54 protein-coding genes and 2 tRNA genes (2 of these 56 running past the window's edge) are annotated in these 55,783 nt (G+C 65.1%); 33 read left to right on the top strand and 23 right to left on the bottom strand.

Annotation, left to right across the window (positions count from 1 at the left end):
- Both FEJ81_RS06085 and FEJ81_RS06075 read right to left on the bottom strand, forming a co-directional pair.
- A protein-coding gene (locus tag FEJ81_RS06085; protein ID WP_138244441.1) for a hypothetical protein crosses the window boundary here: on the bottom strand, positions 1-482 show its 5' portion. 373 nt of this gene lie to the left of the window's left edge; only the first 482 of its 855 coding nucleotides appear in the window; its start codon is at positions 480-482; the stop codon falls past the left edge of the window.
- Between the two features lie 385 nt (positions 483-867).
- Entirely contained in the window at positions 868-1,890 is a 1,023-nt protein-coding gene (locus FEJ81_RS06075) for a lipid II:glycine glycyltransferase FemX (RefSeq protein ID WP_138244439.1), read from the bottom strand.
- A 312-nt stretch (positions 1,891-2,202) separates the two neighbouring features.
- Here FEJ81_RS06075 and FEJ81_RS06070 point away from each other — a divergent pair, with 312 nt between their 5' ends.
- From FEJ81_RS06070 to glmS, 3 genes are all read left to right on the top strand, one after another.
- Complete coding sequence (locus FEJ81_RS06070; RefSeq protein ID WP_138244438.1) at positions 2,203-3,318, top strand: DUF1616 domain-containing protein; 1,116 nt, start codon at positions 2,203-2,205, stop codon at positions 3,316-3,318.
- Between the two features lie 116 nt (positions 3,319-3,434).
- Positions 3,435-4,619: a sugar phosphate nucleotidyltransferase gene (locus tag FEJ81_RS06065; protein ID WP_138244437.1), complete on the top strand. Its 1,185-nt coding sequence runs from the start codon at positions 3,435-3,437 to the stop codon at positions 4,617-4,619.
- Complete coding sequence (glmS, locus tag FEJ81_RS06060) at positions 4,619-6,415, top strand: glutamine--fructose-6-phosphate transaminase (isomerizing) (RefSeq protein WP_138244436.1); 1,797 nt, start codon at positions 4,619-4,621, stop codon at positions 6,413-6,415. The genes FEJ81_RS06065 and glmS overlap by 1 nt, the downstream gene beginning before the upstream one ends.
- A 15-nt stretch (positions 6,416-6,430) precedes the next feature.
- On the opposite strand, the gene FEJ81_RS06055 is transcribed toward glmS, so the two are convergent.
- Complete coding sequence (locus FEJ81_RS06055; RefSeq protein ID WP_138244435.1) at positions 6,431-7,234, bottom strand: hypothetical protein; 804 nt, start codon at positions 7,232-7,234, stop codon at positions 6,431-6,433.
- A 178-nt stretch (positions 7,235-7,412) separates the two neighbouring features.
- Here FEJ81_RS06055 and radB point away from each other — a divergent pair, with 178 nt between their 5' ends.
- Positions 7,413-8,177 carry a DNA repair and recombination protein RadB gene (gene radB / locus FEJ81_RS06050; protein WP_138246724.1) on the top strand — a complete coding sequence of 255 codons (765 nt, stop codon included), beginning with the start codon at positions 7,413-7,415 and terminating at the stop codon, positions 8,175-8,177.
- Between the two features lie 142 nt (positions 8,178-8,319).
- Here the strand turns inward: radB and FEJ81_RS06045 are convergent, their stop codons facing one another.
- Positions 8,320-9,477, bottom strand: coding sequence for a CBS domain-containing protein (locus FEJ81_RS06045; RefSeq protein ID WP_138244434.1), 1,158 nt, complete (start codon positions 9,475-9,477; stop codon positions 8,320-8,322).
- Positions 9,478-9,582: 105 nt separating this feature from the next.
- On the opposite strand from FEJ81_RS06045, the gene FEJ81_RS06040 reads away from it, so the two are divergent.
- The 4 genes from FEJ81_RS06040 to FEJ81_RS06025 all read left to right on the top strand — a co-directional run bounded on the left by FEJ81_RS06040 (position 9,583) and on the right by FEJ81_RS06025 (position 12,543).
- Positions 9,583-9,900 carry a lycopene cyclase domain-containing protein gene (locus tag FEJ81_RS06040; protein ID WP_138244433.1) on the top strand — a complete coding sequence of 106 codons (318 nt, stop codon included), beginning with the start codon at positions 9,583-9,585 and terminating at the stop codon, positions 9,898-9,900.
- Between the two features lie 114 nt (positions 9,901-10,014).
- Positions 10,015-10,764, top strand: coding sequence for a CAP domain-containing protein (locus FEJ81_RS06035; protein ID WP_138244432.1), 750 nt, complete (start codon positions 10,015-10,017; stop codon positions 10,762-10,764).
- A gap of 168 nt (positions 10,765-10,932) precedes the next feature.
- On the top strand, positions 10,933-11,715 hold the full coding sequence (locus tag FEJ81_RS06030) for a YihY/virulence factor BrkB family protein (RefSeq protein WP_138244431.1): 783 nt from the start codon (positions 10,933-10,935) through the stop codon (positions 11,713-11,715).
- Between the two features lie 87 nt (positions 11,716-11,802).
- Positions 11,803-12,543 (top strand): prolipoprotein diacylglyceryl transferase, encoded by a 741-nt coding sequence (locus FEJ81_RS06025; protein ID WP_138244430.1) that lies wholly within the window; start codon positions 11,803-11,805, stop codon positions 12,541-12,543.
- A gap of 16 nt (positions 12,544-12,559) precedes the next feature.
- Here the strand turns inward: FEJ81_RS06025 and FEJ81_RS06020 are convergent, their stop codons facing one another.
- Positions 12,560-13,468, bottom strand: a complete 909-nt coding sequence (locus FEJ81_RS06020) for an AEC family transporter (protein ID WP_138244429.1) — start codon at positions 13,466-13,468, stop codon at positions 12,560-12,562.
- Positions 13,469-13,575: 107 nt separating this feature from the next.
- Between FEJ81_RS06020 and FEJ81_RS06015 the strand changes: the two genes are divergently transcribed.
- Complete coding sequence (locus FEJ81_RS06015; protein WP_138244428.1) at positions 13,576-13,785, top strand: hypothetical protein; 210 nt, start codon at positions 13,576-13,578, stop codon at positions 13,783-13,785.
- 213 nt (positions 13,786-13,998) lie between these two features.
- On the opposite strand, the gene FEJ81_RS06010 is transcribed toward FEJ81_RS06015, so the two are convergent.
- Positions 13,999-14,073 (bottom strand) — tRNA-Val (locus FEJ81_RS06010).
- Positions 14,074-14,257: 184 nt separating this feature from the next.
- On the opposite strand from FEJ81_RS06010, the gene trpD reads away from it, so the two are divergent.
- The 4 genes from trpD to trpG are packed head-to-tail and all read left to right on the top strand — an operon-like array spanning position 14,258 to position 18,262.
- Positions 14,258-15,274: an anthranilate phosphoribosyltransferase gene (gene trpD, locus FEJ81_RS06005; RefSeq protein ID WP_138244427.1), complete on the top strand. Its 1,017-nt coding sequence runs from the start codon at positions 14,258-14,260 to the stop codon at positions 15,272-15,274.
- A complete protein-coding gene (locus tag FEJ81_RS06000; RefSeq protein ID WP_138244426.1) occupies positions 15,271-15,921 on the top strand; it encodes a phosphoribosylanthranilate isomerase in 651 nt (216 codons plus the stop codon). Before trpD ends, FEJ81_RS06000 begins: the two co-directional genes overlap by 4 nt.
- An 8-nt stretch (positions 15,922-15,929) precedes the next feature.
- On the top strand, positions 15,930-17,618 hold the full coding sequence (trpE, locus tag FEJ81_RS05995; RefSeq protein WP_138246723.1) for an anthranilate synthase component I: 1,689 nt from the start codon (positions 15,930-15,932) through the stop codon (positions 17,616-17,618).
- Positions 17,615-18,262, top strand: a complete 648-nt coding sequence (gene trpG / locus FEJ81_RS05990; protein ID WP_138244425.1) for an anthranilate synthase component II — start codon at positions 17,615-17,617, stop codon at positions 18,260-18,262. Before trpE ends, trpG begins: the two co-directional genes overlap by 4 nt.
- 118 nt (positions 18,263-18,380) lie before the next feature.
- Here trpG and FEJ81_RS05985 read toward each other — a convergent pair whose 3' ends face one another.
- Positions 18,381-18,566: a hypothetical protein gene (locus tag FEJ81_RS05985; RefSeq protein ID WP_138244424.1), complete on the bottom strand. Its 186-nt coding sequence runs from the start codon at positions 18,564-18,566 to the stop codon at positions 18,381-18,383.
- A gap of 436 nt (positions 18,567-19,002) precedes the next feature.
- Between FEJ81_RS05985 and FEJ81_RS05980 the strand changes: the two genes are divergently transcribed.
- From FEJ81_RS05980 to FEJ81_RS05965, 4 genes are all read left to right on the top strand, one after another.
- Positions 19,003-22,182, top strand: a complete 3,180-nt coding sequence (locus FEJ81_RS05980) for an adenosylcobalamin-dependent ribonucleoside-diphosphate reductase (protein WP_138244423.1) — start codon at positions 19,003-19,005, stop codon at positions 22,180-22,182.
- Between the two features lie 70 nt (positions 22,183-22,252).
- Positions 22,253-23,149 (top strand): NUMOD3 domain-containing DNA-binding protein, encoded by an 897-nt coding sequence (locus FEJ81_RS05975; protein ID WP_138244422.1) that lies wholly within the window; start codon positions 22,253-22,255, stop codon positions 23,147-23,149.
- A gap of 365 nt (positions 23,150-23,514) precedes the next feature.
- Positions 23,515-23,712 (top strand): HVO_2523 family zinc finger protein, encoded by a 198-nt coding sequence (locus tag FEJ81_RS24380; RefSeq protein ID WP_138244421.1) that lies wholly within the window; start codon positions 23,515-23,517, stop codon positions 23,710-23,712.
- 103 nt (positions 23,713-23,815) lie between these two features.
- Positions 23,816-24,337: a response regulator gene (locus FEJ81_RS05965; protein ID WP_138244420.1), complete on the top strand. Its 522-nt coding sequence runs from the start codon at positions 23,816-23,818 to the stop codon at positions 24,335-24,337.
- An 81-nt stretch (positions 24,338-24,418) separates the two neighbouring features.
- Here FEJ81_RS05965 and FEJ81_RS05960 read toward each other — a convergent pair whose 3' ends face one another.
- The gene (locus FEJ81_RS05960) at positions 24,419-25,156 is read right to left on the bottom strand and encodes a TVP38/TMEM64 family protein (RefSeq protein ID WP_138244419.1); all 738 of its coding nucleotides are present in this window, start codon (positions 25,154-25,156) and stop codon (positions 24,419-24,421) included.
- Positions 25,157-25,398: 242 nt separating this feature from the next.
- Here FEJ81_RS05960 and FEJ81_RS05955 point away from each other — a divergent pair.
- Together FEJ81_RS05955 and FEJ81_RS05950 are read left to right on the top strand one after the other, a co-directional pair.
- Positions 25,399-25,483 (top strand) — tRNA-Leu (locus FEJ81_RS05955).
- 436 nt (positions 25,484-25,919) lie between these two features.
- Positions 25,920-26,483, top strand: coding sequence for a DUF420 domain-containing protein (locus tag FEJ81_RS05950; protein WP_138244418.1), 564 nt, complete (start codon positions 25,920-25,922; stop codon positions 26,481-26,483).
- Between the two features lie 21 nt (positions 26,484-26,504).
- Here FEJ81_RS05950 and FEJ81_RS05945 read toward each other — a convergent pair whose 3' ends face one another.
- Positions 26,505-26,702: a DUF5800 family protein gene (locus FEJ81_RS05945; RefSeq protein ID WP_138244417.1), complete on the bottom strand. Its 198-nt coding sequence runs from the start codon at positions 26,700-26,702 to the stop codon at positions 26,505-26,507.
- A gap of 227 nt (positions 26,703-26,929) precedes the next feature.
- On the opposite strand from FEJ81_RS05945, the gene FEJ81_RS05940 reads away from it, so the two are divergent.
- The 6 genes from FEJ81_RS05940 (at position 26,930) to FEJ81_RS05915 (ending at position 33,275) form a co-directional block, all read left to right on the top strand.
- A complete protein-coding gene (locus FEJ81_RS05940; RefSeq protein ID WP_138244416.1) occupies positions 26,930-27,793 on the top strand; it encodes a polymer-forming cytoskeletal protein in 864 nt (287 codons plus the stop codon).
- Positions 27,794-27,998: 205 nt separating this feature from the next.
- Positions 27,999-28,868, top strand: a complete 870-nt coding sequence (locus tag FEJ81_RS05935; RefSeq protein ID WP_138244415.1) for an electron transfer flavoprotein subunit beta/FixA family protein — start codon at positions 27,999-28,001, stop codon at positions 28,866-28,868.
- A 1-nt stretch (position 28,869) separates the two neighbouring features.
- Complete coding sequence (locus FEJ81_RS05930) at positions 28,870-30,450, top strand: electron transfer flavoprotein subunit alpha/FixB family protein (protein WP_138244414.1); 1,581 nt, start codon at positions 28,870-28,872, stop codon at positions 30,448-30,450.
- The gene (locus tag FEJ81_RS05925; RefSeq protein WP_138244413.1) at positions 30,450-32,132 is read left to right on the top strand and encodes an FAD-dependent monooxygenase; all 1,683 of its coding nucleotides are present in this window, start codon (positions 30,450-30,452) and stop codon (positions 32,130-32,132) included. The genes FEJ81_RS05930 and FEJ81_RS05925 overlap by 1 nt, the downstream gene beginning before the upstream one ends.
- Position 32,133: 1 nt before the next feature.
- Positions 32,134-32,553: a hypothetical protein gene (locus FEJ81_RS05920; protein WP_138244412.1), complete on the top strand. Its 420-nt coding sequence runs from the start codon at positions 32,134-32,136 to the stop codon at positions 32,551-32,553.
- A gap of 143 nt (positions 32,554-32,696) precedes the next feature.
- Positions 32,697-33,275 (top strand): plastocyanin/azurin family copper-binding protein, encoded by a 579-nt coding sequence (locus FEJ81_RS05915; protein WP_138246722.1) that lies wholly within the window; start codon positions 32,697-32,699, stop codon positions 33,273-33,275.
- A 50-nt stretch (positions 33,276-33,325) separates the two neighbouring features.
- Here FEJ81_RS05915 and phoU read toward each other — a convergent pair whose 3' ends face one another.
- The 11 genes from phoU to FEJ81_RS05860 form a co-directional block, all read right to left on the bottom strand.
- Entirely contained in the window at positions 33,326-33,997 is a 672-nt protein-coding gene (gene phoU / locus FEJ81_RS05910; RefSeq protein WP_138244411.1) for a phosphate signaling complex protein PhoU, read from the bottom strand.
- Positions 33,998-34,247: 250 nt separating this feature from the next.
- Positions 34,248-34,739, bottom strand: a complete 492-nt coding sequence (locus tag FEJ81_RS05905) for a metal-dependent hydrolase (protein WP_138244410.1) — start codon at positions 34,737-34,739, stop codon at positions 34,248-34,250.
- A 205-nt stretch (positions 34,740-34,944) separates the two neighbouring features.
- The gene (gene pstB / locus FEJ81_RS05900; RefSeq protein WP_138244409.1) at positions 34,945-35,817 is read right to left on the bottom strand and encodes a phosphate ABC transporter ATP-binding protein PstB; all 873 of its coding nucleotides are present in this window, start codon (positions 35,815-35,817) and stop codon (positions 34,945-34,947) included.
- Between the two features lie 11 nt (positions 35,818-35,828).
- On the bottom strand, positions 35,829-36,707 hold the full coding sequence (pstA, locus tag FEJ81_RS05895; RefSeq protein ID WP_138244408.1) for a phosphate ABC transporter permease PstA: 879 nt from the start codon (positions 36,705-36,707) through the stop codon (positions 35,829-35,831).
- Positions 36,707-37,630: a phosphate ABC transporter permease subunit PstC gene (gene pstC / locus FEJ81_RS05890; protein ID WP_138244407.1), complete on the bottom strand. Its 924-nt coding sequence runs from the start codon at positions 37,628-37,630 to the stop codon at positions 36,707-36,709. Before pstC (FEJ81_RS05890) ends, pstA (FEJ81_RS05895) begins: the two co-directional genes overlap by 1 nt.
- Positions 37,627-38,601 carry a PstS family phosphate ABC transporter substrate-binding protein gene (locus FEJ81_RS05885; protein WP_138244406.1) on the bottom strand — a complete coding sequence of 325 codons (975 nt, stop codon included), beginning with the start codon at positions 38,599-38,601 and terminating at the stop codon, positions 37,627-37,629. Before FEJ81_RS05885 ends, pstC (FEJ81_RS05890) begins: the two co-directional genes overlap by 4 nt.
- A 398-nt stretch (positions 38,602-38,999) precedes the next feature.
- Positions 39,000-39,719: a phosphate signaling complex PhoU family protein gene (locus FEJ81_RS05880; RefSeq protein ID WP_138244405.1), complete on the bottom strand. Its 720-nt coding sequence runs from the start codon at positions 39,717-39,719 to the stop codon at positions 39,000-39,002.
- A gap of 7 nt (positions 39,720-39,726) precedes the next feature.
- Positions 39,727-40,638, bottom strand: coding sequence for a phosphate ABC transporter ATP-binding protein PstB (gene pstB, locus FEJ81_RS05875; RefSeq protein ID WP_138244404.1), 912 nt, complete (start codon positions 40,636-40,638; stop codon positions 39,727-39,729).
- Position 40,639: 1 nt separating this feature from the next.
- Positions 40,640-42,277 (bottom strand): phosphate ABC transporter permease PstA, encoded by a 1,638-nt coding sequence (gene pstA, locus FEJ81_RS05870; RefSeq protein ID WP_138244403.1) that lies wholly within the window; start codon positions 42,275-42,277, stop codon positions 40,640-40,642.
- Positions 42,278-42,326: 49 nt separating this feature from the next.
- Positions 42,327-43,268: a phosphate ABC transporter permease subunit PstC gene (pstC, locus tag FEJ81_RS05865; RefSeq protein WP_138244402.1), complete on the bottom strand. Its 942-nt coding sequence runs from the start codon at positions 43,266-43,268 to the stop codon at positions 42,327-42,329.
- 40 nt (positions 43,269-43,308) lie between these two features.
- On the bottom strand, positions 43,309-44,283 hold the full coding sequence (locus FEJ81_RS05860; RefSeq protein ID WP_138244401.1) for a PstS family phosphate ABC transporter substrate-binding protein: 975 nt from the start codon (positions 44,281-44,283) through the stop codon (positions 43,309-43,311).
- A gap of 574 nt (positions 44,284-44,857) precedes the next feature.
- Here FEJ81_RS05860 and FEJ81_RS05855 point away from each other — a divergent pair.
- The 5 genes from FEJ81_RS05855 to FEJ81_RS23705 all read left to right on the top strand — a co-directional run bounded on the left by FEJ81_RS05855 (position 44,858) and on the right by FEJ81_RS23705 (position 51,351).
- The gene (locus FEJ81_RS05855) at positions 44,858-45,853 is read left to right on the top strand and encodes a phosphate signaling complex PhoU family protein (protein ID WP_138244400.1); all 996 of its coding nucleotides are present in this window, start codon (positions 44,858-44,860) and stop codon (positions 45,851-45,853) included.
- A 643-nt stretch (positions 45,854-46,496) separates the two neighbouring features.
- Positions 46,497-47,771 (top strand): Single-stranded DNA binding protein, encoded by a 1,275-nt coding sequence (locus FEJ81_RS05850; protein WP_138244399.1) that lies wholly within the window; start codon positions 46,497-46,499, stop codon positions 47,769-47,771.
- Positions 47,768-49,576 carry a hypothetical protein gene (locus tag FEJ81_RS05845; RefSeq protein ID WP_138244398.1) on the top strand — a complete coding sequence of 603 codons (1,809 nt, stop codon included), beginning with the start codon at positions 47,768-47,770 and terminating at the stop codon, positions 49,574-49,576. Before FEJ81_RS05850 ends, FEJ81_RS05845 begins: the two co-directional genes overlap by 4 nt.
- Positions 49,577-49,586: 10 nt before the next feature.
- The gene (locus FEJ81_RS05840; protein ID WP_138244397.1) at positions 49,587-50,426 is read left to right on the top strand and encodes a metallophosphoesterase; all 840 of its coding nucleotides are present in this window, start codon (positions 49,587-49,589) and stop codon (positions 50,424-50,426) included.
- A gap of 667 nt (positions 50,427-51,093) precedes the next feature.
- On the top strand, positions 51,094-51,351 hold the full coding sequence (locus tag FEJ81_RS23705; RefSeq protein WP_229504762.1) for a hypothetical protein: 258 nt from the start codon (positions 51,094-51,096) through the stop codon (positions 51,349-51,351).
- A gap of 94 nt (positions 51,352-51,445) precedes the next feature.
- Here the strand turns inward: FEJ81_RS23705 and FEJ81_RS05830 are convergent, their stop codons facing one another.
- On the bottom strand, positions 51,446-51,760 hold the full coding sequence (locus FEJ81_RS05830; protein WP_138244395.1) for a hypothetical protein: 315 nt from the start codon (positions 51,758-51,760) through the stop codon (positions 51,446-51,448).
- Positions 51,761-51,948: 188 nt separating this feature from the next.
- On the opposite strand from FEJ81_RS05830, the gene FEJ81_RS05825 reads away from it, so the two are divergent.
- A complete protein-coding gene (locus tag FEJ81_RS05825) occupies positions 51,949-52,182 on the top strand; it encodes a MarR family transcriptional regulator (protein WP_138244394.1) in 234 nt (77 codons plus the stop codon).
- A 152-nt stretch (positions 52,183-52,334) separates the two neighbouring features.
- Here FEJ81_RS05825 and glnA read toward each other — a convergent pair whose 3' ends face one another.
- Complete coding sequence (glnA, locus tag FEJ81_RS05820; protein WP_138244393.1) at positions 52,335-53,687, bottom strand: type I glutamate--ammonia ligase; 1,353 nt, start codon at positions 53,685-53,687, stop codon at positions 52,335-52,337.
- A 240-nt stretch (positions 53,688-53,927) separates the two neighbouring features.
- Positions 53,928-54,275, bottom strand: a complete 348-nt coding sequence (locus FEJ81_RS05815; RefSeq protein ID WP_138244392.1) for a hypothetical protein — start codon at positions 54,273-54,275, stop codon at positions 53,928-53,930.
- Positions 54,276-54,483: 208 nt separating this feature from the next.
- Here FEJ81_RS05815 and FEJ81_RS05810 point away from each other — a divergent pair, with 208 nt between their 5' ends.
- Positions 54,484-54,834 (top strand): thioredoxin family protein, encoded by a 351-nt coding sequence (locus FEJ81_RS05810; RefSeq protein ID WP_138244391.1) that lies wholly within the window; start codon positions 54,484-54,486, stop codon positions 54,832-54,834.
- Between the two features lie 143 nt (positions 54,835-54,977).
- On the top strand, positions 54,978-55,783 hold the 5' portion of the coding sequence (locus tag FEJ81_RS05805; RefSeq protein ID WP_138244390.1) for a ribonuclease H-like domain-containing protein. The gene runs 691 nt beyond the window's last position; only the first 806 of its 1,497 coding nucleotides appear in the window; its start codon is at positions 54,978-54,980; its stop codon lies beyond the right edge, outside the window.

The following is a 55,783-nucleotide window of genomic DNA, read 5'->3' as shown; positions in this document are numbered from 1 at the left end:
GCGAGCGCGTCTCCGGACCGGGTCGAATCGACGGGTCCGGAGAGGTGGAGCCGCGCCGGGACCGCGCCGTCGTGCGGGACGTAGACCGGGTCACGGTTTCCGCCGACCGCGTCGGCGACCGCGCGTTGATTCTCGGCGGTCGCCGTCGAGACGCGGTCGGTGACCGCTGCGGGGACGACAGCGGTCGGCGACAGGGAGTAGGCGAGCAGCCCGCCGAACAGTCCCGTTCCGGCGAACGCGAAGAGAATCCGGCGCGCGTCGGGAACGACGAGTCCACCGAGGGCGGCGAGGGCGCCGAGTGCGAGCGAGCCGAGCATCGTCCGCCGATACCGGGACTCGAGCGAGCGTCCGTCGCGGGGGCGGTATCGAGGTCGTTCCTCGCGGTCCGGACCGCTGCTCCGATCGTCCCCTCCGGCGTCGTCGCCGTGTTCGGTCGCCGTCTCCGTCGCTGTGGCCCTGTTCTTGGTGTTGTCCGCACTCATGTGCCACGCGAGCGTGACGGCCCTGTTGCTGCTCGAGGGACCGTGCGTCGACGGGGAAGCGAGAAATCGATGCAGCGGTCGGCCACCGGCGGCGTCGAAGCGGCCGATCGACGGGGACGGCGGCCGCTGCCGACGGAGAGCGGTCGATCGGCTGTCGGCGAAAACATACCGCCCACGACGGGCGACGCGGGTTTGAAACCAGTGATGGTCACGGTCGCGAAAGATCCGGTTAACCCGGGGGAGGAGCCATTCGACGGTGTCTCCGGTAGGTGATGGCGGCGGACGCGATCTCGTCGCCACTGAAAGTCAATGCACACCTGATCGCTGGCCGGCGGTACGATCAGTGTGGAACTCGTTTCAGTGGCTACCAGCGGTGCCGGCGACGTCAGGACGTGTACCGTCGATAGATGGTTCGGCCGGCGTTCAAGGCCGGTAGCGCCGGCGTCGGATGACCGCGTTCCCACCAGAGCATCGGTTTCGCTTTCCCGCCGAACCGCTCCTTAAAGCGGAAGAGGCCGTCCCTGAAGTCCGGGTCCGTCCCGCGGAAGTCGTAGGTCTCGTACCCGTGTTCGATCCCCCACTTGATCGCGTGCTCGTGGAGGAGTTCCGACGCGTTGTACTCGAAGTGGTCCTCCGTGATCCCGGAAAACTGGTAGTGGAGGGTCGATCGATCGTCGTCCAACAGGACCATGATCATGCCGCGTCTGTCCCCGTCGACGCGGAGGGAGAACACCGTCACCCGCTCGGGGAACTCGCCGAGCGCGCGAAAGAACGACCGCGGGAGGCCGTCGCCCTCGACGCGGTCCATCACCGACGAGAAGTTGTCGTAGAACTCGGATAACGTGGTCTCGCTGAGGACCTCGTCGACGATCTCGTACTCCTGATCGTGTCCCTGCTCGATCGCCCGCCGGCGCGAACTGTGCATCTCGGAACTGAGCCGGTCCCACTGGCGGGTGAGATCGAGCGTGAACCGACACCGCCGGACCGTCAGCCGGTACCCCCGTTCCTTCAGGAAGTCGTGGTATCGAACCGACTCCGGGTAGGTCATTCGCAGCTGGTTGAAGGCGACCAGTCCGGAACAGAGGTGGGAAACCCCCTCGACCAACCGTTCGACGGCCGCCTCCTCGTCGGTCATCGCGACCGGCCCGCCCGAGCCGGGGGAAACGGAGACGAGACGCCGTATCGGGGTCGAGCCGACCCGGTGGACGAAGTTCGGTAAGATCGCGATCGGATTCCCCTTTTTCGAGACGTGGAGATGTCTCGGCTCGAGCGACGTCCCGTCCTCGATCGCCCGGAGCCACTCGTAGCGGTGAAACACGCTTCCCTGATCCGACTGGGTCACGACCTGATTCCACTGGTTTCGGTTCACCGGTTTGATACTGCTGTGTTTCCGAACGTCGAGGGACATGCGAGGGGATCACCGAGCGGATACGCTATCGACGGCACTGCCGTCCAAAAGAGTCGGTGCTCGTCTCTCAGTTAACACCCGGTATCTCCGGGAAAAACAAGGGACGACCGGAGACGGCCGATCCAATCGTCCGAAGCAGCCGGGAACTGACCGCCGATTTAGCGTCCGACGGCCGAGTCCGAACCGGCGGGCGTCTCGCCCGCCGTTGGCCGTCGTTAGGAGTCGGTAATACGTCCGTATCCCTCCGGTGTATCGCGTTGTCCGTCGAAACGAACCCGCCGGTTTTAGACACCGGCAGAGATACCATCGGCAATGGCCGATGTTCGTTCACCGACGCGCTCGCGGCTTCGAACGATCCGCGCACTGCCGGCGGACCTCGCCGCCGCCGTCGCGGTGACGCTACTCGCAAACGCCGCCGTGTTCGCGCCGGTCGTTCGAGAGACCCCGCTGCGGGTCCCGGTGGGGGTCGCCTTCGTGCTCTTCGTGCCGGGATACGTTTTCATTGCCGCCCTCTTTCCCGAACGAGGCCCGGGACGGACGGAGGGGGACCTCGAGGACCCCGACCCCGAGCGCGAACCGTCGACCGCGGACCGCGGAAGCCGAGCCGACGGTGACCGACTCGATCCGCGAGTGTGGAACGCCCCGTGGCCCGCACGGATCGACGGCATTGAGCGCGTTGCCTACGCGGTCGGAACGAGCCTCGTGATCGCCCCGCTCGTCGCCGTCTCGCTCGAGCTAACGCCGTGGGGGATTCGACCGGCCCCGTTCGTCGTCGCGCTCAGCGCCGTCACCGCGGTCACGACGGTCGTCGCCACCGTCCGCCGGCTGGCCGTCCCGGAACCGGACCGTTTTCGAGTCCCCTACCGGGCGTGGCTGGCGAGGGGACGGGCCGCGATACGCGGTCCCGACAGCCACGCGGACGTGGCGCTGAACGGACTGTTGATCGCGGCAGTGTTACTCGCGGCCGGCAGCGTCGGCTACGCCGCCACGGAGCTTCCCCAAGACGACGACTATTCGGCGATTTATCTCCTCTCGGAGGACGAATTCGAGGCCGATAGCTATCCGACTGACCTCGAACCGGGCGACAGCGCCGCGCTCACCGTCGGCATCGAGAACCGCGAGGGCCAGTCCGTGAACTACACCGTGATCGCCGCGGAACAGGAGATTGCGTCGGACGAAACGGACACGATGATCGCGGATCAACGAGAACTCGACCGGCGCGACGTACGCGTCGATGCCGGTGAAACCGCCGAGATCGACTACGACCTCGAGCCGACGATGACGGGCGAGGACGTTCGGGTCGTCTGGCTGCTCTATCCGGGCGATCCCCCGGACGAGCCGTCCGTTTCGAACGCGGACGGACACGTCCATCTCGCGCTGTCCGACGGGTCGGACGCGGGCAACGCCACGGAATCCGTTGCCGGATAAGAAACTGTTTCTCCCGCTGTGGTTGCGACGGCGATAATGTTCCACGTTATTTCTGTTATTGGCTTGGTGAGACTGTCTAGGGTCTCAAAACGTGGGGCTCGGTAACGAGCAGCCGTATGCTCGATTATACTGCTATCGTCCTCGCGGCCGGGGAGGGAACCCGGCTGCGCCCGCTGACACGGAACCGGCCGAAACCGATGCTTCCCGCCGCCACGAAGCCGATCCTCGAGCACGTCTTCGATCAGCTCGTCGATGCCGGCATCGACGAAATCGTCGTCGTCGTCGGCTACCGGTGCGACCGCGTCCAGTCGTATTTCGGGCCGACGTACCGGAACGTTCCGCTCACGTACGTCACGCAGGAGAACCAACTCGGAACCGGCCACGCCCTACTCGCGGCCGAATCCGCCGTCGACGGGCCCTGCCTCGTGATCAACGGCGATCAGATCGTCGATAGCCGCATTATCCGGGAGACGATCGCGGGCCACGAGTCCGATTCGGCCGCGACGCTCGGGCTGTTACAGCGCTCGTCCGTCGAATCCTACGGCGGCGTCACCCTCGAGGACGGGCACGTGACGAACATCGTCGAAAACCCGCACGACGACCGAGACTACTACCTCAACGCCGGTGTCTACGTCGCCGAGCCGGCGGTGTTCGATGCCGTTCGAGCAGTGGAACCGACTGCCGGCGAGCACCACCTGGTGGACGGACTATCGGCACTCGTCGATTCCGGCGAAATCGTCGGCGGGGTGGTCTCCGAGGGGATCTGGGCCGACGCGACCTATCCGTGGGACCTGCTCGACGTCTCGTTCGAACTCTTCGATGCGGGAATCGTCGACGGGGACCGACCGCTGGACGATCACCGCGGCGTGAGCGTGCACGCGTCGGCGATGATTCGAGAACCCGTCGTCATCGACCGCGACTGCGTCATCGGACCGGGTGCCGTCGTCGGCCCCTACGTCTGTCTCGGCGAGAACGCGACCGTCGGCTCGAACGCGGTCGTCGAAGAGAGCGTCATCGACGCCGACACGCGCCTCGGAGCCAACGCGACGGCGGTCGAGTGTATCACCGGCATCGGCGTGACGATCGGCGCTGGATCGACAGTCTCCGGGGGCCCCGGCGACGTCCGCGTCAGGGACCGGATCTTCGAGGACGAGTCCCTCGGCGCGCTCTTAGCCGATCGGGCCCGCGACGGCGGCGGCGTCACGTACGTTCCCGGATCGATCGTCGGCCCCGACGTGGACGTCCACCCGGGGACGACCGTCCGCGGAACGATCCCCGAGGGAACGGAGGTGCGGTCCTGATGTGTGGAATCATCGGCTACACGCCCGCACAGACGGACCCCGACATCCTCGACGTGCTGCTGGACGGCCTCTCGGGGCTGGAGTACCGGGGGTACGACTCGGCGGGCGTCGCCATCGCCGATTCGTCGGTCTCCGTGTACAAGCGAAACGGCGAACTCTCGGAACTCGAGGCGGCGGTACCGGACGGGTCCGTCGACGGACGGGCCGGGATCGGCCACACCCGCTGGTCGACCCACGGGCCGCCGACCGACGAGAACGCACACCCCCACACTGACTGCGACGGCTCCGTCGCCGTCGTTCACAACGGGATCATCGAGAACTACCGCGACCTCCGCGCGGAACTCGAGGCCGCGGGCCACGAGTTCGACAGCGAGACCGACACCGAGGTCGTCCCGCACCTGATCGAGATGTCGCTCGAACAGGGGGCTGGCATCGAGACGGCGTTTCGGCGCGCGGTAGATCGGTTGGAGGGGAGTTTCGCCGTCGCGGCGGTCTGTTCCGGCACCGAGGGGGTCCTCGCCGCGCGCCACCGGTCGCCGCTCGTCCTCGGCATCGGCGACGACGGCTATCACCTCGCGAGCGACGTGCCGGCGTTTCTCGAGCACACGGATCGGGTCGTCTACCTGCGAGACGGACAGTTCGCGACGATTCGACCGTCGGGCGTCGAGATCACCGACGAGTCCGGGGCGCTCGTGGACATGCCGGTACAGACCGTCGAGTGGGACCCAGAGGAGGCCGGAAAGAGCGGCTACGACCACTACATGCGAAAGGAGATCAACGAACAACCGCGGGCGATTCGCAACTGTCTCCGCGAGCGCATCGACGAGATCGACCGCTCCGTGTCGATCGACGAAATCGACGACCTCAGTCCGCCGGCGCGGGTCCAACTCGTCGCCTGCGGAACGTCGTACCACGCGTCGCTCTACGCCGCGCGGCTCTTTCGCGACCGCGGCATCACGGCGTCGGCCTTCCACGCGAGCGAGTACGACGCCGATGCGATTCCCATCGGCGACGACACGCTGGTGATCGCGGTCACCCAGAGCGGCGAGACCGCCGACACGCTCGGGGCGCTCCGGGACGCGAACCGCTGGGGTGCCGAGACGCTTGCAGTGACCAACGTCGTCGGGAGTTCGGCGTCGCGCGAGGCCGACCACGCGATGTACATCCGAGCCGGCCCGGAGATCAGCGTCGCCGCGACGAAGACGTTCGCCTCCCAGCAGGCCGCGCTGGCGATGCTCTCGAGCGCGCTCACCGGCGAGTGTTCCCGCGGGTTCGTCGAGGCGCTTCGGGCGTTGCCGGACCAGATACAGTCGATCTTGGACCGGTCGCGCGCGAAGGCGATCGCCCGCGACTACGTGGAGTCGGACGCGTACTTCTTCATCGGCCGGGGTTACGGCGCACCGGTGGCCCTCGAGGGCGCGCTGAAGATGAAGGAGATCACGTACAAACACGCCGAGGGGTTCCCCGCCGGCGAGTTGAAACACGGGCCGCTGGCGCTGGTGTCCGAGCGGACGCCGGTCTTCGCGATCATCAGCGGCTCGTCGAAACGGGAGAAAATGATCGGGAACGTCAAGGAGGCCGAATCCCGCAACGCGCCGGTGGTCGCGGTGACGGATTCGGCGGACGCGGTCGAACACCACGTCGACGACCGCTTGCGTATCCCCGAGACCCGACCGCAGTTGCTGCCGATACTGGCGAACGTACAGCTCCAACTGCTGTCGTACTGGGTCGCGAACCGACTCGGTCGATCGATCGACAAGCCCAGAAACCTCGCGAAGAGCGTGACGGTCGAGTGAGCGCCGGGACCGGTCTTACTCGTCTCCGTCGCTGTCGCCGTCTCTCGGGTCGTCACCGCTCCCATCTTCGTCGCTACTACCATCCCCATCGGAGCCGTTCCGGTGCTCCGAAAGCGCTTCGTCGATGGTCAACTCCCCGGACGCGACGCGGCGGGCGAGGACCTCGTCGATCGCCCGATTGCGCTCGCTCCGTTCGCGCGAGCGGTCCTTGATCACCTGAATCTCGCCCTCCGTCGGCTCGATCTCACGGGCGTCGACCACCTCCCCCTCGAGCCGAGCGATGTTGACCGCGGCGAGCACGTCACCCATCCCCCTCGAGCCCGTTCCGAGATAGGGCGTCGTCCCCGTCTCGTCGACGAGTTCGACGTGGACGGTGTCGAGTTCGTTGACCAGTTTCGCGCTCTCGAGGCGGGAGCCGTCGCCGATCCGGACGACCGGCGACGGTGCCTCGGCGGCCTCGCGCTGGATCACGTCGACGGCGTCGCCGAGGGGTACCTGAAAGGTCGCGACGATGGTCTCGCCGGTGAGAACGGCGATGCCGGGTTTCTTCCCCGGATCGATGCCGATGATCGTTCGGCCGCCGTCGCCGCGGACCGCGGCCAGCGCCTGATCGACCGCCCGCCGAGGGTGGTCGGGTTCGGCGACGATCGTCGGCACGTCCGCGAACGCGTCTGCGTGGTCCGCCCCCGTGACGACGACGGTGGCCTGTTCCGGCAGCTCCTCGTCGGGTTCGACGGTGGTAAACACCGTCCCGCGGTCCCGGAGCTCGTTGACGACGCCGTGGTACACCTCGAAGTCCGCCGTAGCGACGACGATCACAGGCCGGGCTTCGCCCCCGCGACGAATAAACGTACGCGAACCGCCGGCTCCACCACCACTCCCGACCGCGCGTTTCACGACCGATTCCGAACTGCGATCGGTCCTGAACTGCGACCGATACTCGCTGCGCGAACCGGACGCGAGCGCGGGCCCGTTCCGGGGCCTTTTTGCGCGTACCCTGCCAACTCGAACCGTGACCGACGAGGCGATTCCAACCGGCTGCGGCCCGGTCGACGAGTTGCTCGGTGGGGGGTTCGAACGCGGCACCGTCACGCAGTTATACGGGCCGCCGGCCGCCGGAAAGACGAATCTGGCGCTGTCGGCGGCCGTCCAAACGGCCGTCGACGGCGGCACCGCCGTCTACATCGATACCGAGGGGGTCTCGGTCGACCGCTTCCAGCAGCTGCTCGAGGCCACCGTCGAGACGCAGTCGCCGCGAACCGACGGCACTCGAGACGCAGATGCGGCCGACGACATCGAAGCCGTCGCCTCGCGAATCGTCATCGAGGACGCACTGGATTTCGACGAGCAGGCCGAGGCCGTCCGCGACGCCGAGGAGTTCGCCGAGCGCGCGGAACTGATCGTCCTGGACAGCGCGACCGGCTTCTACCGGCTCGAGCGCACCGCCGACGGCGACGAGGGAGAGGCGCTGCGAAGCGTCACCCGGCAGGTAACGCACCTGCTCTCGCTGGCCCGGAAACACGATCTGGCGGTCGTCCTGACGAATCAGGTCTTTTCGGACCCCGACTCGGATCGCACCAAGGGGCTCGGCGGCAACACGTTAGAGCACTGGACCGGGACCGTCCTCCGCCTCGAGCGCTTCCGCGGCGGGAAACGGCGCGCGACGCTGGAGAAACACCGCTCCAAGCCCGCCGGCCAATCGGCCCAGTTCCGGATCACCGACACCGGCCTCGAGGGCGAAGACGAGACGGTCCGATCCTGAATCCGTAGTTTCGATCACCCCGGTACGCGTATCGTTTCGTGTCGTATCGCTGTCGAGTACCCGGGTCCGCATTCCGTTCGGCGGTCGAAAATAATCGAGACAGCGTGGCGTCGACGGTGGCGGCCGTCTGCGGCAGTACCCGCTACAGCTGGTTGAGCTTCCGCAGGAGCTGGCCGCGGTACTCCTCGTCGCTGGTGACGCCCTTGAGTTCCAAGACGTTGCGCTCGAGTTTGTCCAGCGCGACGCGGAAGGCGTTCTCGGAGCCGTAGCCTTCGCCGGTGCCGGCGACCTGATCCTTGTTCGTTCGCAGGCGGATCTGACACTGCACGAGCGGGGTGCCGCGGAGTCGCTCTTGGTGTTCTTTGAATCGAACGTGTGCGTGCATCACCTGCATGTCCTGGTACTTGTCGACGACCTCCTCGATGTTCTCGACGATACCCTCTCGAGTGATGGTGTCGAGCATCGAGATGTTCGTGATCTGGACGTCCATGTGCTCTTCCTCGGTGAACGTCAGCGCGCGCAGCACGTCCGTCTTGGTGATGACGCCGATGACGATGCGGTCGTCGTCCGCCGGCGTGACCATCAGCCCCGCGTAATCGTCGTCGAGCATCGCCTCGACGGCCTCCTCGGCGGTCGTGTCGAGGGTCGTCGTCTCGACGGGGCTCGACATGATGTCGTAGACCGGCACGTCGAGCATCCGCTGAGTGTCGCCGACCCGATCGCCGGTGGTCGTCGTGTTGTTCTTCCGGATGACGAAGTCCGCGATGTCGTGGGTCGTTACGACCCCGGAGAGGTAGCCGTTCTCGTTGAGAATCGGCAGTCGGGAGATCCCGTGCTCGCGCAAGTGGTTGATCGCCTTGCCGATCCCGTCATCTTCGGTGAGCGTGACCGGGTCGGCGGTGTAGATGTCCTCGACGGTCAGCGCGTCCAGGTTCTCGAGGACGGCCTCGAGGATGGCGTCGTCGGTGATGACGCCCCAGAGGTCGCCGTTCTCGAAGACCGGGGCGACCTTGGCGTTGCTCTCGACGAGGACGCGTGCGGTCTCCCGGACGTCCTCCTGGCGGTCGACCTTGGGCGACGGCGTGTTCCGGCTCGGTTTGGTGAGTGCCGCCACCTTGGCGTCGTCCTCGACGTGGGACTGGAGGACCTCCCGCTCGCTGATGACGCCCTCGTACTCCCCGTCGTCGGTGACGATGATTCCCTTGGGGTTGCCGTCCTCGAACATCGAACGGACCTTCCCCATGCGTGTGCCGACGTCGACTTCGATGAACTCCGTGGTGGCGATATCAGCGATATTCATCCTTCTAGGGGAACATACTGACGCAGAGGTATTTAACGTACTGCCCGTTCTATCCAAGGAGGACCGGCCCGGGGGATTTTTGCACCGGCCGTTGAACCTGGCCCGATGCTCGATATCAGTGTCTTCGGTCGCTACACGTACCTCGTGACGGAGGTCGTCTGGGGAACCGTCGCAGCCCTGCTGTTGTCCCGCGCGAACGCCCTTCGGAAGGCGGCAGTGACCATCCTCGCGCTGTACCCCGTCGCCTACGTCTGGGACCGGTACACCCTCGCGGTCGACGTCTTCGACATCAAACTCCGGACCGGAATCGAGGTCGCCGGCATCCCGCTCGAGGAACACCTCTTCATGGCGGTCGTTCCCGGCCTCGTCATCGGGTTCCACGAGACCATTTTCGGCGACCGCGACGGGCCACCGAGTCGGTGACGGTGACGAGCCAACTCGACGGCAACTGCGCACCTGTTTCCACTGCAACACTCACGTCTCACTGACTGTAACTGACCGCGACAGTCTTGTGTCGCTGTCTGGTCGTTCGACTCGATGGACGGCCGGCGATCCGAGACGGCATCGACTGAGACGGACGGGAGCGGCGACCGCGCACTGCTCCGGGGCCTGCTCAACGTCCTCGTCTCGCTCCTCCTCATCTCCTCGCTCGCGCTCGGCACCGCGCTGTTCGCGCCCCAGCTCATCGACGGCCTCGATCTGGGTCTCGGGGACCGACCCTCGCCCAGTTCCGACCCGCCGCCGGCCGGCGAACGCAACCCCAGCGTAACCGATCCGGACGACCCCGGCAACTCGAGCTACGAGACCGACATCGAGACGGTCCGCTCCCCCACCGTCGAGGACTTCGTCCACGCCGAGATCAACGAGCGGCGGGCCGACCACGGCCTCGAGCCCCTCGCGTGGGACGGGACGATCGCGTCCGTCTCGCGCGCACACAGTGACGACATGGCTCAGCGCGACTACTTCGCGCACACGAACCCCGACGGGGAGGGACCCTACGATCGGTTCCGCGACGTCGACAGTTACTGTCAGGGGTACGGCGAGAACATCGCCATGACGTGGGTCGACCGGCGCGTCGAACGACCCGGGGAGGGCGGCCCCGTTCGATATCAGACCGCCGAGGGACTCGCGACCGGGCTGGTCAACCAGTGGATGAACTCGACGGATCACCGAGAGGCGATCCTCGAGGACGGCGAGACGCCCCGCTGGGACCGAGCGGGCGTCGGCGTCTACATCGCCGACGACGGCTCCGTCTACGCCGGCCAGAACTTCTGTCGCGAGTGGTAGCCGTCGTTGCGCGGCACTCGCCATCGCCATTGTCATCGCGATCCGCGACCGTTCGGCGACCAGTCAGTCTCGAGCGGTGACAGACGCGGCGGAAATCGCCGGCATGGGCGGGCCGCAGGAACTGCGAACGACTTACACGTTATTGGTTCCGATCGTCGTACGAATCGTATGGAAATTCCGGAGACACTCACCGCGATCTATCGGACGGCGAGCGACCGCGACCTGACCTTTCTCGCGGCCGGGTTCGCCTACTACGCGTTCGTGTCGCTGATTCCGCTGGTCCTGCTCGCGCTCGTCGTCGGCTCGCTGCTCGGCGGCGAGCAGGCCGCCCAGCGACTCATCACCGCCGCCGGCGACTTCCTCCCGGCGTCGGGCGAGGACCTCGTCACCGAGGCGCTGACGACCGAATCCGGGCGCGCAGAGGCGACCGTCGTCGCGCTCGGCGTCGCCACGTGGGGTGCGCTCAAGGTCTTTCGCGGGCTGAGCCTCGCGTTCGACAAGGTCTACGACGAGGTCGCCGAGGACTCGCTCGTCGATCAGATCAGGGACGGACTCACCGTGATCGTCGCTGGTGCGGGCGCGATCGTGTTGATGCTCGGGATCGGCGCCGCGCTCAGGACCGTGGCCGACACCGTCCCGTTCGCCGGCGTGCTCGGCTGGCTCGTCCTGCTCGGCGGACTCGTCCTCGTCTTCCTCCCGATCTATTACGTCCTCCCGCCCGTCCCGGTCGACCTCGGCGAGATCCTCCCGGGCGCGGTCTTCGCCGCCGTCGGCTGGACGATCCTCCAGCTCGGCTTCCAGCTCTACGCGGCGAACGCCGCCCAATACGAGGCCTACGGGGCCGTCGGTGCCGTCCTCCTGTTCGTCACGTGGCTCTACTTCGCCGGCATCATCATCCTCGTCGGCGCCGTGCTCAACGTCGTCCGAGCGCGGCCCTCGATCGCGGAATAGGCCGCCGCTGTGACCGCCGTCTCCCTCGTTTCCTGAACCCTCTTCACAGGGGAAAGATTATGTCCCCGGCAGCGACAGACCACCACCATGAGCGACGACCGATCCACCGCCGCCGCGACCGACGAAAACGGTGCGGCGGACGAGACGAACGAGGCCGATTCGGGCGACGCCCTCGAGCCCAACGGCGGCCCCCAACGGGTCGTCTCCGAGGAGAGCGTCGACGACATCCTCGACTCGCTGGACTCGACGAAATCGGCGTCGGCCACCTCGGTATCGACCGACTCGAGCGCGACCGAGACGGTAACTACGACCACCGCCGAGGCCGATCCCGATCCCGGTCCCGATACCGACGCCGACGAATCCCCGTCCCCGACCTCGGCCTCGGCCTCGAGCGACACCGAATCGACGGACGGTGCCGAGGCCAGTTTCGACGAACCGGGCTCGAGCCCCGAGAGCACCGAGAACGCTGAGAGCGACCCCGAGCCGTCCGCGGTCGACTCGGCTGCGGCCTCCCTCCCGGACGATATCGCCGACGACTCGCCCGAGGACCTCGCCGCCCGCGTCGAGCAGGGCGACGTCACCGGCGCGGACGTCCGCGCGGCCGAAGCCGGCGAGGGCCGCGAGTCGACCCCCGAGATCGACGACGTCGAGCTCTCGATGGACGACCTCGAGACGACGCGGGCCGGCGGAGCCAACGGTGCGGACGTGGCCGACGACGCCGGTCCGCTCGCCGGATCGGTCGACCCCGACGACGGACCCGCAACGGATGACGACGAGGACGATTCGTCCGGACTGATCGGCAAAATCAAGGGTTTCTTCTCGCGGTAACCGCCGGTCGCGACGGTTAACCGACCAGCGATATCAGGACGAACATCGTCGCGATCGAGACGAGCGTCGTGACGAAGACGTTCAAGGATGCAAATTTCCTGTCGCCGCCGAGTTCGCTCGCGAAGACGAACGTCGAGACGGCCGTCGGCGTGCCGAGCATCACCACGGTGGCGGTGAACGTCGCCGAGTCGACGGCGAGCGTCGAGAAGACGGCCCACGCGAGTACAGGCATCAGGCAGATCTTGAGCGCCACGACGGCGGCGGTCGCACCGACATCGATCGACGGCGCGTCGACCTCCAGCGAGGCACCGACACAGAGCAGTGCGACCGGCAGCGCGAGCGAGCCGACCGCATCGAGGCCGGTCGCGGCGAGCGACGGAATCGATGCGCCGACCGAGCCGATCGTCAGCCCGGCGAGCAGCGCCAGCAAGACGGGATTTCGACCGAGTCCGCGGAGTTCCCGCTCGATCGAGGCGTCGGTCCCGTTGAGCATCGAGAGCACGACGACCGTCAGCGGCACCTGTGCCAACGACACGACGCCGAGTACGACGCTCGCGATCGCCGTCACCGAATCGTTGAACGTCGCGGCGACCAGCGGCAGGCCGAGATAGCCCAGATTCGAGTGATACGACTGGACGATCGCGACGCTCCGGCGCGCACTCGAGTCGCGATGTCGATGGACGAGCCACGCGATCCCTGCGGTCGCGAACAGCACGAACAGCAGTCCCCCGAGCAGCGCGGGCGAGAGGAGCGCACTGATCGATCGGTCGTAGGTCGAGACGAAGATCAGCGCCGGGAGTGCGACGTAGTAGGCGGTGTCGTTCAGAAACGAGGTCCGGCGCGCGTCGAGAACGCCGGTCGTCCGCAACCCCGCTCCGACCAGCAACACGACGAGTAGCGCCAACAGTCGACCGACGACTTCCATACCCCGGCCGAATCGACTCACGGCTTTGTACTGTTCGATCCGGGCAAGCTACTGGGCGCGGTAACGTATCGGAACAGTAACAATAGATGGCCGACGAGAAGCCACCCATGCCATCGGAGGAGGCTCGAGACTGGGCGGCCAGCCGAGAAACGACGAATCTACTTCTCGGAACGAATATCGTGGTGCTCGCCGCGGGCTTCGTTCGCCTCGGGTCCGTCGGTCCGTGGCCGATACAGTGGCTTTCGGAACTGCTACTCACGCTCGTCTTGGCCGTCGCCGTCGCGCTCGTCGTCGGGCGACTCTTCAACTACGGGTAGCGGCGCGGCGTCGATAGGCGTCCCGGCGAGGACGGGACTGCTCGAGGGCTCGCAAACCTACTCACTGAGACGCGATTTTCGAAATCGGCAGAAACGGGGTGGAGCAGATTTGAACCACGGTCGCAGCAAAGCTGCTCCCTGGTTCAAACTGCTGTACCAATTTTCGAGCGACGCGCTCGTCGCTTCGCTCCTCGCGTAGTGTCGCTCGAAAAGTGGGTTGGAGCAGATTTGAACTGCCGGCCTCCTCCATGTCAAGGAGGTGTCGTAACCAGACTAGACCACCAACCCTGGTTTGGCTTTCGTCCGTGGCCTGCGTCGCCACGTTGTCTGCATTCAGTCGTTGCCCGCCACACCAATTGAAGGTTTCGAATCGACTGCCGTACGCGAGTCTCCACCACGCACCCGTCCGATACGCTTAAGTCGATGTACGGATTTGGGCATTACAAGACAACTACGTACATTGGTGTCCACTATGCAGGAGTATGTCGAACGAGTCGCGGACGGGGAGGATCTCACACAATCGGACGCTCGAGCGGCTTCAACGGCCGTTTTCGAGGATGCGACGGAAGCACAGATCGGCGCGCTGCTGGCGGCACTGCGCTCGAAGGGAGAGACCGAAGCCGAGATCGCCGGCTTTGCCGAGGGGATGCGCGACGCGGCCAGGACGATCTCGCCGGATCGGGAGCCGCTGGTCGACACCTGCGGCACCGGCGGCGACGATTACAACACGATCAACGTCTCGACGACGAGCGCGATCGTGGCCGCCGGGGCCGGCGTTCCGGTCGCCAAACACGGCAACTACTCGGTCTCCTCGTCCTCGGGCAGCGCGGACGTGCTCGAGGAGGTCGGCGTCGACATCGAGGCCGAGCCGCCGGCCGTCGAGGACGCGATCGAAGTCGACGGCATCGGCTTCATGCTCGCGCCGGTGTTCCACCCGGCGATGAAGGCCGTTATCGGCCCGCGCAAGGAACTGGGAATGCGGACGATCTTCAACGTGCTCGGGCCGCTGACCAACCCCGCCGGCGCGGACGCACAGGTCGTCGGCGTCTACGACCCCGATCTCGTTCCCGTGCTCGCGGAGGCGCTCTCGCGGATGGACATCGACCGCGCGCTGGTCGTCCACGGCGCGGGCACCGACGAGATCGCCATCCACGGCGAAACCCGCGTTGCAGAAGTCAACGGCGAAGCTGTCGAGGAGTACGCGCTCGAGCCGGCGGATCTCGGGCTCGCGGAGCACGATATCGACGACATCGCCGGCGGCTCGCCCGTGGAGAACGCGGTCGACATGCGCGGCATCGTCGAGGGCGACGTGACCGGCGCGAAACGGGACGTCATCCTCGCGAACGCCGGCGCGGCGATCTACGTCGCCGGCGAGGCCGACTCGCTCGAGGCGGGTGCCGAGGTGGCCCGCGAGGCGATCGAGAACGGTGAGGCGGCGCGGAAACTCGAGCAACTCTGTGGCGCGACGGCGCGGGCGGAGGGCCAATGACCCGCGTCAAGGTCTGCGGACTGACCACCGAAGCCGACCTTGAGGCCGCGATCGACGCGGGGGCGGACGCGATCGGCATCATCTGCGACGTGTCGGTCGACACGCCCCGTGAGGTCTCGATCGAGCGGGCCGCGGCGCTCGCGGCGGCGACCCCGCCGTTCGTGACGAGCGTGCTCGTGACGATGCCGGATAGCCCCGAGGAGGCGATCGAGTTGGTCGAGGAGATCGAACCCGACGCGCTCCAGATCCACAGCGACATGCGGGTCGGCGACCTCGCCTACCTGCGCGCGAAACTCGAGACGGAACTCCTGCTCGCGGTCGACGCCGACGACGCGACGACCGCCGAGACCTACGACGACATCGTCGACGCCCTCATCGTCGACACGCCCGGCGACGGCGGCGGCGGTGGTACCGGCCGCACCCACGACTGGGATCAGACGCGAATGGCCGCTGCGGACCTCGAGTCGCCGCTTGTCCTCGCGGGCGGGCTCACGCCGGAGAACGTCGGCGACGCGGTCCGAACCGTCGACCCCTTCGCGGTCGACGTGGCAAGCGGCGTCGAGAAACGCGGCGGCGTCAAGGATGTCGACGCCGTGCGGTCGTTCGTCGACCGAGCCAAGAACGCCCGCAAACCGGCGGAGCTGTAACCGTGACCATGCACGATGCCGACTTCGATTCGACGCCGGCCGACCGACCGGTATTCGACATCGACCGAGAGACGTTCCGCGACCACGCGGGCACGAGCGAGGAGCGGGCGGACCGACCCGCCGTCGTCCACACCGTCGCGACCCTCGAGTGCGAGACGACGCCGCTGGCCGCCTACGCGGCGCTGACCGGCCGCTCCGACGCGGTCGATCGCGAGCGCTCGCCGTACGCCTTCCTGCTCGAGAGCGCGGAGAAAACGGCCTCGAGCGATCCGGACGGCGCGTTTCGGCCGAGCGCCGCGGACGCCGAGCGCCACGCGCGCTACTCTTACGTGGGCTACGACCCCGAGGCCGTCGTGACCGTCGAGTCCGGCGAGGCGACCGTCGAGGCGCTGTCCGAGGACGCGCCGCTCGAAGCGATCGAGACGGACGCGGACGGCGATACCGTCGACGCGCTGCGGGCCGCGATGCCCGACGTTCGCCTCGAAAATATGCCCGATCACGACCGCCAGCACCTCGAGGGCGGACTGGTCGGCTTTCTGGCCTACGACGCCGTCTACGACCTCTGGCTCGAGGAGGTCGGCTGCGAGCGCCCCGACTCGCGGTTCCCGGACGCTCAGTTCCTCCTGACGACGAAAACGCTGGCCTTCGACGAGCGCGACGGGACGGTCTCGCTGGTCTGTACGCCCGTCCTCGAGGCCGACGACGACCCCGGCGAGGTATACGACGCTCTCCGGGCGGAGGCCGACGACATCGCGGCGACGCTGCGGGCGGCCGAACGGCCGGAAACGGGCGGGTTCGTCCGCGAAGACGAGGTTGCGGGTCCCAAAGACGAGTACGAGGAAAGCGTCCGGCGAGCCAAAGAGCACGTCCTCGACGGAGACATCTATCAGGGCGTCATCTCCCGAACCCGAGAGCTCTACGGCGACGTGGCCACCCTCGGCTTCTACGAGGCCATGCGGGACGTGAACCCGTCGCCGTACATGTACCTGCTCGACCACGACGACCTGACCGTCGTCGGGGCGAGCCCCGAGACCCTGATCTCCGTACGCGGTCGCGAGGTCATGTCCAACCCCATCGCCGGCACCTGCGACCGCGGCTCGAGTCCCGTCGAGGACCGGCGGCTCGCGGGCGAGATGCTGGCCGACGGCAAGGAACGCGCCGAGCACACGATGCTGGTCGATCTGGCGCGCAACGACGTGCGCCGCGTCTCCGAACCGGGCTCGGTCCGGGTCGACGAGTTCATGAACGTCCTCAAGTACAGCCACGTCCAGCACATCGAATCGACCGTGACGGGGACGCTGGCCGCGGACTCGGACGGGTTCGACGCGACTCGAGCCTCGTTCCCTGCCGGCACCCTCTCTGGAGCCCCGAAGATCCGCGCGATGGAGATCATCGACGACCTCGAGTCCACCCCTCGCGGCCTCTACGGCGGCGGCGTCGGCTACTACTCGTGGACGGGCGATACGGACTTCGCGATCGTGATTCGGACTGCAACTGTCGAAGATGAAGGTGAGCAGGACCGGATCACGGTCCAAGCCGGCGCGGGGCTGGTCGCCGACAGCGACCCCACCGCCGAGTACGAGGAGACCGAGCAGAAGATGGGCGGGGTCCTCGCCGCGCTCGAGGCGATCGAACTGCCGGCCGACGGGTCGACGCCGGACGATGACCCCGAAGCGACGGCGGAGGTGAGCCGATGAGTGCGACGGCGGACGAAGCCGACGCGACCGCAGCGGACGACGAGCAAAGCGACGCGGAGCCGATCACGGTCCTGTTCGTCGACAACTACGACTCCTTTACCTACAACCTCGTCGAGTACGTCAGCCAGCAGGCCGGCACCGAGACCGAGGTCCTGAAAAATACCGCGTCGCTCGCGGACGTGCGCGCCGTCGACCCCGACGCGATCATCGTCAGTCCGGGGCCGGGGCATCCGAAAAACGACCGCGATGTCGGCGTCACGATGGACGTGCTCCGGGAGATCTCACCCGACGTGCCGACCCTCGGCGTCTGTCTCGGCCTCGAGGCCGCGGTCTACGAGTACGGCGGCACCGTCGGCCGCGCGCCGGACCCAATTCACGGGAAGGCCTCCGCCGTCGACCACGACGGCGAGGGGGTCTTCGAGGGCCTCGAGCAGGGCTTTCGCGCGGGTCGCTATCACTCGCTCGTCGCGACCGAAGTGCCGGACTGTCTCGCGGTCTCGGCGACCGCGGAACACGGAGAGGAAACGCTCGTCATGGGCGTCCGCCACGAGGAGTATCCCCTCGAGTGCGTGCAGTTTCACCCAGAGAGCGTGCTGACGGCGGCGGGCCACGACGTGATCGAGAACTTCCTCTCGAGCGTCTGAGCGTCGCTGCGCATTTTTCGTTGCGGTCGTCTGAAAAGATCGGCACGGACTGAACAGCGATCTCTCGGCGAGTGATTCCCGCGTCCGGGAGCTATTCGACGGGACTGGACGATCGTCCTTAGACGCCGGGGAGCAACTCGAGTTGCCCGACCGCGTAGAGGGCGGCGAGGACGACCGCGGCGACGATACCGACGCGGACGGCCAGTTTGATCGCGATTCGGAGGGCGATAACCGCGACTGCGAAGGCGGCGAGAACGGCCAGCACCAGCAGGATCGGTGGTGCCGACAGCAGTGCATCGATCATACGAACCTCCCCGTACCGCAGGGACGTAATCTTTCTGGATATCGTGACTGACTCGCGAGCGTGAGTGACTCGAGGGAGTATATCGGTCAGTCCAACCGGATCACCGGAAAACGGGAAATTCGCCCGCTTGCGACGGCCTCGTGTCGGAAACAGTCACGTTCAATTCGGTCTGAAAATCGTTAAGGCAGTCGACTGCGTAGGGTCTATTGACCACACAGGTGGCCGTCTCGGCGGTCGCCGGAGGAACAGAAACGAAAGGTTACAGAGACATCTTTGCAACCAGATTTGTATTACTACAAGAAAAGTAGGACAACAACACCACGTTTTATGAGGTATCAATGAATATCGAACCTTCGTTACGAATGATGCGAGCTAGGACCCAGTCCGACGCCAGAATCGACGTGCTGCAGCAGTGTACCGACGAGGTGACGCACGCGTGAGCGATGTCGAACTCTCCGCGGCAGACCTCACGCTTCCGATCAAGCGCTCCGATGGTGACACCTTAGAGGAACGATTAACTGACAACGCATACCAGAACATTCTCCCGGCCCGGTATCTCCGGAAGGACTCGAACGGCGAGCTGATCGAGACCCAAGAGGACCTCTTCGACCGCGTCGGCAAGAACGTCGCGCTGGCCGAAGCCGTCTACGAGGCCGAAAAGCGCGACCTCGAGATCACGGTCACGCCCGACCAGTTGAAGCCCGACCACCCGCGCCGAGACGAGCTCGCCGCGGAGGTCTTCGGTAGCGAGGCGCAAAGCGCCTCGGACCGTTCGAGCGGGCAAAGCCCGCGAGAAGACAAGGGCGTGACGGCCGACGACGACGCGGAAACCGCCCTGACCGAACACAACGTCAACAAGTTCGCCTACGAGACGGTCGTCCCCGAGCTTCCCGACGAGGTCCGAAGCCACGTCGAGGACGTCGCCGGGACCTTCACGGACGGCATGGAGTCGCTTTCCTTCATGCCGAACTCGCCGACGCTGATGAACGCCGGTGACGAACTCCAGCAGCTCTCGGCCTGTTTCGTTATGTCGCCCGACGACGACCTCTCGGACATCCACGAGACCGCCAAGAAGGCGGCCGAAGTCTTCCAGTCCGGCGGCGGCGTCGGCTACGGCTTCTGGCAACTGCGTCCCTACGGCGACTCGGTCGGCTCGACGGGCGGTATCGCCTCCGGCCCGATCACCTTCATGCGGACCTACGACCAGCTCTGTGAGACGATCGCTCAGGGCGGAACCCGACGCGGTGCCCAGATGGGCATCATGCGCGTCTCCCACCCGGACGTTATCGAGTTCATCCACGCCAAGAACAAGGATGTCTCGCTGGCCCACACGCTGCGACTCAACGACCCCGACGACTACACCTACACCACCTTCTCGGAAGCGCTCGAGGAGGCCCGCGAGCTGATCGACGAGGACGGGCGGGTCCCCAAGCACCTGCGCAACGCCGTCGAGGGCCACCTCTCGAACTTCAACATCTCCGTCGGCGTCACGGACGACTTCATGGAGGCCGTCCAGAACGGCGAGGAGTACACCTTCACCAACCCGCGGACGGAAGAGCCCCACATCGCGAGCGAGGAGACCAAGGAGATGTACAGCCGGTACGACCTCGGCGAGCACGTCGAGGTCGGCGAACCGCTCTCGGTCCCCGCGGAACTCGTCTGGGAACGCATCGTCCAAGGCGCACACGAGAACGGCGAACCGGGCGTCATCTACCTCGAGCGAGTGAACGACCAGCACTCCTTCGACGTCGAGAAACAGGAGGACCACCAGATCCTCGCGACCAACCCCTGTGGCGAACAGCCGCTGGAGGAACACGAGGCCTGTAACCTCGGCCACATCAACCTCTCGACGCTCGCCGATCTGGACGCCCCCGACTGGCGCGTCTGGTCCGACGAACACGGCGACGAGTACGACTCCCAAGCGGCGGCTATCGAAGCCTTCCTCGAGGAGGCCATCGACTTCGAGGAGTTCGACGAGCGCATCGAGTACGGCACGCGCTTCCTCGAGAACGTCGTCACGATGTCCGACTTCCCGGTCGAAGAGATCGAGGAGAAGGTCCGGGACATGCGCAAGATCGGGCTGGGCATCATGGGGCTCGCTCAGCTGTACGTCCAGCTCGGGATCAAGTACGGCAGCGACGAAGGGAACGAAGTCGCCCGCCAGCTGATGACCCACATCAACCACGGCGCGAAGGCCAAGAGCCACGAACTCGCCACCGAGCGCGGCTCCTTTAACGACTGGGGCGACTCGAAGTACGCGAACCCGACCGAGTACCGCGAGTGGTTCGAGCACCAGACCGGCGAGGACGCCGACGACTGGGAAGACGGCTTCCCCATCCGCAACCACAACGTCACGACCATCGCGCCGACCGGAACGACCTCCATGGTCGGCAACACCACCGGCGGCTGCGAGCCCATCTACAACGTCGCCTACTACAAGAACGTCACCGACGACGTCCAGGGCGACGAGATGCTCGTCGAGTTCGACGACTACTTCCTGCGCACCCTCGAGGCGAACGACATCGACGTCGACGCCGTCAAGGAGGAGGCACAGGAGCAGATGGCGACGAACCAGTTCGACGGCGTCGAAGGGCTCTCGACCGTGCCCGACGCCATCGGCGAACTGTTCGTCATCACCAGCGACCTCTCCGCGAAACAGCACGCCGCGGTCCAGTGTGCCTGTCAGAAGGGCGTCGACTCCTCGATCTCGAAGACGGTCAACGCACCCAACGACTCCTCGCTCGAGGACGCAAAGGAGGTCTTCGAGTGGGTCTACGAGAACGGCGGCAAGGGCGTCACCTACTACCGCGACGGCACCCGCTCGAAGCAGGTGCTGACGACGCGCGCAGACAACGCCGACTTCGCCGACGAGACCGAGGCCGCACAGGCCCTGGTCGAACAGATCGACGAGATCTTCGGCGGTCTCGAAGGCTTCCTCGAGAGCGAAGAGGTCGCGGACGTCCTCGAGGAGGACGTCGACGCGCTGCTCGGCGAGGACGGCCAACCGGTCGAGATCGACTTCACCGAGAAGCGCGAGCGTCCCGACGCCCTGCAGGGCGTCAGCCAGCGCATCGACACCGGCTACGGGAAGATCTACGTGACGATCAACGAGGACCCCGAGACCGGCCAGCCGTTCGAGCTGTTCGCCAACATCGGCCACTCCGGTGGCTTCACGAACTCCTTTACCGAGGCGCTGGCGAAGGTCATCTCGACCTCGCTGCGTTCGGGCGTCGACCCCGAGGAGATCGTCGACGAACTCTGTGGCACGCGCTCGCCGAAGGTCGCGTGGGACAAGGGCGAACAGATCCAGTCCATCCCCGACGCCATCGGCACCGCGATGCGCCGCTACCTCGAGAACGAGATCGACAAGCCGTACCCGAAACAGCAGACGCTCGAGGAGTCGGCCGACGCGGACTTCGCCGAGTACGACGGGCCGAAGACCGACGGCGGCGCGGCCGCCGCCGATAGCGGCTCGACCGCGGACGCTGACGACGACACGACCCAAGACCTCATCGACGCCGGCGAATCGCCGGAGTGTCCCGACTGCGGCTCGATGTCGCTGTACTTCTCCGAAGGCTGCAAAACTTGCAATAGTTGTGGCTGGTCGGAATGTTGATCCAGTAGTACTGTTGAAACGATAGATTCGCGGCTTATATTTTTTAAACCAATGCGGTAGAAACCTCTTTATGAATGATATAGAAGAATGTCCAGCCTGCGGAAGGGATGATTTCAAGAACGAGTACGGTATCGGGGTTCATTTGGTGAGATATTGTGAAGAAACTACCGAGAGTCAGGAAGAGCTAGGTCGTGATCTCATATCCGGTGAAAATCACCCAATGAAAGGACACGAGATGTCCGAGGAAGCAAAACGAAAGATCGGTGAAGCGTCTTCAGGAAGGGAAATGCCAGAAGAAGCGAAGCGGAAGATCAGCGAATCTTTGACAGGACACGAAGTGTCTGAAGAAACACGCCGAAAAATAAGTAAATCTCTACAGGGTGAAAATAACCCTTGGTACGGAGTCACTGGCGAAGATCATCCAATGTATGGCGTCTCTTTCGAGATGGACGAAGAAAGCCGACAGAGACTATCTGAATCACTTAAAGAGACATACGAAGAAGATCCAACGAAGCATTCGATGTATGGGCGGACAGGAGAGGACCATCCGCTTTATGGATACGACTGGTCGGATGAGCAACTTCAGAGACTCAGTGACGCACTGAAAGGGCGTGTACCGGGAAGATCCAAACCACGCCAGGTCATTAAGACGAGAAATATCGTCAGAAACGGTTGGGAAGCAGCAATAGATCTAATCTTGTATGATGCGGGGATCGATTATACGTATGAAGACCGATATTTTGAATTGGGTGATCGCACATACACGCCGGGTTTCGTTACAGAGAACGTAGTGATTGAGGTCAAGGGAATGGTTTGGGAAGACGATGAAACGAAGGCTACGAAATTCATGGATAGGTACGACTATACGTATCTCGTCGTTGGCTCGGAGTTACCGTGTGACGTGCATCTACAGTGGGACGAGCGTGAAAAGCTCCCAGCAGTCATCGACTCCCAATGCAACTGCTGATCAGTCTATCGGTGCCCAATCAGCGGACGCTTCATCCGCTTCTCGGGTGGACTCGGCATATCAGCACCGGAAAACGACAACCGCCGTGCGGACGCCGAGCGAAACGATAGATAGCGGGATAATCAACGATATGCCGTCGAGTGCTCACGCGTACAATACGGAAACTCAATAAACACAATGGCATTTATAGTAGCCACTGAAACGATTCACACTCTGCTGGCAACGCTGTCGCGTGATCTGGTATCAATGATTTTCCGTGGCCACTATAGAACGAACCCAAAACTGATCGATTTCGGCTGCGCTCGCTTTCCCCGTAACTTGAGCCGATCGTCAGGACTTAGCACGGGCGGATCGATAGAAAATATATGACTGCCGACATCGATGAGTCTGTCGCCGAAGATCGCACAGATAAAGCGGTCGGAACAGACGGAGAAAAGACAGTATCCCAACCTGCCGGCGCGCCGCGCTGTCCGCACTGCGAGGCCCCGATGTACAAACGTCACTGCAAGTACGTCTGTCCCCAGCACGGGGTCATCCTCGACTGCAGCGACCCCTTCCGCTGACCGCCCTTTTCTCGCCGAACGACCGAATCAGCGCCCGACTCGAGTACTGAGTCGCCCGGAATCCCTACAAGACGGCGGTTTGTGGTCTCGGACACTGATCTCTATGTCTGCGCAACCGACGATTCTCGTCGTCGACGACGAACGGGAGTTGGCCGACCTCTACGCGATGTGGGTCGGTGAGGATTACGAGGTCGTGACCGCCTACGACGGGACCACCGCACTCGAGCGAATGAGCGACGCGATCGACATCGTCCTGCTCGACCGGCACATGCCCGATATCACCGGGGATCGCGTGCTCGAGGAGATCCGCGCGGCGGGCTACGACTGCTGGGTGATCATGGTGACCGCCGTCGATCCGGGACTGGATATCGTCGAACTGGATCTCGACGACTACGTCACGAAGCCGGTCACGCGAGCCCAGTTGACCCGAATCATCGAGAACCTGCGGGTCCAGTCGCGCTACGGCGGCGGCGACCGGCGCGAACTCGAGTCCATCTCGAACAAGATGGAGACCTTAGAGGACGAGCACTCCGTCGAGGAGTTGACCGAGACCGAGGGCTACCAGCGACTCGAGTCGGAGTTACAGGACCTGAGCGATTCGTTGATCGAGGAGGGAGACGGGTGATCGGACAGCGATACCGCGCAGTTGCCGCCTGATTTTCGCGGCCCACATCACGACCGGCAGGACCACCGCCGACCGAGCCGACTAGCTGTCCGTCGATCGTCCCGCGCCCTCGGTTCGCGTTCGGTCCGTCCGGAGCGTGCGGTAGACGGGGCCGGCGAGGAGGACGACGGCGGCGAGCGCACAGGCGACCGACAACGCCACACCGAGTTCGCCGAGTCCGCTCGAGGTGATCGTCGCCGCCGAAGCGCCGACGACGACCGCGGCGATCGTCCACGGGAGTTCGCCGATCGCCGTCCCGACCACCAGTTGGCGGAGCGTGACGCCGCTGACCGCGGCGGCACACGTCGCGACGTCCGACGGGATCGGTGCCAGCCGCGAGGCGGTGACGCCGCGGAGCGGTCCCGCCGTCTCGTAATAGCGCGCGACGACATCACCGGCCCGCTCGAGGAACCGAGAGCCGCCCCCCTCGCTCTCAGCATGGGACTCACGAGCCGTGTCCGCCTCGCCGGTGGCGAGCCAGCGGGTGACGAGGAAGACCGGGAGCACGGTCGTGACGACGCCGACGAGCGCAAGTGGGACGCCGGCCGCGACGCCGAAGCCGTAGCCGACGACGATCGCGAGCGGCGTCGTGGGCCACGCGAGAAGCGGCCGCACGAGGTAGAGCCCGGCGACGACGAGACCGAACAGGAACGGGTCCGCAACGAGGGCGTCGACGGTCCCCATCGCCTTCGACGGCGAGACGAGCAGGCCCGCGGCGACCATGCCGCTGGCCGCGATCACACCGGCGAGCGCACGCGTCCGGACCGACGACACCGACATTCGACCTGAAATCCCGCTCGAGCGTTGAAACCTTTGTGTCTCACCCGACTTGAGGACGGATTCGAGCTGCACGAACCGCCGACGATCGATGCCGCTCGAGCCCCGACGCCGACGGGTTGCGTGGACCGCTCACGTGTCACGTGAGACCGTCGTTTCCGTGTGACCCCGCCGCAGTCGCCGACCCAAAGGAAAGGGCTTTTATAATCACACTGGATACGAATGAGTGCAGACAGAGACCGCGAGCGTGGGTAGCCAAGCCAGGCCAACGGCGCAGCGTTGAGGGCGCTGTCCCGTAGGGGTCCGCCGGTTCGAATCCGGTCCCACGCATCGCACAGGTGGCTGAGCTCCACCAAAGATCGATGCAGGTGATTTCCCTTCGTGGACATCACCCACGCATAATCCTTTCCGACACTACTCCTGACGAGCGATTAGTCTCTCGACGATGGCGCTGTCCCGTCGGGGTCCGCCGATGAGCGATTGGCTTGCCAATCGCGAATGCCGTCGTGGAGCGAAGCGCAACGACGGAAGTTCGAATCCGGTCCCACGCATCGCACAGGTGGCTGAGCTCCACCAAAGATCGATGCAGGTGATTTCCCTTCGTGGACATCACCCACGCATAATCCTTTCCGACACTACTTCCGACGAGCGATCGCTGTGGCTATTGTCTCGACACGAGTACTGGAAATCGGAGGACGGCGACGAGCGGTGACGGCTCTCCGCCGGAGACGATAACCACTTTCACGTTCCGCTCGAACGACCATACATGGAATACGTCCCTCGAGAGCGCGTGCGCCTGCTCACCGGCGTCTTGAGCGTGGTGTCGTTGGCAGTCGTCTTCGCGGCCGCGGGCGGACGAATTCCGCCCTCGAGCGTGCCGGCGGCCCCGGAGTGGGTCATCGACGTGATTCCGCTGGTCAACGCCGTGATCAGCGCGGTCGCGATCGGGACGATCACGGTGGGTTGGCGGGCGATCCGTCGCGGTCGGATCGAACGCCACCGCGTCACGATGCTCGCCTCGTTCGGGTTGTTCGCGGGCTTTCTCGCGCTCTATCTCTACCGGCTGACCGTAACCGGCGGTCCGCAGCCGTTTCCCGGACCCGACGCGGTCTACCAGTTCGTCTACCTGCCGCTGCTCGCGATCCACATCTTCCTCGCGATCGTCTGTATCCCCCTGCTCTACTACGTCCTCCTGCTCGCGGCGTCCCGTCCGGTCACGGAGATTCCGCAGACGAGCCACGCCCGGATCGGCCGCGTCGCGGCGACGCTGTGGCTGATCTCCTTTTCGCTGGGGATCGTCGTGTTCGTGTTACTCCACGGCGTGTACTGACGGCGGGCACACCGTCCGTGTTCAGTCGAGAATATCGCCGATACGGCGGGGTTCGCCCTGCAGGTTCGGCTGTTCGGCGACGATCTTCAACACCTCGTGGTCGGTCACGTCGTAGTAGGACTTCTGGGTCGCTTCCTCGATGAGTTCCTGCTCGAGGCGGAACTCGGTGCCTTCGTAGACGACATCGACGCCGTCGTCGTCGAACGCGAGCGTAGTCATGGCTGGTCGTATGCAGCGGGGGTGTAAAAGCGAGGCGACTGTACTCGACGGCTGATACCGGTTGCTGTACCGATGTCCCGGCGCAACCCAGAGCGATCGGGGTTGTGCCGGCAATGACGGACAGCAGACCGGATGAAGCGATGGCGAGGGCGGCGCGGGCGACGGCGTCAGACGGACGACTGACGACGCGCGAGGTTTATTAGGCGGTGCTCCCTTTGGATGCGAGTGTGGCCTTCAGCAGGGATCCGCTCGACGAACTCGTCGTTCCCGACGGAACGGAAGCCCAAGAGCGCGACCTCGTAACCGACGGGGATGTCCTCGTGGGCGGCCGGGCGACCATCGGGTTCGGCGTCCGCGGCCGAAACGTGCTGGCCGGCGAGTCGGCCGAGTTCGGCGGCGCAATCGAGGCCGACGGCGACTGTCGGCTCGACATGTGGTGTGACGTCGCCGAGAACGTCTTGGTCGGGGAGGACGCCTACATCGGCGAGCGTGTCCACATCGGCGGCCGATTGAAAGTCGCCGGTGACCTCGACATCGGCGACGACGTCGAGATCGAGGAGGGGTTCGAAGCCAACGGCTGGATCGTCATCCGGAACCCGATGCCGACGATCGTCTTTCTGTTCGTCTACCTCAAACACCTCCTCCTGATCGGCGAGGACGACGCCGCACAGCGGCTGATCTCCGAAATCGTCGACGACGATGACGACGAGGACGAACCCGACGCCGACCCGCTCGTCATTCCCCGGAACGCGACCGTCGGTGACGACGCGTGGCGCGTCTCGACGCCCGCGACGATCGGTGACGACTGCCGGCTCCACGGCAACGTCCGCGCCGAGACGATCGACGTCGGTGCCGACTGCAACGTCTTCGGCAGCCTCCGGGCACGCGGCGACGTCACCGTGGGCGAGGGGACCCGTATCCACGGCGACGTGACCACCCGCGACGGCGATGTCGTCGTCGAGCGCGACGCCCGCGTCCTCGGCGACGTTTCCTGTGAGGACTTCGAACTGGGCCCCGACGCCGAAGTCGACGGGACGATCCGCGCCGACGGCGAGATCACGATGCGAACGACCGAACGCGAGCGCGAGTAACGGGGTCGGCATCCGGACGGGTTTCGCTCGAGCGAGACGCTCGACCCACGACGACCACCATCGAAGCCGGACGAATTCTCCGGGAGACTGTCTCCGCGTTCGGGACAATTTATCGGCGAATTTCACCCCTATTCTTAATACTGATACTATGGTAGAGTCCGACAGCCATGGCAGAAACTAACACACTCTGGCAACGGGGGTATCCATGCGATCGATCGTACTGACGAAAGGGGTCCCGGACTTCTCGGAGGGAGCCGTCTCGTTCGACGAAGACGGCCACCTCGAGCGGGGGAAGACGCCGACGGTGATGAACCCGAACGACGAGTTCGCGCTGCGGGCCGCGTTGCAGACCAAGATCCGCCACGGCGGTCACGTCAGCGGGATGAGCATGGGGCCGCCGGGATACGCCGAGGTCCTTCGGGGGGCGATGGAGACGGTCTACACCGACGACAGCTACCTGCTCTCGGATCGCGAGCTGGCCGCCTCCGACACGTGGGCGACGGCGATCGCACTCAGCGCGGGCCTGGAAACGTATCGGGAGGAAGTCGCCGACATCGATCTGGTGTTTGCGGGGTTCAAAACGGCCGACGGCGAGACCGGCCAGACCGGGCCCCAGACCTGCTGGGCGATGGACTGGCCGATCGTCACCCACGTCGTCGCGCTCGACATCGATCCCGACGAGCGGACGCTGCGCGCGAAGCGCCTCGTCGAGGGCGATGTCGACGAGATCGAGACGGTCGAAGCGCCGCTGCCCTGTGTCGTCGTCACCGATCCCGAGTTCGAGCCGACCTATCGGAGGGCGTCCCACCGGTTGACCCGCAAAGAGCTCCGGGCCGAAACCGAAGGGCGAGCCGAGAATCACGACGACCATCTGACGACGTGGGATCACACCGATCTGAACCTCGATCCCGACTACATCGGGCTCGACGGGTCGCCCACGATCGTCTCGTCGGTCGATCCGATCCCCAAAGCGCCGTCCGAACGGGAGGCGACGATGATCGAACCCGACGACGGCGAGGAAATGGGCGACGTACTCGAGGAACTACAACCCTACGCCGCGGGGGCGGGTGATTGAAATGACGGCGATCGACCCCGACGAGCACACGGTCGACGAACTGACGGCGGCACTCGAGACGGTCGACGACGCGGACGAACTACAGGCGATCCTCGAGGCCGAGCGGACCGGGCAGGATCGTGCGACGGCCCGCGAGGCGGTCCGGAAGCGACTCGAGGAGATCGGTGCCAATGCGGAGGGTGAAAGCGACGGCGTCGAGGAGGGCACGGAGACCGAAGGCGAGTACGAGGAGACGAAAGAGTCAGTGGGCGACGAAGTGGCGGGCGACGCGGAGAGCGAGGACGAAACTGCGGAGACCGGGGAGACGGGAGCGGAGCCCGAGACCGACGAGGAAGAAGACGACGGGCTCTCCCATCCCACCCGCGACAAGAAACACGTGCGGGCGCTCGAGGACGGCGACTACGCGGATGTGTGGGTCTTCTGTGAAACGCAGGGCGGCGAGTTGCTCGACGTCGCAAGAGAGATGCTCGGGAAAGCCCGCGAACTGATGGACCAGTTCGAGGCGGACTACGGTGAGGAAGAGGGCGTCGTCGCATTCCTCGTCGGCGACGACTGCGAGGGCCTCGCCGAGGAGTGCATCGCCTCCGGGGCCGACGTTGCGGTCTATCACGACGACGAGCGACTCGAGCGGTTCCTGCACAAGCCCTACGCCGAAATCGCGGCCCACATGGCTCGCGGCGAGGGAACCGTCGAGAGCACCGACTGGCGCGAGTACGACAAACCGCGCTATATCCTGTTTCCGGCGACGAACAACGGCCGCGATCTCTCGGCGACGGTCCAGGCCGAACTCGACTCCGGGCTGGCCTCGGACTGTTCGGATCTGTTCATCGCGGACGAGGAGGTCTCGAACCCGGTCAAGACCGGCGAACCCGGCGTGAAGAAGACCGTCGAGAAGGTCCTGCACATGAAGCGGCCGGACTTCTCGGGCTTCGAGTACTCGACGATCCTCTGTCTCGACAATCCGGGCCGGGACTTCCACCCGCAGGGAGCGTCGGTCATTCCTGGGAGCTTCGACCCGATGGATCCGGATCCCGACCGCGAGGGACTGGTCGTCGAACACGACATGGAACTGGACGACGACTGGTTCCGCGTCGCGATCACCGAGTACGATCGGCTCGAGGCCGGGATCGATCTCACGGGCCACGACGTGATCGTCTGTCTCGGCCGCGGGATCGCCGACGATCCGACCGCGGGGATGGAGTTGGGTCTCGAGCTGGTCGACGCGTTCGAGGACGCCGAACTCGGGATTACGCGGGGGATCGTCACCTCCTCCTACCAGTTCGAGGGCCACGTCGAGGCGTACTCGAAGGAGGAGCGCCAGATCGGCGAGACCGGACAGGTCGTCGCGCCCGACGTCTACATCGCGGCCGGCGTCTCCGGGGCGGTCCAGCACAAGGTCGGCATGGACGAGTCCGAGACGATCATCGCCGTCAACACCGACACCGACGCCCGCATCCGGGACTTCTCGGATTACTTCATCGAGGGCGATCTCTTCGAGGTCTTGCCGCGGCTCACCGAGGCCGTCGAATCGGGGTCGATCGACCTCGAGCCCGAGGCCGTCGCCGACGGGGGTGACGAGTGATGGCGGCCGCAACGGACGACTACGAACACTACGAGGCCGTCGTCGTGGGCTGTGGCCCCGGCGGGGCCGCGGCGGCCGCACGATTGGCCGACCACGGCGTCGAGACGCTCGTCTTGGAGCGCGGAACGGAGGCGGGGTCGAAAAACGTCTCCGGCGGACTGCTCTACGCCGAGGAGTCCGCACCGTACACGCTCGCGGACCTCTTCGACGGCGTCCGCGAGGAAGCGACAGAGCGGCCCGTCACGGACTACTACATCCACAACGTCGCCGGGAACTCGGTCAAGACGTACGAGCTGGCCGACCTCCACGAGCACGACACCGACTGGTGTGACGCCGTGCTCCGCCGGAAGATGGACTCGTGGCTCGAGGCACGGGTCCACGAGAAGACCAGCGAGACCGGTGGCGGAGTACTGACGAACGTGCGGGTGAACGGTCTCCTGCGCGAGAACGGAGAGATCGTCGGCGTCACCTGTGACGAACTCGAGCCGATCGAGGCGGACCTGATCGTCGCAGCCGACGGCGTCAACTCCGAACTCGCCCGCGACGCCGGGCTGATGGACTGGGAGGAACCCGACGAGTGGTTCCAGGGCGTCAAGGCCGTCGTCGACATGGACCCCGACGCGATCGACGACCGGTTCGATCTCGAGCCCGACGAGGGGGCCGCCCACCTGTTCTCGGGCGACCTCTTCGAGGGCGTTCGCGGCGGCGGCTTTTGCTACACCAACGAGGACTCGCTGTCGATCGGGACCGTCTTCCACCTCGACAGCCTCGTCGAGCGGGAGGCCGAACCCCACGAACTGCTCGACGCCCTGCTGACCCACCCGCTGCTTGCGGGCTGGTTCAAAAACGAGTATCGCGAGCGCGAGTACGCCGCCAAGCTCGTCCCGGACTCGAAGAAGGTCGCCCACCGCGAGCCCTACCGCGACCGGCTCGTCCTCGTCGGCGACGCGGCCGGCCAGATGCAGGCCCAAGGGCCGATCATCAAGGGGATGAACCACGCCGTCACCGCCGGCGCGCTCGCGGCCGACGCCTTCGTCGCCGCGCGCGGCGATCCCGATTCCGAGGCGGCGGGCCGGCGGTACACGAAGCTGCTCGAGAATTCCGGCACGATGGACAAACTCCGGCCGCGGCGGTACGAACTCTCCCGGACCGTCGGTGAGCACGACGCCGTGACGAACGTGGTCGAACGGGTACTCGAGTCGCCGCTCGGATCGCTCGCGGTCGGCAACCCGATCGCGGACCGGCTGTTACAGCGGGCGTACAACTCGCCGTTTCTGGTGTCGATGCTCCCCGACACGAAGACCGGCTACGTCTCCCTGCCGACGCTGATCGCCGAGGAACACGGCAAGACGATCCACTGGGAGAGCGATATCGAGCCGCCGAGTCTCGAGGAGCGAATCGGCGACCTGACGTATGACACCGACGTGGGGAACCCGCATATCGAACTCAGAGACGAGTCCGTCGCGGCAAGCGGCGCGGCCGTCACGGCCTGTCCAGTCAGCGCGACGGACTTCGGCGGCGGCTGTTACCGCTCGGAGGTGGTCAACACGAACGGCACCGAGGAGACGCTGGTCAGTCTGGACACCCAGCCCTGCGTCGAGTGTGGCACCTGTGCGATCGTCGCCGACACCGAGTGGGAACACCCCCGCGGCGGCAAGGGCGTGGACTACCGCGAGGGATAATATGAGCCGGTACGGGCCTCGCATCGCCGCGCTCGCTCGCCGCGCCGAGCGCGAGCGAGCCGCGTTCGAGAGCGGCGACGGGCACCGACCCGCCGGTTCGACGAGTACGGGAACGGAACCCGACGACCCCACCGCATACCTCCGAGAGGGGGCGGGACAGGCCGTCTGGCTCTACGTCGAGGCCCGGACAGGCGGCCGCAGGGTCCCGCTCACTGCGGCCGAGCTCGCCGCGCTCGAGGACGCGATGAACCGCTGGCTCGAGTGTTACACGCGCTGTCACGGCGTCGCCCTCGAGGCCGAGTTTGCGATTCGGACGGCGGCCGAACTGCTGCTCGAGACCCGAAATATCATTGATACGACACAGTTGTTGACACGTGTTCCCGAGCGTGAATCAGGGGCGGGGCCACGGCCGTCACGGTGAGTAGGGCCGACAGCCGAAATCGGCGTCAACGTGTCCCAAACCGACCCGTACTTGACTCCCACGCAGTAGACGGGTATTCGACTATTCCCGTTGGGCACAAAGTCAGCCTGATGGCACGAGACGATCGGTTATCCCGACGGCGGATGCTTCAGTTGACAGGTGTCGCGAGTTCAACGGCGTTCATCGCTGGCTGTGGTGGCGGCGGCGGCAACGGTAACGGCGGCAACGGCGGTAACGGTGGCAACGGTGGCGGCGGTGACGGCTACGAGATCGAACCCGGCACCGATATCGAGTTCAGCGGGCAGACGTCCGAGTGGGAAGGGCTCGCACCGTCCCAGATCGAGGGCGAGTCGAACCCGACGCTGATCCTGCAGGAGGGCGAAGACTACACGATCGGCTGGACGGAAGGCGACGGTTCCAACCACAATATCGAAATTCGAGACGACAGCGACGAAGTCGTCGACGACCTTGAGACCGAAGAGGTCGCGGAACCGACCGAAGACCAGATGTTGGATATCACGGCGAGCAGCGAGATGGCCCAGTACGTCTGCCAACCGCACCAGGCACAGATGCGAGGCGATCTCGAGATCGATGGCGGCGACGGCGGCGGTGGCAACGAATCCGAAGACGGCAACGAGTCCGAGGGTGGCAACGAAACCGAAGGCGGTAACGAATCCGAAGGTGGCAACGAGTCCGAGGGCGGCAACGAATCCGAGGAGTAAGTCGGCCACCGTTCGGCGGCGTCTCGATCCGTCTCCGACCGAACCGGCCGTTAGTAGATGAGTTCGTCGTCGTTTTCGACCATGTACAGCGTCCGCGCAGCGATATTGACCGTGTGATCGCCGACGCGCTCGAGGTCTCGAATCGTCAGTAGGAGTCGCGAGACGTCCTGTAGGATCCGCTCGACCTCGTCGGGCGACTCGAGTTCGCGTTCGATCAGGTCGCGGACGACGATCTCGCTCGCCCGTTCGGCGAACTCGTCGAGTTCGTCGTCGCGGGACGCCAGTCGCCGACACGTGTCAGTGTTCTCGGTGTCGTACGCGATCATCGCGTCCTCGAGCATGTCGAGGGTGAGATCGCCCATTTCCTGGACGTCGACGTCGGGGAACAGGTCCTGTTCGGCGTCCATCGTGTACTCGCCGAGGTTGGTCGCGAGGTCGGCGATCCGCTCGAGGTCGGTGATGATCTTGAACGAGGCGGCGATAAACCGCAGATCGCTCGCGACCGGCTGCTGGAGCGCGAGCAGGTCGATACAGTCCTGCTCGAGATCGAGGTACATCCGGTTGATCTCGCCGTCGCCTTCGATCACTTCCTGTGCGAGCGCTTCGTCTTTCTGCTCGAGGGCGTCGAGTCCCATTCGAAGCCGCTCCATGACGACCTCGCTCATGTAGAGCACGTCCTCACGGAGTTCCGTGAGCTTCTCCTGATAGGATTGTCTGGCCATACTGTTGGCACGTCGTCCGTCCCTGATAAAGACTGTGTGCGTCACATTGGACTTTCGCCGGCTACGGCGAAAGCAGGACCTTCGTGACACCCGCTTCGCGCTCGTCGAAGCGCTCGTCCATCTCGGGGGCCTCCTCGAGTGAGACGCGGTGTGAGATGAGGCATGGCACACCGAGCCCGTCGGTAACGCCACCACGCGCAGGCACAACGGTGGCGCTGACCGTGCCGCCGATCGATCGTGATGGGTCGCGCTACCGGAACCACTCGAGTGTCGTTTTCGGGGCGTGTGCGTCGATCGGGCGCTCGAAGTCGTATTTCATGCCGAGCAACCCGCCGAGGATGATGATGACTGCGACGACGGACGCGAGCATATTCAGGAGCAGCCAATCGACGGACGTTCCGTACAGTGTGGGATCGACGGGAGCGAACAGTCGCACGCCCCCGGTCAGCATATCGAAGCCGACGTGCGAGCCGAATCCGATCGCGGCGGCTCGCCACGGACCGAAATACGCGAGGAGTGCGACCACGACGACGCCCCCGAGCAGCGAATGCGTCAGTCCTCGATGGCTCCATAGCGGCCCCGAAACGTATCCGAATTCGACCAGCGGCCGGAAGACGAACGTGTCGATATCGGGGGCCATGGCGGCGAGTGCAACGACGAGATACGGCTCGGCCCGTCCGGATCGGGAGACGAGCAGGACCAGCGCGAGACCGATCAGGATGTGGACCCCAGTGGCAACCATCCCTTCCAACCCATGCGATATCCGCGCATAAGCGACGTGGTTAGAAACCGACACTTAGTCGCGACGCAGACAGTCTCTCTCGAGCGAGTAGACGCACCGAATACGAACACGAACGGCGACTCGACGCGGTGTGGTGACTCGGTGGGACGCGAACTGTAACGCGGCTCGAACGGAACGCGAGACCGATCGAACGAAAACCAGCCGGTTATCCGAACTTGCCGGTGATGTAGTCTTCGACGCGGTCGTGCTCGGGGTTCTCGAAGATCTTGTCGGTGTCGTCGAACTCGACGAGTTCGCCGCCGGTCAGGAAAACGGCCGTCTTATCCGAGATACGGGCCGCCTGCTGCATGTTGTGGGTGACGATGACGACCGTGTACTCCTCCGCGAGGTCCTCGATCAGGTCCTCGATCTTCGAGGTCGCGACCGGGTCGAGCGCCGACGCCGGCTCGTCCATCAGGATCACTTCCGGATCCGGCGCGATGGCGCGAGCGATACAGAGCCGCTGTTGCTGCCCGCCCGAGAGGTCCAGCCCGCTCGAGTCGAGTTGATCTTCGACCTCCTCGAGTAAGGCCGCTCGCTCGAGGGCAGTGTGGACCTTCTCGTCGACGTTCTCGTCTTTCCCCTGGACCTTCAGTCCGTAGGCGACGTTATCGTAGATGCTCTTCGGGAAGGGGTTGGGTGACTGGAAGACCATGCCGATCTTCCGGCGCAGCGCGACCGGATCGACGTCGTCGTCGTAGACGTTCTTCCCGCGGAAGTAGAGGTCGCCCTCGACGCGAGCGATGTCGATGAGGTCGTTCATGCGGTTGATCGAGCGCAGGAACGTCGACTTCCCGCAGCCGGATGGGCCGATGAGCGCCGTCACCTGTTTTTCGGGAATCTCCATGTCGATCCCTCGGAGCGCCTGATCGTCGCCGTAGTAGACATCCAGATCGCGCGCCTCGAGGAGGGTGCGATCCGTCATCGTCTCCCCGCCAGTGTCGGCGGTACGGTCGTCGAGGCCGCCGGTTCCCGGCGTCGGGGCTGGCTGGTCGTCGGTCGGTTCCGTTTCCGAGGAAGTCATCTGTTCGTTAGTCATTGTCAGTATCTCTATTGATAGCGGTTCCGGATGACGATCGCGATCGAGTTGATCGTTAGCAGGACGACGAGCAGCGTGACGACGCCGGCGGCGACGACGCCGTACTGGAACTCCGTCTCGGGATACGACGCCCAGTTGTAAATTTGCAAGGGCATGGCGCTGACCTTGCTGAAGAGGCTGTTGGGAATCCCGAAGACGGTCGTGGGCGCGGCGATCATGATCAGCGGCGCGGTCTCGCCGATCGCCCGACCGAGCGCGAGGATCGTCCCGGTCATGATGCCGGGCATCGCCCGCGGCAGGACGACGTTACGGATCGTCTGCCACTTCGTCGCACCCATCCCGTAGGAGGCCTGCCGCTGGGAGTCGGGCACCGATCGGATGGCCTCCTGTGCCGAGATGATGACGATCGGCAGGATGAGCAGGGAGACGGTGAACCCGGCGACGAGAACCGTCCCGTAGCCGAGGTTCAGGAGGCCGACGAACAGCCCCAGTCCCAGCAGGCCGTAGACGACCGAGGGAACCCCTGCAAGGTTCGCGATGTTGAGTTGGATGAATTTCGTGAGATAGCCGTCGTCGGCGTACTCCTCGAGGTAGACCGCGGCCCCGACCCCGAGCGGGAACGTGATCAGCGCGATCAGGAGCATGATCGCGATGGAGCCCACCAGCGCGGGGAAGTACCCGGCCGCGTAGGGGTCCGGATGCGGCGGGTTCGTGAGGAACTGCCAGTCGAGCCAGCCGACGGCGTCGACGGCGACGTTCGCCAGGAGTGCCGCGAGCGAGACGATGCCGAGCAGCGTCGCCGCCAGCGCGAGCACGCGGAAGGCGACGTCTTTCGTCCGGCTGACCTGCCCGAAACCGGCGTCGGGTGCGTCCTGCGTGTCGGCCGCCATTAGCGATACACCTCGCGATACCGCGACGCGACGAACTCGCTGACAAGGTTCATGATGAAGGTGATGACGAACAGGGTGAGTCCGACCGCGAACAGGCTCTTGTACGCGACGCCTTGTCCGACGATGTCACCAGTCCCGATCTGGACCATCGCGGCGGTCATCGTCTGGATCGAGTTGAGGAACAGCCCCGCGGGATCGGTCACGTCGGCCAGTCGCGGCGTCTGTCCCGCCGCGATGGCGACGATCATCGTCTCGCCGATCGCCCGCGAGAGCGCGAGGATGAACGAGGAGAAGATGCCCGACAGCGCCGCCGGAACGACGACGGAGGTCGAGACGGTGTACTTCGTCGCACCAAGCCCGTAACTCGCCTGCCGCAGGGAATCGGGCACCGCGCTCATCGCGTCCTCGCTGATCGAGGACACCATCGGGATGATCATGATGCCGACCATGATCGACGCCGACAGCGCGTTAAACGTCGAGAGCGGCAGGAACGTGTCCAGCGCCGGCGTGACGTAGACGAGCGCGAAGTAGCCGTAGACGACCGTCGGAACGCCCGCCAGCACCTCGAGGGCCGGCTTCAGATAGGCCCGGCGGCGCTCGGAGGCGTACTCGCTGAGATAGATCGCCGTCAGCAGACCGATCGGGAGCGCGACCATCGCCGAGCCGATCGTGATGACCAGCGTCCCCGAGATCAGCGGGAGGACGCCGAACGCGATCGGGTCGTTCGTCGGACTCCACCGCGTTCCGGTGAGGAAGTCGACGACCGAGATCTGCGCGAAGAAATCGATCGCGTCGACCAGCAGCGTCAACACGATCGCGACGGTCGTTAGGATCGACAGGAGCGCACACAGCATGAAGAGATAGCGAAAGACGGTGCCCCGCGCCGTGCGGCTCGCGTCGTGAGAGAAATCGGGTGCGCTCATTCGGTCACCTCCTCAACGTGGGTCTCGAGTTTCTCGAGGTTGTCGTCGCGTTGTTGGTCGGTGATCGGCACGTAGCCGACCTCCGAGACGAGGTCCGTCGCGGCCTGTTCCATGTAGAACCGGACGAAGTCCCGTACGGCGGGTTCGGCGAGCGATTCCTTCGCGACGTAGATGTACAGCGGCCGCGAGAGCGGCGTGTATTCACCGGATTTCGCCGTCTCGATCGAGGGCTCGACGCAGCCGTTCCCGTCGTCGATCGAGACTGCCTTGATCGAGTTCGGGTTTTCACTGTAGTAGGAAAAGCCGAAGTAGCCCATTGCGGCCTCCGACCCTTGGACCCCCTGGACGATCGTCCGATCGCGCTCGGTCGCGTAGTAGTCGCTCCGGTGGTTCAGTTCTTCGCCGAGGACCGCCTCTTTGAAGTAGTCGAACGTCCCGGAGGTCGTCGCGGCGCCGTAGAGTTCGACCTCCTCGTCGGGCCAGTCCTCGTTGATATCGCTCCAGCGCTGCGCCCCGTCGGCCTGCCAGATCTCTTGGAGTTGTTCGACGGTGAGACAGTCGATCCAGTCGGCATCGGGGTTGACGACGACCGTCAGCGCGTCCGTTGCGACCGTGAACTCGAGCGGCGTGACGTCGTTGGAGCCACACTGCTCGGTTTCGGCGTCGGCGATCGCCCGACTCGCGTTGTTAATGTCGGTCCGCCCCGCACAGAAGAAGTTCCCGAATCCACCGCCGGTCCCGGTCTTACTCATCGATAAGTTGACCGTCGGGTTTTCTTCGGAGAACGAGGAGGCGATCGCCTCGGTCACGGGAAACACCGTACTGCTTCCCGCGATGTTCACTTGGTTGCCCTCCGCGGCGAAGACGCCGGTACAACCGGCCAGTCCACCGGAGAGAGCAACGCTTGCCGCGGCGAGAAAATCACGTCGACCGAAGCCGGTCGACAAAGACGCCGTGGTATCTCTCGACATCACCAAATCGAAGCCACAGAACGGGTAAGTATACTACTATGAGCACTATATAGAACTATGTATCCATTCGGGGCGCTTGTGGTAGTACAGCGAGTGCCAACGTCAGTACTCGAAACGCATACATATGCCAATAGTTGACGTTCCGTATTTTCGCCCACCGATCACGGACAATATTTCGGATCTATCGTCCGGATAATAATGACAGCATATATAGATTCGATTGCGAGACGAGTAGCCACGATCACGGACGGCGTCGAGTACAGTTTCATCCTCCGGGCTCGATATCGCCGTATAGCGGTCTATAGATCGCGTTGGGGCGGTTTTCAGTGCTCGAGCGACGATCAACTGGGAGAAACAGCAACGAACACGAGCACAGCGGATTCGAACCCACAGCGGCGTCAAACGAGTAACTCCTCGCTGTTCTCGAGGGCGTACAGCGTGCGAGCGGCGACGTTCACCGCGTGGTCGCCGACCCGCTCGAGGTCGCGAACGATGACGAACGTCCGCGAGACGTCGGAGATCACGTCCGCTATCGGCGAATCGACGAGATCGTGACGGATGTCCCGACCCCTGTTCGAGTTGGGGTCCGGCGCGCGTAACTCGATGAGCGTCCGGACGACGCGCTCGGCGACGGTAGCACAGCGGGCATCGAGTTCGTCGTCGCGGTCGGCGATCGCAAAACAGGCGTCGGCGTCGTCCGTGCCGAACGCCTCGACCGCGCGCTCGATCTGCTCGAGGGCGAGCGCGGCGATCCGCTCGAAATCGACGTCGGGAATCGGCGGCGACGCGTCCGTCGAGGACAGGGTGTACTCGGCCAGATTGACGGCGAGATCGCCGACCCGCTCGAGGTCGGTGGCGATCTTGAACGCGGCGACGACGAACCGCAGGTCCCCGGCGACGGGTTGGTACAGCGCCAGCAGGTCGAGACACTCGCGCTCGACCTCGAGGTACCGGTCGTTGACGCTGCTGTCGTCCGTGATCACTTCGCCGGCGAGCGCTCTGTCGTCGGTAAACAGCGCCGTCACGGCGTCGGCGAGCCGCTCGCAAACCAGATCCCCCATCGAGACGACCGCGTCGCGAAGCCGCTCGAGGCGCGCTCGATAGTCCTCGCGAGTCATCGGGCCGTCACCCGAACTTGCCGGTGATGTAGTCTTCGACGCGGTCGTGCTCGGGGTTCTCGAAGATCTTGTCGGTGTCGTCGAACTCGACGAGTTCGCCGCCGGTCAGGAAGACCGCCGTCTTGTCCGAGATACGGGCCGCCTGCTGCATGTTGTGCGTGACGATGATAACCGTGTACTCCTCGGCCAGATCCGCGATCAAGTCCTCGATCTTCGAGGTCGCGATCGGATCCAACGCCGAGGCGGGCTCGTCCATGAGAATCACGTCCGGGTCCGGCGCGATCGCCCGCGCGATACACAGCCGCTGTTGCTGGCCGCCCGAGAGGTCCAGCCCGCTCGAGTCGAGTTGATCTTCGACCTCCTCGAGTAAGGCCGCTCGCTCGAGGGCGCTCCGGACCGTCTCGTCGACGTCGACGTCCTTGTCCTGGACGTCCAGTCCGAACGCGACGTTGTCCCGGATCGATTTGGGGAAGGGGTTCGGCGTCTGAAAGACCATGCCGATCTTCCGGCGCAGCGCGACCGGATCGACGTCGTCGTCGTAGACGTTCTTCCCTTCGAATCGCAGTTCGCCCTCGACGCGAGCGGCGTCGATGAGGTCGTTCATCCGGTTGATCGTGCGCAGGAACGTCGATTTCCCGCAGCCCGACGGGCCGATGAGCGCCGTGACGCCGTTTTCGGGGATCTCGATGTCGACGCCTTGCAGGGCCTGCACGTCGTCGTAGAAGACGTCGATATCCCGCGCCTCGATCACCGTCTCAGTGTCTGCCGGCAGGGAACCCCTATCGACATCGAACGAGTCGTCGAGTAGCGAGTCGTTCGTCGTGTCGGCTCCCGTGATCGGTTCGGAGACGGTCGTTGCGCTGCCGTCCGTTCGCTGCTCGTCGCCGTCGTCGGCGTTTCGAATGTCGTTTCGAGTCATCTTAGTTATCTTTCTGGTACTTGTTGCGAAGCAGGATCGCGGTGCCGTTCATCATCAGCAAGACGATGAGCAACACGAGGACGCCGGCCGCGAGAACGCCGTGGTAGAAGTCCGGCTTGGCCAACTGCGCCCACGAGTAGAGCTGTCGCGGCATCGCGCTGAACAGCCCGACAAACGAGTTCGGCGAGATCCGGACGACCGCCGCAACGCCGACCATCAACAGCGGTGCCGTTTCGCCGATCGCGCGGCCGAGCGCGAGGATCGTCCCCGTGAGAATTCCGGGCATCGCCCGCGGCAGGACGACGGTTCGGACCGTCTGCCACTTCGTCGCACCCATGCCGTAGGCCGCCTGTCGCTGCGAGTCGGGCACCCCACGGATCGCCTCCTGTGCGGAGACGATGACGATCGGCAGGATCAGCAGTGCCACCGTCAACCCGCCGACGATGACGATTCCCGGACGCAGCCCGCCCGTCTTGACGAACAGCGCCAGGCCGAGCAGTCCGTAGACCACCGATGGGACCCCGGCGAGATTCGCGATGTTGATCTCGATGAGTTCGACGATCGATCCGAGCAGTCCGTTGCTCGGCGCGTACTCCTCGAGGTAGATCGCAGCGCCGACACCGACCGGAAACGCCGCGAGCGCGACGACGATGATCATCATCACCGATCCGACGAGCGCGGGGTAGATGCCGGCGTCCCGCGGCGTCCGATTGTGAGCGTTGGTCAGGAACTCCCAGTCGAGCCAGACGTCCGGGCCGGCGAATCCGGCCGCGTCGACGACGACGGCACAGACGACCGCGCCGACGGCGAGTGCGACCGGCAGTGCGAGTCCGGAGACGCCCTCACCCCCTCTGAGAACTCGTTCGACGTATAGCCCGACGGGAACGCCGACGACCGTCGTCAGAATGAGCCACGTCGTCCAGGAGACGCCCGCAACCGGTCCGGCGACGACGCCGAGCGCGGCCGCGATGACCGTCGCTCCCCCAGCGATCACACCCGCCCGGTCGCTTTCCCGGGCGCGACGGAGGTACCAGCCGACCGCGATCCCGATCGGGACCACGAACGCTCCCAGAAGCGACAGCGGTGCCATCGGGAGGACCGGAAGCGACAGGATCAGCGCACGGAGACTCGGAACGAGCCCGGGGACTCCGGCGATCGTGAGTCCCAGGACAGCCACGGCGACCGCGGCCCGCTCGAGCGCTCCGGCGTCCCGAATTCGCTCGTGGGCCTCGAGTGCGACGTAGGCCACGAGTACCGCGACGACGAGCGCGAGCCACTCGTGTGGACTGACGATGTGTCTGAAAACGATGCCGACGCCGCCGGCGAGCAGCGTCGCGGCGACGGGCAGTCCGAGGGCCGTGTACGCGACCTCACCTGCCTGTGGTTCGAAGCGGTAGTAGTAGGCCGAGAGGGCGACCCCCGGGACCGCGACGGTCGCGACGACCGTCGCCCACCAGGCCGGATCGGCCGTCCCCGGTTCGATCGCGTCGACCGCCACGTAGACCAGAAAGACGAACACGAGGAACAGCGTGAGCACCGTCGCGCCGAGGCAGCCGGCTTTGAACAACAGCCCGCGGAGCTGACTCACCTGTCCGTCCGTGCCGAACCAAGCGCCCGTCGACTCGTCGGTCGTCGCCATCAGCGACGCACCTCCGTCGTGACCGTGACGGTCGCAGTGGGTGGTCGGTTCATTGGTACTCCTCCCGGTATCGAGCGGCGATGCGGTTGCTGAGTAGGTTCATGCTGAACGTGATGACAAAGAGTGTCAGCCCGATCGCGAACATCGAGTAGTAGCCGGCGGTTCCGCCCGACAGGTCCGTCGTCACCGCCTGCACCATGGCAGCGGTCATCGTCTGTCCGGAATTGAGGAGGTTCGCGAACGGCTCGGAGGGATTGAACATTCGGGCCTGGCTGCCACCGGCGACCACGACGATCATCGTCTCGCCGATCGCCCGCGAGAGCGCCAGGATGTACGAGGAGAAGATCCCCGAAATCGACGCCGGGATGACGATCTTCGTCGAGACCTCGAATTTCGTGGCACCGAGGCCGTATCCCGCCTGCCGCAGGGAATCGGGTACCGCGCTCATCGCGTCCTCGCTGATCGAGGAGACCATCGGAATGATCATGATCCCGACCATGATCGATGCCGACAGCAGGTTAAACAGGCTCAGGTCGAGCCCCAACCCCTGGAGCCACGGCGTCAGGTACACCAGCGCGAAAAAGCCGTACACGACGGTCGGAATTCCCGCGAGGATCTCGAGGGCCGGTTTCAGTACCGATCGCATCCGATCGCTCGCGTATTCGCTCAGATAGACCGCGGCCGCCGTTCCGATCGGGATCGCGACGAGCGCCGAGACGATCATCACGATGAGCGTGGCAGACACCAGCGGCAGGATACCGAGAATCGGGTTGTCGCTCCGCAGGACCCACTCCGTTCCGGTGAAGAAGGCGTTGGGATCGACGCGGCGAAAGAACTCGACGGCGTCGATCGCCAGCGTGGCGACGATGCTTATCGTCACGAAGACAGTCAGTGCCGCACAGCAGAACAACAACCCGTGATACAATCGTTCCTTTGCAATTCGTCCGTTTGCCGATCGCGTGAGATCGGCGTCCATTGATGTGTCACTCATTTTCTATTCGGTTTTCCGCCGAAAAATCGAGTCGTCCGCGTTACTCGCCCGCTGCGTCCTCGAGCGCGCTCATGTTCTCGTCGACCATGTCCTGGTTCGACGGGACGTAGCCGACGTCGTCGGCGATCCAGTCGGCGCTCGAGTTCTCGAGGTAGAAGTTGACGAACTCGGAGACCGGCTCGCGCTCCAGCGCGCCCTCGGCAGGATAGATGAACAGCGGTCGGGCCAGCGGATACGTTCCCTCGCTGGCCGCCTGCAGACTCGGGGCGGACGGCTCGTCGCTCTCGCTCTCTGCGATCTCGAGGGCCTTGACGCGGTCCTCGTTTTCGCTGTAGTAGGCGTAGCCGAAGTACCCCATCGCGTACGGGCTGTTCTCGAGGCCCTGAATGATCGTGTTGTCGTCCTCGGTCCCCTCGTACTCGGTCCGGTGGCCGCCGCCGTTGACGTTCTCGCTGAACCAGTCGTAGGTCCCTGAGGTCGTGTCGGGGCCGTAGAGCTCGAGTTCTTCGTCGGGCCAGTCGGAATTGATGTCGGACCACGTCGTGGCGCTGTCGTCGCCCCAGATCTGTGCCAGTTCGTCGAAGGTCATGCTATCGACCCAATCGTTATCGGGGCTGACGGCCACCGTGAGCGCGTCGCCCGCGATGTGCATCTCGATCGGCGAGACGTCGTTCTCGGCGCAGTGGTCCTCCTCTTCGGATTTGATCGGCCGCGATGCGCCGTTGATGTCGGCGTCACCGGGGCAGAAGTGATTCTCGAAGCCGCCGCCGCTGCCGGTCGAGTCGACCGTGACGTTGACCTCCGGGTTCTCCTCCATGAACCGCTGGGCCATCGCGTCGGAGATGGGGAACACCGTGCTCGACCCCTTGACGATGACCTCCCCCGAGAGCTCGCCGTCGCCATTCCCGCTGCTCGTGTCGCTGCACCCTGCGATCGCGGCCGTACCGGCAGCACCGGTTGCGGCGATGAATTTCCGTCGCGATACTGCGTCGCGTCCGAACTGGTTATCTGCCATCACGTGGTCAATTCGAGAGGGTATAAAAATACGATGCTATGAGCCGTATATATCGATCAGTGGGCACATATCCCTATATAGAACAATTACTGTCTCTGGAAAATCGTCTTTCGCGTCCGATTTCGCCGGTTTGAGGGAATCGAGTGACGGCGCTCGCGGATGACTATTTCACGTCGTTCCGGCCAGTTCGACCCGCGACAGCCATCCCGCGCTCCGCATCCGACGACTGTGACGTTGACTCGTCGATCGCTGTCACGCCTCGAGTCGGACGTGACACTGGCCGTTCGAACCCGGTTTCGCGGCAGTTCCGGTGACTCGAGTTCGGGGTGCGTACAGGGTCGGTCGGTGACTAGAGGGCGGGAATCGGCGATCGATACTGTGACGGTGTGTTGTTACTCCACAACCACACTGCTATATAGTTCTATAGTATAGAACATCGACGGCGGTATTGCTACGTATTTCTCCATTCCAAAATCGGCCAGAACCGACCACTGAACGGCAACTATACCCGTATATCGGCGGTGCTCTATAGATGCACATATATTTATATTCGGGCGGTCGAAACCCCCGCAACATGGAGACGCGCAAGGTCCAGGTGACCGGCGGATCGACGTACACCGTCTCGCTACCGAAGACGTGGGCGACCGAAAACGACGTCAGCGCCGGGACGACCGTCGAGTTCTACCCCGAAGACGACGCGCTCTTGCTCACGCCCCGGGACGAGACCGACCGGCAGGAAGGGGTCCTCGATATCTCGAGTCTCGAGGGCGAGCGCCTGACTCGGGCCGTGATGACGATGTACGTCAGCGGCTTCGACATCATCAGGCTCGAGGCGGGTCGGATCACGACGGACCAGCGCCGGGCGATCCGCGACGCCACCCAGGGGCTGGTCGGCGTCGAAGTCTTAGAGGAGACGGGCGATAGCGTGGTCATTCAGGACCTGCTCGACTCCTCCGAACTCTCGATCGTCAACGCCGTGACACGCATGCGCTTGATCGCCCAATCGATGCTCGAGGACGCTGTCCGGGCGCTGATCGAGGACGACGACGACATCGCTCACGACGTGATCGAGCGCGACGACGACGTCGACCGGCTCTGGCTGGTCGTCTCGCGAATCTTCCGCGCGACCCTCCGATCGCCGCGGGCCGCCGAGGAACTCGGGGTGCCCCGCGAGGACTGCTTCGACTTTCACTCGAGCGCCCGGCAACTCGAGCGCGTGGCCGACCACGCGGCCAAGATCAGTAACATCGCGCTCAAACTCGGCGAGATCCCCGAACCCGTCGCGGAGGGGCTCGAGGAACTGCAGGCCGACGCCTCGACGGTCCTCGAGAAGGCGATGGACGCGCTGTTCGCCGACGATGCGGGCGAGGCGAATCAACTCGGCCACGACGCCCGGGAGAACGTCCTCGAGATCGACGAGCACACGCGCCAGATCGACGACATGCTTCGGGACCTCGAGCCGGTCCAGGCCCAGTCGCTGGGACTGATCGTCGACTCGCTGTCCAGAAGCGCCGACTACGGCGGGAACATCGCCGAGACGGCGCTGCAGAAGGCGGCACCGCGACCCTGAGCGATCGCTCTGCGTACCGGAGGGGTTTTATGCCGATAGCGGTGAGTGGGTGGTAGACGGCACGGTCAGACAGTTACCTTTCAGCACGCGTGGTTTCCACGGGTGTTCACCTGACTGACCTACCCCGTCTTTCCAACAACCCTGAGCGGTCGCTATGGCGGTCCTCTGTTCCTGTTGCTATCGTCCGGTAGCGGCGCAGATGCGCAGTTTGAGTCCGGTACCCGGCGCTTGTCCTCGAGGGTGCTCTGTATACTGACGGTATGTTCTTACTCGCTGGAAAGAGGGAACGAAACGAGGCAGAGCGTTCTGCTCAGGCTGGCAACACGGAATCACCACGCCCTCCCCAACCGATTCGCTCAGTCACGTCGTTCCCTCGCTCATCCACATGAAGACGCTTCGCGTCTTCCAAGCCTTCGTTCACTCCGTTCACGAAGACCTCGCACGGGTTCGACCACGGTTCGTCAATGACTCACCGTGGTCCAGCGCGCGCCACCGCAGTATCGGCTGCCCACTTCGGAACGAGTCGTCGATTTCAGTCCTTTATACGTGATTCAGGGACCGAACGCCTCGAGCGATCCCCCGCCCGGTTCACTTTCGCCCTCCTCCGGGAACGCTTTTTATGCCCCAACTCGAAAGGCAAGTGATGGAACTCGACGATCATGCCGAGGATCTCGCCTCCGACCTCGGTGTTGACAAAGAGGAGGTCAAAGACGACCTGCAGAACTTGGTGGAGTACAGCGTGCCGGTCGACGAGGCCAAACAGAGCCTCCGACGGAAGTACGGCGACGATTCCGGCGGCGGTGGTGGGACACCGTCGGCGAAGGACATCGCCGAAATCACGCCCGACGACGGGTCGGTTACCGTCACGGGCGTCGTCCTGACGGCCGGCGAGCGGTCGATCCGCTATCAGGGCTCCGATCACGTCATCGTGGAAGGCCGGCTGGCCGACGAGACCGGCGTCATCGACTACACGGCGTGGGAGGACTTCGGCCTCGAGCCCGGCGACACGATCACCGCGGGCAACGCGGGCGTCCGCGAGTGGGACGGCGAACCCGAACTCAACCTCGGAGAGAGCACCTCGCTGTCGTTCGACGACGACTCGCTCGAGGTGCCGTACGAAATCGGCGGCGACGCCCAACTGGCCGATCTCCAGACCGGCAATCGCGCGGTCACCATCGAGGTCTCGGTCCTCGAGTGCGAGCGCAAGACGATCGACGGCCGCGACGGCGAAACGGACATCCTGAACGGCGTCTTCGGCGACGAGAGCGGGCGGCTCCCCTTCACGAACTGGGACCCCGCCCCGGAGATCGAGAACGGCGGCTCGGTCCGCATCGAGAACGCCTACGTCCAGGAGTTCCGCGGGGTGCCCGAGGTCAACGTCTCGGAGTTCTCGACGGTCAGCGCGCTCGATCGGGAGATCGACGTCGGCAGCAATACCTCGACGATGGACGTCGGTGACGCCGTCGGCACGGGCGGCATCTACGACGTGGAAGTCGTCGGCAACCTGCTGGCGGTCCGGGACGGCTCCGGACTCATCCAGCGCTGTCCGGAGTGCTATCGCGTCATCCAGAAGGGGCAGTGCCGGACCCACGGCGACGTCGACGGGATCGACGACATGCGCGTCAAGGGAATCCTCGACGACGGCACCGGGACCGTCACCGTGGTCCTCGACGACGAGCTCACCGAGCGCGTCTACGGCGGCACCTTAGAGGACGCCTTAGAACAGGCCCGCGAGGCGATGGACCAGGAGGTCGTCGCGGATCGCATCCGCGAGCGCATCGTCGGTCGCGAGTACCGCGTGCGCGGTCACCTCTCCGTCGACGAGTACGGCGCGAATCTCGACGCCGAGATATTCGAGGAGAGCAAGGACGATCCGGCCGCCCGTGCGACGGCCTTCTTAGAGGAGGTGGACGCATGAGCGCGAACGACGACGGAAACGGCGATGGCGACGACGAGGTGCCGGGACGAGAACTCGCCTACCGGCTCTTCGCGGCGGAGTACGACGACGCCTCGCTCTCCTACGCCGAGAGCGACGAGGAACGGGCCCCGAACTACGTGATCACGCCGACCGGCGCGCGGCTCAACCGGGTCTTCGCCGTCGGGACGCTGACCGAAGTCACGTCGGTCAACGACGAGATGGTCCGGGCCCGCGTCGTCGACCCGACCGGCGCGTTCGTCGTCTACGCCGGCCAGTACCAGCCCGACGAACTCGCCTTCTTAGAGCAGGCCGAACCGCCGGCGTTCGTCGCGGTGACGGGCAAGGCCCGGACCTTCCAGCCCGACGATTCGGAGCAGGTCTACACCTCGATCCGTCCGGAAAGCATCGCGACGGTCGACGCCGACACCCGGGATCGCTGGGTCGTCAGCGCGACCGAGCAAACCCTCGAGCGGATCGGCACCGTCGCGGGAGCCACCGAACTCGGTGTGACTGACGAGGCGCTGACCGACGCCCTGCTCGAGGCCGGCGTCGAATCTGGTCTGGCAGCGGGAATTCCGCTCGCACAAGAACACTACGGGACGACGCCGTCGTATCTCGCCGCGCTGCGCGAGTGCGCGCTCGAGGCGGTCGAGGTCGTCGCGGGCGAGCGCGATCAGGTCAGCGGGCTCGATATCGCGCCCGACGCGACGAGCCCCGACTACGACGCGTCCGTCGCGTCACTCGCCGATCTCGAGGGCGTCGATACCGAGGCGCTCGAGGCCGGTGCCGAGTCCGAACCGGAACCGGAGCCGGTCGCGGCGGCGGCCGGCGGCAGCGGCGCAGCGGCCGACCCCGCGGACGCACACTCCGGCTCCGCGGCCGGAACGGCCACGAGCGACGGGACGGACGCCGCCGAGAGCGCCGAGATCGACGCTGACCTCGAGAGCGAACCGACCGCGGCCGAGTCCGAGAACGACACGGCCGAGGGCGACCTCGGCACGGACACGAGTGGTGTCACCGACTCGGAGTCCGAATCCGAGACCGCCGAGACGGCGACCGGTGGCTCGGCGAGCGAGGAATCGGAATCCGTCGATTTCGAATCCGATACCGGGACTGAAACGACGGACGACGCCGTCGACGAGCCCGCTGTCGAGGAGTCGGCGTCCGACGACGCCGATGATGCCGATGACGCCGACGATCTCGGCGACTTCGACGCCGGCGACGTCGACGACAGCATGTACGAGATGGACGAAGCGGAGCGCGAACAGCTCGAGGAGGAGTTCGGCGCGGAGTTCACGACCGGCAGCGAGGTCGACGACCCCGGCGAGGCCGATATCGACGTTCCCGAGCCGGAGGACGCCGAGACCGGCGACGAGTCCGAATCGGACGACGCCACGGGCGACGCTGAGACGGCGACCGAGCCGGCGGAGAGCGATACCGCCGACACCGAATCGAGCGAGCCCGCCGACGACCTCGGCGCACCGCCGGAGTCCGGACTCGAGGCCGAGGAGGCCGACGAGACCGACGAACCGGACGCCGAGTCCGAATCCGAAGCCGACGAGGAGGCCGACATCGACGACACCGAGGATGACGACGAACCGGCCGCGGACGTCGATCTCGAGGACTACGTCGTCGAGACCATGGAGGAACTCGACGACGGCGACGGTGCCGATCGGACGGCGCTGATCGAGGCGGTCGCCGACGACACCGGCGCGTCCGCCACCGAGGTCGAAGACGCAATTCAGGACGCCCTGATGGGCGGCCAGTGTTACGAACCCGACGACGAGACGCTGAAGGCGATCTGATCGGGCGACGATGCGAGACGATTCCCGTCCCAGCACGACTGAAGCCGGGTCGCCGCCGACTCGAATCGAACCGCTTCCCGGCGAACCGGCCGCGACCGCCGCGGTCGGCGGCGATCGAGCACTGTTCGTCGCCGACTACCACGCCGGCTACGAGGCGGGGCTGCGATACGAGCGCGGCGTCGACGTTCCGAGTCAGGCACCCGACCGCCGGGAGCGACTGCTGTCTCTGCTCGAGCGCACCGACCCCGATCGGCTGGTCGTCTGCGGCGATCTGATGCACTCGATCGGGGACCCCGGCGGGGCCGAACGCGGCGAACTCGAGGTGCTGTTCGAATCCTTCGGAGCCGATCTCGCGGTGACGGTCGTCAAGGGCAACCACGACGGCCGGATCGAAACGTGGCTGGCTGACGGCGACGATATCGAGGCGACGGTCGATGTCGTCCCCGGCGACGGCGTTGCCCTCGGCGATATCGGCGTCTGTCACGGCCACACGTGGCCGTCGCGGGCCGCCCTCGAGAGCGACGTACTCTGTCTGGGCCACGAACACCCCTGTGTGCGACTCGAGGACGAGGTCGGCGGTAGTCGCGTCGAGCGCGCGTGGCTGCGCGGCCGCCTCGATCTCGAGCCGTTTCGCGACCGCCCCGAGTACGAGGGGGTCTCGTGGCTCGAGGACGCGGACGAACCACCGCCTCGAGCGGTCGTGATACCGGCGTTCAACGACCTCGTCGGCGGGACGTGGATCAACGTGACCGGGCAGTCGTTTCTCTCGCCGTTTCTCCCCGCAGGGCTGGCCGGGGGCGAGGCCTACCTGGTAGACGGGACGCGACTCGGGCCGTACGAATCGGTGTAAGGAAACGAGTGGGACCGACCGAAACAAGCAGGATCGACAAATCACTATCTTTCCACGCTATCGAATCTACTCCCAAGGTAATTTAAGACAGACTACATAATTGGAGGATATGTCGTTCCGCCAACCCTCTGCGGCGTTCTTCTCGGTCGTTGCTGGGAGTTACGTCGGCCTTCTCACGCTGGGTGGAACGGGCCTCGTCCTCGGATCGGGATACGTCACAGCGTGGTCCGTGGTTGCTGGTGGGTGTACCGGTCTTCTCGTGGCACTCCGTACCTATCTGTCGACGGCTCCTGCGACTTCCCTCGTCCGAACGCGGCTGTACCTTTTCCCGATCATAGCCGTATTCGTCCCGGTTCTTGCGGTTTTGCTTTTCCAACTGACCGCCACCCGTGGCTACGAGACGTGGCTGAGGGCCTGGCTTGGTGAATACCTCGTCTTCGCCCTCGCGGGAGCGGTCTTCTATTTCGTCACCGTGAACCGACACGCGGCGTCCCTTCGTGAACGGGAATCGGTCCTGGCCGAGTGGACATCGCATCCAGATACCAGATACCGGCGACTGATTCGCGGACTCGGGTTCGCTCTCGGTTGCGTCTGCCTCGTCGGCGGCCTTCTTCTCACAGTCTCGATTCCGCTGGTCCTCAATCCGCTTCCTGCGTTCGGTGGTGCGATGATCGGACAGGCGATCGGCGGCGGCAGACAGCGAACGTACACGCTCTTCGAGAGCGGGCTGTGCGTTCGCCGAGCGAAGACGTTCAATTACCAGTTTGTCCCCCGTACTCAGTTGCAGTCAGTCGATCTCACGGACGGCCGTCTCGAGATCCGTCGCGGACTGCCGTGGCCGCTTCCAATTCGGTGTGCCACGAAACCGATGACACAGCCCCGGCGGGTGGCGGACGCGATTGAACGAGTGCTCGAGTCCGAGTAACCGCCGACTGGCCCGGTCGCGTGACCGGCTCCCGGTGTGGAGACGCTGAATCGCACCCCCTCGCTCGGCAGAACCGACCGCGGTTGCACGAGGATCACCGCTCTCTCGTTTCGGACCTGATTTCGTCACCGTCTCGCCACTGGTAGTAGTAGTACTCGACGCCGGCGATCTCAGTCACCGAGACCGTCGCTCGTTCCGGGATGCCGTCGGGGTACGTCTCCGGATCGGCCACTGTTGACTCGTCCCCTTTCTCCGCTTCGCCGTCCCGTGCTTTCCACGCCGCCACCTCCTCGAGATAGGAACTCACTGCCCGGAGCGTCGCCGGCTCTCGCGTCGCGAGTTCTCGGACTGCCTCGCGACCCGTGCGGTCCAGTTCCGTCGGCACAGTCGGTCGCTCGTCCGCGGTCATGTCTCTCGGTGGTGGGCTGACGACCGTAAAACATCGTCTTTCCGTCCGAGAGTGCCGTCCAGTCTCGAGACCGTCTCGTTCATCGCGATCTGCGGTGTGTTGACTCGATCCGTATTGAGTCCTAGTATGCATCAGTACTCCAATTACGAGTGGCTTTATATACTAGAACGAGGTCGACACAGGTGACAATGAGTTCACAAAAGCAGCGTCCCGACACCCGGATCGATCCGGTTCCCGACGACCTCGAGTCAGCCAGCGCGAAACTCGTCTATCTCTATCTCGAGGCGGCCGACGGCGCGACGATCGACGAACTGGGGGAGATACTGGCGATGAAGAAGATCGACGTTCTGAGCGTGCTGAACTCGCTCTCGAGTGCCGGCTACGTCGAGCAGGCGGACTCGGAGTACGTCGTCGCAAACTAATCCCGAGACGCGGGCGGAGCCGACGAGGGGTCGCTGTTCTCACGACGGTGTCGACGAAAACGGAATCGGCCGCAGTGAGCCGCGGCAGTCACAGAATCGTCGCCGGTGTGTCGATCGCGGCGGAGTTAGACGCGGTGAAAGCGGGAGTCGCCTCAGAAGGTCTCGAGGTAGCGGTCGAGTTCCCAGTCGGAGACGTCGACGAGGTAGTCCTCGAACTCTTGGCTCTTGGCCTCGACGAACTTCGGCCCGACGTGCTCGCCGAGCGCGCTGTAGATGACTTCGTCCTCCTCGAGGGCCTCGACGGCCTCGCCGAGGTTCGTCGGCAGCGTGTCGATGCCGTACTCTTCGCGTTTCTCCTCGTCGAACTCGTAGATGTTCTCCCGGACCGGGTCCGGACAGTCGAGGTCGCGCTCGACCCCGTCGAGACCCGCGTGGATGAGCGCCGCGAGCGCGAGGTAGGGGTTACAGGACGGGTCGGGGAAGCGGGCCTCGATGCGCGAGGCGGCCGGGACGCGGGCGGCCGGTTTGCGGATCAGTGCCGAGCGGTTGCGGTCGGACCACGCGACGTAGACGGGTGCCTCGTAGCCGGGCACCAGTCGCTTGTAGCTGTTGACGGTAGGGTTCGAGATCGCCGTGATCGCCGGCGCGTGCTCGAGGATCCCGGCGATGAAGGAGTGAGCGGTCTCCGAGAGGTCGAACTCGTCGTCGTCGTCGTGGAACGCGTTCTCGCCGTCTTCGAACAGCGAGAGGTGCGTGTGCATCCCCGAGCCGTTGATGCGTGGGATCGGCTTGGGCATGAACGTCGCGTGCTGGTCGTGTTGGGCGGCGATGGCGCGGACGACAGTCCGGAAGGTGGCGACGTTGTCCGCCGTCGTCAGGGCGTCGTCGTACTCGAAGTTGATCTCGTGTTGGCCCTTGGCGACCTCGTGGTGGCTCGCTTCGATCTCGAAGCCCATGTCCTCGAGGCCGTAGATGATGTCGCGGCGGACGTCGCTCGCGAGGTCTTTCGGCGCGAGGTCGAAGTAGCCGCCATGGTCGCCCGTCTCCGTCGTCGCGCGGCCGTCCTCGTCCTCCTCGAAGAGGAAGAACTCCGGCTCGGGCGCGGCGTTGACCGTGTAGCCGAGGTCGTCGGCGCGCTCGAGTGCGTTCTTGAGCACGCGGCGCGGGTCGCCCTCGAAGGGCTCGCCCGTGGAGGTGTCGATGACGTCACAGATCATTCGGGCCGATGCGCCGTCCTCGCGGTCCTGCCACGGGAGAATCGCGAACGTGTCCGGGTCGGGCTTGAGCCGCATGTCCGACTCCTGAATGCGAACGAAGCCTTCGATCGAGGAGCCGTCGAAGTAGATTCCCTCGGTGAACGCCTTCTCGGCCTGTCGGGCCGGCACGGAGACGTTCTTGACCGTCCCGAGAATGTCGGTAAACTGCAGTCGGAGGAAGTCGATGTTCTCCTCCTCGATCTCGTCCAGTACGTCCTCTTCCGCGGCGGTTAAGTTTCCGTTCGTCATCTTCTGCTCGCCTAAGCCAATGGATTCTACTATTAAAGTTCTATTGTTGTTGGCGAATATCCGCAAATGGAGATAAAAATGGTCGTTCGTAGTTTATAATATGGAATATTCGGAGTGAGGATGACATTGGCTGAAAAATATCGTCGGAATTGAATAGTCGTGGAGAGTCGGCTCGAGAACGCGGTTCACCGGTCCGATCGAATCGCGCGTTCCCGCCGCCGTTACCGCCCGGCGGGCCGGTTAGCTCATCTCGAAGGCGCGGCCGCTGACGGCACCGACCGCCGCCGCTGCGGTCAGACTCGAGATGCCGATATCGATGCTCGCCCGCCAGACGGTCGCCGAGGTGCGGAGCGCGCGCCGCCACACCGTCAGCGGGGTCGGCGCTCGAGCGGGCGACGGGTCGGTACGCCGCGGTCGTTTCGCGAGCGTGGTCTCACAGGACGGGCAGACGTATGCGACGTGTCGTGGCCGTGACTGCACCTGCCAGTCGCCGTCGATCGGACTCGCGTGATCACACTCCCAGCAGAACAGCGTCGCTTTTCGCCGTGTCGGCGCACCGTCGTCGCGGGTGGATGCTGGCTGGGTCATCGAGCGAGGCTACAGCGGCCACGTATAAAGTCACACTCCGTAACCCCTTCACACAATACAGTTTACCGGTGAATCTCCGCTACGACACCGTCAATCGATCCGAGGGGTGTCGTGTCGACGTGGCGCCGTCCGTCGAATAGGCCCTCTCCGTCGGCCGAACACCGCGACATCCGTCACCGATTTCCGCGGCGAGACCCTCCGTTCGAGTATGGCCGCGACCAGCAAACCGAGCCGGTTCGAGACCGGCGACGACCTCGAGACCTTCGTGGAGAGCCACGACGTGGCGCTCGTCGAGTTCTACACCAGCGGCTGTGCGCTGTGTCAGGCGATGGAGCCGGTACTGGGGAACGTCGCCCGCGCGACCGACGTCGCCATCGGGATGGTCAACCCCGGCGACGATATCGAGCTCGTCGACCGGTTCGACATCCGGTCGGTGCCGACGCTGATCCTGTTCGAGGACGGTGACGAAACCGCGCGACTGGCGGAGGGCTTTCAGGGCGGCGACGCCGTTACCGACTTCCTCGAGACCCACGTTCCGAACGCCGTCGACGCCGACTGATACGGGTCGCGGTACTGATTGACCGGCGCAACCCCGACCGCGCTGGGTTGCGCCGGCAATGACGGACAGGAGACCGTATGAGCGGGGCTCGCGGACCGCGCGAGTCCACGAACCTTATGGCCGCCCGCTGCTAGGCCATCTCTATGTCTGCCGAGGGTGCCGAGCTGTTGGCGCTGCGCTGTGACGCCGTCGCCGAACTGGACGGGTCGGCGCTGCGCGACGTGCTCGGCTACTTCGATCCGGCCCTCGTCTACGTCGTTCGCGACGCCTCGGACGTCCGCGTCGTGAGCCGCCTCCGGCGCGCGTTCGACGGGCCGGTCGTCTCCGCCGCCGGTCCCGCGGAGGTCCGGACGGAGACCGTCGGTGACGTTTCGTTTCTCTTCTCGGGATCGGCCGCGCTGCTCGAGGACGCGGCCGAAAGCCACCCATCCGCTGACTACGTCGTCTGTGACGACCTCGAGCCGACGACCGACGCCGTCTCGCTGGCGGCGACTCTCGCCGGCCGCGAGGCCGCCGCCCGCTACCGGGCCCGAGCGGGCGGGGACCCGACGTTTCTCACCGGCGCGCTCGAGGCGAGTTACGACCACGTCTGGGCGGCGACCGTCGACGGCGAGTCGGTCCGACTGCCGGTTCGGGGGGTCGCCCCGCTCCGCCGGTCCGGTGCCGCGGAACTCGCGGGTCTCACCTGCGATCGATCGGGGTCGGTCGCGGTCTCGTCGGTCCCGGCGGACCGGTTCGGGCTGCGGGCGCTCGCCGGCGTCGGCCCGACGACGGCGGAGCGACTTCGGGAAAACGGGTACGACACGCGCGCGGCCGTCGCCGAGGCGACGGAGACGGCGCTGTGTGCGATCGACGGCATCGGCACGTCGACGGCTCGCGAGATCGTCGACGGCGCGCGGGCGCTCGCCGAGTCCCGCGTCGTCCGACGAACCGCCGACCCGGTCCCGCC

The organism is Natrinema versiforme (assembly GCF_005576615.1).
Classification (GTDB): domain Archaea; phylum Halobacteriota; class Halobacteria; order Halobacteriales; family Natrialbaceae; genus Natrinema; species Natrinema versiforme_A.
This window is presented reverse-complemented; position numbering and strand designations above follow the sequence as displayed.

What these genes read in the sequence shown, in the direction of transcription:
- FEJ81_RS06075 (WP_138244439.1), bottom strand. Translation starts at nt 1,890, where the DNA reads ATGTCCCTCGACGTTCGGAAACACAGCAGTATCAAACCGGTGAACCGA.
- FEJ81_RS06070 (WP_138244438.1), top strand. Translation starts at nt 2,203, where the DNA reads ATGGCCGATGTTCGTTCACCGACGCGCTCGCGGCTTCGAACGATCCGC.
- FEJ81_RS06065 (WP_138244437.1), top strand. Translation starts at nt 3,435, where the DNA reads ATGCTCGATTATACTGCTATCGTCCTCGCGGCCGGGGAGGGAACCCGG.
- glmS (WP_138244436.1), top strand. Translation starts at nt 4,619, where the DNA reads ATGTGTGGAATCATCGGCTACACGCCCGCACAGACGGACCCCGACATC.
- FEJ81_RS06045 (WP_138244434.1), bottom strand. Translation starts at nt 9,477, where the DNA reads ATGAATATCGCTGATATCGCCACCACGGAGTTCATCGAAGTCGACGTC.
- FEJ81_RS06040 (WP_138244433.1), top strand. Translation starts at nt 9,583, where the DNA reads ATGCTCGATATCAGTGTCTTCGGTCGCTACACGTACCTCGTGACGGAG.
- FEJ81_RS06035 (WP_138244432.1), top strand. Translation starts at nt 10,015, where the DNA reads ATGGACGGCCGGCGATCCGAGACGGCATCGACTGAGACGGACGGGAGC.
- FEJ81_RS06030 (WP_138244431.1), top strand. Translation starts at nt 10,933, where the DNA reads ATGGAAATTCCGGAGACACTCACCGCGATCTATCGGACGGCGAGCGAC.
- FEJ81_RS06025 (WP_138244430.1), top strand. Translation starts at nt 11,803, where the DNA reads ATGAGCGACGACCGATCCACCGCCGCCGCGACCGACGAAAACGGTGCG.
- FEJ81_RS06020 (WP_138244429.1), bottom strand. Translation starts at nt 13,468, where the DNA reads ATGGAAGTCGTCGGTCGACTGTTGGCGCTACTCGTCGTGTTGCTGGTC.
- FEJ81_RS06015 (WP_138244428.1), top strand. Translation starts at nt 13,576, where the DNA reads ATGCCATCGGAGGAGGCTCGAGACTGGGCGGCCAGCCGAGAAACGACG.
- trpD (WP_138244427.1), top strand. Translation starts at nt 14,258, where the DNA reads ATGCAGGAGTATGTCGAACGAGTCGCGGACGGGGAGGATCTCACACAA.
- FEJ81_RS06000 (WP_138244426.1), top strand. Translation starts at nt 15,271, where the DNA reads ATGACCCGCGTCAAGGTCTGCGGACTGACCACCGAAGCCGACCTTGAG.
- trpE (WP_138246723.1), top strand. Translation starts at nt 15,930, where the DNA reads ATGCACGATGCCGACTTCGATTCGACGCCGGCCGACCGACCGGTATTC.
- trpG (WP_138244425.1), top strand. Translation starts at nt 17,615, where the DNA reads ATGAGTGCGACGGCGGACGAAGCCGACGCGACCGCAGCGGACGACGAG.
- FEJ81_RS05985 (WP_138244424.1), bottom strand. Translation starts at nt 18,566, where the DNA reads ATGATCGATGCACTGCTGTCGGCACCACCGATCCTGCTGGTGCTGGCC.
- FEJ81_RS05975 (WP_138244422.1), top strand. Translation starts at nt 22,253, where the DNA reads ATGAATGATATAGAAGAATGTCCAGCCTGCGGAAGGGATGATTTCAAG.
- FEJ81_RS24380 (WP_138244421.1), top strand. Translation starts at nt 23,515, where the DNA reads ATGACTGCCGACATCGATGAGTCTGTCGCCGAAGATCGCACAGATAAA.
- FEJ81_RS05965 (WP_138244420.1), top strand. Translation starts at nt 23,816, where the DNA reads ATGTCTGCGCAACCGACGATTCTCGTCGTCGACGACGAACGGGAGTTG.
- FEJ81_RS05960 (WP_138244419.1), bottom strand. Translation starts at nt 25,156, where the DNA reads ATGTCGGTGTCGTCGGTCCGGACGCGTGCGCTCGCCGGTGTGATCGCG.
- FEJ81_RS05950 (WP_138244418.1), top strand. Translation starts at nt 25,920, where the DNA reads ATGGAATACGTCCCTCGAGAGCGCGTGCGCCTGCTCACCGGCGTCTTG.
- FEJ81_RS05945 (WP_138244417.1), bottom strand. Translation starts at nt 26,702, where the DNA reads ATGACTACGCTCGCGTTCGACGACGACGGCGTCGATGTCGTCTACGAA.
- FEJ81_RS05935 (WP_138244415.1), top strand. Translation starts at nt 27,999, where the DNA reads ATGCGATCGATCGTACTGACGAAAGGGGTCCCGGACTTCTCGGAGGGA.
- FEJ81_RS05930 (WP_138244414.1), top strand. Translation starts at nt 28,870, where the DNA reads ATGACGGCGATCGACCCCGACGAGCACACGGTCGACGAACTGACGGCG.
- FEJ81_RS05925 (WP_138244413.1), top strand. Translation starts at nt 30,450, where the DNA reads ATGGCGGCCGCAACGGACGACTACGAACACTACGAGGCCGTCGTCGTG.
- FEJ81_RS05920 (WP_138244412.1), top strand. Translation starts at nt 32,134, where the DNA reads ATGAGCCGGTACGGGCCTCGCATCGCCGCGCTCGCTCGCCGCGCCGAG.
- FEJ81_RS05915 (WP_138246722.1), top strand. Translation starts at nt 32,697, where the DNA reads ATGCTTCAGTTGACAGGTGTCGCGAGTTCAACGGCGTTCATCGCTGGC.
- phoU (WP_138244411.1), bottom strand. Translation starts at nt 33,997, where the DNA reads ATGGCCAGACAATCCTATCAGGAGAAGCTCACGGAACTCCGTGAGGAC.
- FEJ81_RS05905 (WP_138244410.1), bottom strand. Translation starts at nt 34,739, where the DNA reads ATGGTTGCCACTGGGGTCCACATCCTGATCGGTCTCGCGCTGGTCCTG.
- pstB (WP_138244409.1), bottom strand. Translation starts at nt 35,817, where the DNA reads ATGACTAACGAACAGATGACTTCCTCGGAAACGGAACCGACCGACGAC.
- pstA (WP_138244408.1), bottom strand. Translation starts at nt 36,707, where the DNA reads ATGGCGGCCGACACGCAGGACGCACCCGACGCCGGTTTCGGGCAGGTC.
- pstC (WP_138244407.1), bottom strand. Translation starts at nt 37,630, where the DNA reads ATGAGCGCACCCGATTTCTCTCACGACGCGAGCCGCACGGCGCGGGGC.
- FEJ81_RS05885 (WP_138244406.1), bottom strand. Translation starts at nt 38,601, where the DNA reads ATGTCGAGAGATACCACGGCGTCTTTGTCGACCGGCTTCGGTCGACGT.
- FEJ81_RS05880 (WP_138244405.1), bottom strand. Translation starts at nt 39,719, where the DNA reads ATGACTCGCGAGGACTATCGAGCGCGCCTCGAGCGGCTTCGCGACGCG.
- pstB (WP_138244404.1), bottom strand. Translation starts at nt 40,638, where the DNA reads ATGACTCGAAACGACATTCGAAACGCCGACGACGGCGACGAGCAGCGA.
- pstA (WP_138244403.1), bottom strand. Translation starts at nt 42,277, where the DNA reads ATGGCGACGACCGACGAGTCGACGGGCGCTTGGTTCGGCACGGACGGA.
- pstC (WP_138244402.1), bottom strand. Translation starts at nt 43,268, where the DNA reads ATGAGTGACACATCAATGGACGCCGATCTCACGCGATCGGCAAACGGA.
- FEJ81_RS05860 (WP_138244401.1), bottom strand. Translation starts at nt 44,283, where the DNA reads ATGGCAGATAACCAGTTCGGACGCGACGCAGTATCGCGACGGAAATTC.
- FEJ81_RS05855 (WP_138244400.1), top strand. Translation starts at nt 44,858, where the DNA reads ATGGAGACGCGCAAGGTCCAGGTGACCGGCGGATCGACGTACACCGTC.
- FEJ81_RS05850 (WP_138244399.1), top strand. Translation starts at nt 46,497, where the DNA reads ATGGAACTCGACGATCATGCCGAGGATCTCGCCTCCGACCTCGGTGTT.
- FEJ81_RS05845 (WP_138244398.1), top strand. Translation starts at nt 47,768, where the DNA reads ATGAGCGCGAACGACGACGGAAACGGCGATGGCGACGACGAGGTGCCG.
- FEJ81_RS05840 (WP_138244397.1), top strand. Translation starts at nt 49,587, where the DNA reads ATGCGAGACGATTCCCGTCCCAGCACGACTGAAGCCGGGTCGCCGCCG.
- FEJ81_RS23705 (WP_229504762.1), top strand. Translation starts at nt 51,094, where the DNA reads ATGATCGGACAGGCGATCGGCGGCGGCAGACAGCGAACGTACACGCTC.
- FEJ81_RS05830 (WP_138244395.1), bottom strand. Translation starts at nt 51,760, where the DNA reads ATGACCGCGGACGAGCGACCGACTGTGCCGACGGAACTGGACCGCACG.
- FEJ81_RS05825 (WP_138244394.1), top strand. Translation starts at nt 51,949, where the DNA reads ATGAGTTCACAAAAGCAGCGTCCCGACACCCGGATCGATCCGGTTCCC.
- glnA (WP_138244393.1), bottom strand. Translation starts at nt 53,687, where the DNA reads ATGACGAACGGAAACTTAACCGCCGCGGAAGAGGACGTACTGGACGAG.
- FEJ81_RS05815 (WP_138244392.1), bottom strand. Translation starts at nt 54,275, where the DNA reads ATGACCCAGCCAGCATCCACCCGCGACGACGGTGCGCCGACACGGCGA.
- FEJ81_RS05810 (WP_138244391.1), top strand. Translation starts at nt 54,484, where the DNA reads ATGGCCGCGACCAGCAAACCGAGCCGGTTCGAGACCGGCGACGACCTC.